The sequence below is a fragment of the Rhodococcus sp. NPDC057297 genome (genome assembly GCF_042667435.1).
Taxonomy (GTDB): domain Bacteria; phylum Actinomycetota; class Actinomycetes; order Mycobacteriales; family Mycobacteriaceae; genus Rhodococcoides.
The window spans coordinates 737434-793721 of sequence record NZ_JBHUZE010000001.1; the positions used below are offsets into that span (position 1 = coordinate 737434).

Here is a 56288-nt window from a genome sequence, read left to right on the forward strand (position 1 = left end):
GCGGTCCACGCATAACTTCAACCCCCCCCCGCCGTTGTGCCCCCCCACCTGGGTTTGCCCGCCATGGCGTGGGTTGTGCTATTGGGACTGCCCACCCCGCCACGTTCGGTCCCGGAAGGGGGGAACAGCACCTATCGCAGGGTTGCGGTGAGGTGGGGGTACCCCTTCTTGGGGTTCTTGAGTGACAGGTCCCAGCCGGCGCCGACGGATTCGGCGTAGAGGTTGACCGTTGCGGGCAGGACGATGGGCTTGCCGAAGCGGACGTTGTAGGTCACTTTGTCAGGGATGCGACCTTCGATGACCTGCAGTACCGCTGCTGCGCTCCACATTCCGTGCGCGATGGTGCGCGGGAAGCCGAATGCTTTGGCGCCCAACGACGACACGTGGATGGGGTTGCGGTCGCCGGAGACGGCCGCGTACTTGCTGATGGTCTTCTGATCCACCCGCAGTGTGCGCGTCGGGGGCGGCGGGACCTCGTCGGCGGGTGGCGCTTCGCGAGGACCACCGGAGAGGGAGGTCTTCTGCAGGCTCAGGAAGCTCGAGGTCTGCTTCCAGACGAGCTCGCGTCCGACGCTGACTTCGCTGATCACGTCGATCAGCAGGCCCTTGCGGTGTTCGCGCAGGTTCTCTGCGTGCACCCTGATGTCGAGTGGTTCCGACGACGAGATGGCCCGGTATTGCTCGATGACGTTCTCGGCGTGTACCGATCCGATGGCGGCGAACGGAAATGCCTTGGACACCATCAGTTTCATGACCGTAGGGAAGACGAGCGTGAACGGATACGTGACCGGCAGAGTGTCACCGAACCGCAGACCGGTGGCCCGGCTGTACGCGGCCAGGTTGTCGGGGTCGACGCGAAGTCCGCGGAGTTCGTACACCGTCGACGGTGCCGTGGTGGACTTCGAGCCGAGGAACGGCAGGGCTCCGAGCGCGGCGGAAGTGTAGATCTCCGACGTCTTCGGCTGCTCCGTGAGCTGGACGACGCTCATGCGCCGAGAAGGCTCTGGCCGCAGACTCGGACGATCTGTCCGGTGACGGCGTTGGATGCGGGAGAGGCGAAGTAGGACACCAGCTCTGCGACGTCGACGGTCTGGCCGCCCTGCAGCAGCGAGCTCATGCGTCGGCCTGCCTCGCGTGTCGCGAACGGAATCGCAGCCGTCATCGCGGTCTCGATGAATCCGGGTGCGACGGCGTTGATGGTGATGTTCTTCTTCGCGAGAACCGGTGCCGAGGCGTGCACGAGGCCGATGACGCCTGCCTTGGACGTGCCGTAGTTGGTCTGGCCGCGGTTGCCTGCAATTCCTGCGATGGAGGAGACGTCGACGACGCGTCCGCCTTCCTTGAGTGCTCCTGATGCCACGAGTTGGTCGGTGATGCGCTGCGGCGCAGCCAGGTTGACGCCGATGACCGAGTTCCAGCGGCTGTCGTCCATGTTGGCGAGCGTCTTGTCGCGGGTGATGCCTGCGTTGTGGACGATGATGTCCGCGCCGCCGTGGCGTTCGAGCAAGTGCTTGGAGAGGACCTCGCCGGCGTCGGGCGCCGTCACGTCGAGGGCGAGGGAGGTGCCGCCGACCTTGTTCGCGGTCTCGGACAGTGCCTCACCGGCGGCGGGGATGTCGGCTGCGATGACGGTGGCGCCGTCGCGCGAGAGAACCTCGGCGATGGTGGCACCGATGCCGCGGGCTGCGCCGGTGACGACCGCTACCTTGCCTGCGAGGGGCTTGTCCCAGGATGCGGGTGCCTCGGAGTCGGCCTCACCGACGGCGATGACCTGGCCGTCGACGAATGCGGACTTTGCCGACAGCAGGAAGCGGAGCGTGGATTCGAGGCCGGACAGCCCGGTCGATGCTTTCGGGGAGATGTAGACGAGCTGAGCCGTCGCGCCGCGCTTGACCTCTTTGCCCACACTGCGGGTGAATCCTTCGAGTGCTCGCTGGGCGACGTGCTCGTCGACGCTCGCGGTCTCTTCCGGCGTCGTGCCGATGACGACGACGCGTGCGGACGGCGCGAGGTTGCGGATGACGGGCTGGAAGAACTGGAACAGCTGTTCGAGCTCGGAGACGTTGCCGATGCCGGTGGCGTCGAAGACCAGGGCGCCGTACTTGGTGTCGTGTGCCTGCGCCTGGGGGTAGTCCGACAGCAGTTCGCGCAGCGGCTCGACGAGTCGGCCGCTTCCGCCGATGAGCACAGGCCCGGCAAGTGGCGGTTCCCCCGCCTTGTAGCGGCGCAGCTTCTCGGGCTGCGGCAGACCTGCTTGCTTGGCGATGAAGGCTCCGGGCGCGGACGCCAGGAACGTGGAGTAAAGGTCTGGGGCTCCCTTGGTGGCTGCCACTGTCCTACCTTTCGAATTGGCGCCTCCCTCGTGTGGAGCAGGGAGCGCACGACCGGGTGTCGACAACCAACTTACTCGCCAGTAAGATGAATCTCCACCAGGGTCTTTTTCCACGATGTTTGGAGACGAAAAGTGACAAGCAAGCAGCTACGACCGGTCGCAATCGTCGGTGGCAACCGCATCCCGTTCGCGCGCTCCGACAAGAAGTACGCCCTGGCTTCCAACCAGGATATGCTCACCGCCACCATCGACGGGCTGGTCAGCCGGTTCGGCCTGCAGGGTGAGCGGCTCGGTCTGGTTGCTGCAGGTGCCGTCCTCAAGCATTCGCGTGATTTCAACCTGACCCGCGAGGTCGTGCTCGGTAGCGCATTGAGTCCGTACACCCCGGCGTTCGACATCCAGCAGGCCTGCGGCACCGGGCTGCAGTCGATCATCGCGGTCGGCGACGCCATCGCGTCGGGACGTATCGATGCGGGCATCGGCGGCGGCGTCGACACCACGTCGGATGCGCCGATCGGCGTCAACGACGAGCTCCGTGAGTTCCTTCTGTCGCTCAATCGCGCGAAGACCACCACCGATCGCATCAAGCTGCTCGGTAACGTTCGTCCGTCCATGCTGGGTATCGAGATCCCGCGCAACGGCGAGCCTCGTACCGGACTGTCGATGGGCGAGCACGCCGCTATCACGGCCAAGGAGTTCGGCGTCCGCCGCGAGGATCAGGACGAGTTGGCTGCGGCGAGCCACAAGAACATGGCAGCCGCCTACGACCGCGGATTCTTCGACGATCTGGTGACGCCGTTCCTCGGGCTTACCCGCGACGACAACTTGCGTCCAGGCTCGACCGTCGAGAAGCTGTCGACCCTCAAGCCAGTGTTCGGCAACAAGCTGGGCGACGCCACCATGACGGCAGGTAACTCGACGCCTCTAACCGACGGCGCGTCGGCCGCTCTGTTGTCGACGGACGAGTGGGCGTCGGAGCGCAACCTTCCGGTGCTGGCGCATCTGGTGGACTCCGAGACCGCTGCGGTGGACTACATCCACGGCAACAGCTCGTTCAAGGACGGACTGCTGATGGCACCGACTTACGCCATTCCGCGTCTTCTGGCTCGCAACGGGCTTACGCTTCAGGACTTCGACTACTACGAGATCCACGAGGCGTTCGCATCCGTCGTGCTCGCGACGCTGCAGGCATTCGAGAGCGACGAGTACTGCAAGGAGCGTCTGGGCTTGGACGGCGCTCTGGGTTCCATCGACCGCAGCAAGCTCAACGTCAACGGGTCGTCGTTGGCTGCAGGCCATCCGTTCGCAGCCACTGGTGGCCGCATCGTTGCGTCGCTGGCCAAGATGCTCGCGGAGAAGGGCTCGGGCCGTGGCCTGATCTCCATCTGTGCAGCCGGTGGTCAGGGCGTCACCGCGATCATCGAGCGCTAGATAACCGAGCGTTGAGCCGCAAGAACTTCGAGCGCTAGGTAACCGGCGCTCGAACCAGGGGGCATACGGTCGGCAGGAGTGGAGCCTGCGGAACGACCCGGTCGGCAGATCCGTCAGCGAGGGGTTTACGGATCTGCCGATCGTGAATCGTGCGGGAAATGGCCTCAGCCCGGAATTCCGCTTTCGGGCGGGGTGGACTCCTCTCCGGTGTACTCGACCACTTCCGAGTCTCCGATGTCCGTCTGTAGGACCGGCGTCAGGTACTCGGGTACGCCGTTCACGATTTGGTACACGCTTGCGCCGGAGATGCCGAGGTGGCTGTCGTCCGAATATCGGAAGGGCGCCAGCTGTGGTCCCTGGAAGTCCATGCCGCCCTCTTGGATTGCGGAGACAATCCCTTCGCGGGTGGGGTTCTCGCCGGCTGCTTCCAACGCTTGAACGAATGCGTACGCCTGGCTGAGGCCGTAGATGCGGTAGTTGGTGAGAGGTTGGCCGTCGCCGTTCTCCGCCCACACCTTCTGCCACAGTTGAGTCCAGGGGTTCTCGGGTGAGTCGATTCCGGGGATGTACTCGAGCGAGATCATGCCCTCGAGCGATTGGTTCCCGTCGGTCACGGCGCCCTGGGAGAACCGCCCGAGGAGTGACCCGACGAGGTCGACGTCGGATCCGATCGAGGAGTAGAACCATTCCGGGTCGTAGTTGAGGCGCATCGCCGTCAACTGGCTCAGGGCGGTGTACGACGGGACGTTGAATCCGAGCACCAGGTCTGCGCCTGCACCTTGGAGTGCAGCGATCTGCGGTGCGACATCGGTGTTGCCGGAGGTGTATCGGACTACTTCGACGATCTGGTCGTCGAGATACTGCCGGACGGCAGCCTCACTGTCCCGTCCGAGGTCGTCGTCCTGTAAGTACAAGCCCACCTTGGCATCCGGGCGGTTCTTCTTGACCCAGTCGCCGATGATCTTGCCCTCGACCTGGTAGTCGGGTTGCCAGCCGAAGGTGTTGGGATACTTGGCCGGATCGTTGCCCCACATGATCGCGCCGGAGGAGACGAACAGATCCGGCACGCCTTCTTCGTTGAGGAAATCTATGACGGCGCTGTGCGTCGCGGTGCCGAGTCCGCCGACCACCGCGAACACCTCGTCCTGCAGCACGAGTTCGTTGACGACCTGCGTCGTGGTCGTCGGGTCGTAGGAGTCGTCGCGCACGACGTACTCGATCTGCCTGCCGTTGATTCCGCCCGCGGCGTTGACGTAGTCGAAGTATGCCTGTGCGCCGGTGGGGATTTCGCTGTATCCGGGAGCGGCGACACCGGTCAGAGGGAAGTGGGCGCCGATCTTCACCGACGTGTCGGTAATGCCGACGGTGGAACCCTCCGACGTTTCGGTGGCCTCGTCTCTACCTCCCGCGCCGCAGGCAGCGGCCAGTGACACCACCGCGACCAAGGCGGTCGCCCGCGCTGCCAGCGATCTGGTTCTGTTCATCTTTCCCCTTTTCTCGTGATGTTCCGTGTGAGACGCCACTTTCGGTAGGTTCCGGTCAAACCCAGTGGAGCGAACAGGATCACGAGAACCGTGAAGATTCCCGTGACGAGTGGTGCGAGCTCGGCGGATTGCAGGCTGCTCAGTCCGGCGTCGAGTCCGAGGTTCGTCACGACCGGTGGAATGTAAGTAAGTAGGGCTGCACCGATGAGTGCGCCCGACAGCGTTCCGAGCCCGCCGATCACCACCGCCGACAGCAATGTCAGCGACAGTGTCAGGGTGAATCCGCTCGGTGCTGCGATGCGGGCGGACATCGCGAGGACCGCGCCGGCGGCTCCGGCGCAGGCGGAACTGACGACGAACGCGAGTATTCGTGCGCGCCCGAGGTTTATCCCAGCGAGTTCCGCGGCCACCTCGTCGTCCCGTACCGCCCGCCACCGTCGTCCGATTCGGCTGGCGGACACGTTTGCGAGGAGAAAGAAGACCACGACGAGCAGGATCCAACTGACGTAGGCGACGAATTTCGTTCCGCCGAGCTCGTTTCCGGTGATGAAGTACATGACATCGTCGATGGGTCCAGGCACTTTCGGAGCGGGGACCACGAGGCCCTGCTCTCCGCCGAGATAGTCCTTGAAGTACAACGCGAGGCCGGGGACGGCAACAGCCAGCGCCAGTGTCGCGCCTGCGAGATAGGGGCCGTGGAGTCGGGCTGCGGCGACGCCGACGACGACTCCGACGATGCCGGTCACGACGGTGGCGGCGAGGAGAACCAACGGGACGGACCATCCGGAATCCTGGGCACGGAGCATCAGTGCCGCGGTGTAGGCGCCGACGGCCATGAACGCGCCGTGACCGAGCGAGAGTTGACCGCTCAAACCGGTGAGGACGGTGAGGCCGCCGGCTGCGATCGCGAGGTAGGCCACCGACGTCAGCTGACTCTGCCGGAACGTGCTCAGGGATTCGAGAGCCAGTACGACGACGACAACGCCGAGTACTGCGCAGAGGAAGTGGCGTCGGACCGGTGTGGATGTCATTCGGGTGAGGACTGCGTTCATGTCACACCCGCCTTGCCGCGGTGCCGGCGAACAGCCCGCTCGGTCTGAGCAGCAGTACGACGATGAGGATGACCAGAGCTGCGGAGGACACCAGGTCCTGGCCGAGGTATCCGCTGACGAAACTGAGCCCCACGCCCATCAGGAGCCCGCCGACGACGGCACCACCCGGGCTGTCCAGTCCACCGAGCACGGCGGCGACGAAACCGAATACGACGATCGAATCCATGTATCCGGGGTGGACCAGCGAGCCTCCTGCGATCAATAGCCCTGCCAGGGATCCGACGACGGCGGCCAGAGCCCATCCCAGCGTCAACATGCGGCCGACGCGAACACCGAGCAGTTTCGCCACCTCTTGTTCGAAGGCGCTCGCCCGCATCTTCAGGCCGAGATCGGTGAACCGGAACAGCAGAACCAGCAGTCCGAGGACGATCAGCACGGCCACGATCTTGAAGACGTCGTACCCGGTGAGCGCGATGTTCAGATCCCCGACCTTCTGACCGGTCAGACCGAAGGGCGCAGGGAAGGAACGGAACTGGTTGCCGAACACGATGGCTGCCACCGCATGAATGATGATGAACAGCCCCAGCGTCAGGATGACGGGATTGATGTGCGACGAGCTGTCCACGAACCGAACGACGAGTCGTTCGACGGCCGCTCCGAGGATGAGACCGCTGACGAGTGCGACGCCGAAGCCGACCCAGTACGAGTAGCCGGCGTCGATCACCACCAGTGCGACGTAGGTGGTGATCATGGCCATCGGTGCTTGGGCGAAGTTGACGATGCGTGTCGACCGCCAGATCAGAACGAGGGCGAGGGCGAACGCGGCGTAGATCATGCCGGTCGTCACTCCGTTGATGAGGATGGTGAGCAGTTGCTGCACTTGAGGTGGCGTCCTTTCAGCTCGCGTCAGAACCCGAGGTAGGCGTGTCGGAGGGCGTCGTCGTCGGCGAGGGTGGCTGCCGGGCCTTCGACGGCGACCTTGCCGAGATCGAGGACAACGGCGTGTTCGGCGATCGACAGGGCGCTTCGTGCGTTCTGTTCCACGAGAAGTACTGTCATGGACTCTGTTTCGACGAGCGTGCGGAGCGTGTCGAAGATCTGCGCGACGACTTTCGGCGCGAGCCCCAGAGATGGTTCGTCCAGGAGGAGCACGGATGGGGTTGCCATCAGGGCGCGTCCGATGACGAGCATCTGACGTTCACCGCCGGACAGCGTGTGTGCCGACGACGTGCGACGCCCGTCGAGTGGCGGGAACATGCCGTAGACCCGGTCGAGTGTGACGGCGTCGTGACTTCGGTTGCGGCCCAATGCTCCTAGCCGGAGGTTCTCCTCGACGGTGAGTTCGGCGATGACGCCTCGGCCTTCGGGGACGTGGGCAAGTCCTTTGCGGGACATGCGGTCCGGCGGAACTCCGACCAGCTCGGTCCCGGCCAGCTCAATGCTGCCCGATTCGGGTTTCAGCAGGCCTGACACGGTGCGGAGCAGGGTTGTCTTGCCCGCGCCGTTGGCGCCGAGCACCGCGGTGATCGCGCCGGCTGCAACCGTCATGGTCACCGAGTCCAGCGCTGTCACCGGTCCGTAGCGGACGGTCAGGTCGGTGATGCGAATCTGGGCCGAGTCACTCACCGTGGTTCACCTCGTTCCCGAGATATGCGGCTAGAACGGCCGGGTCCTGACGAATGTCGTCGGGCGAGCCGTGAGCGATCACCTTGCCAAAATCGAGGACGAAGATCCGATCGCACACGCTCATGACGAGGTCCATGTGGTGTTCGACGAGCATCACCGACGCCGGGGAGGCGGGAGTGGAGCCTGCGGAATGACCTGGGGAGGCGGGAGTGGAGCCTGCGGAATGACCTGGGGAGGCGGGAGTGGAGCCTGCGGAATGACCGGTTTCGGGGTGGGCCAGGGATCGGATTTCTTCGCCCAGTTCGGCCATCTCGTCCGATGACAGACCTGACGCCGGTTCGTCCAGAAGGATCAGTGATGGTTCGCTCACGAGGGCGCGGGCGAGGGCGACGCGTTTGCGCACGGCGTAGGGCAGGCTCGGTGGCAGGCGGTCGGCGTACTGGTCGATTCGGAGGCGTTCGAGCGTGGCCATTGCGGCTGATCTGATTTCGGCGTCGTCGGATGCACTCGACGGAAGTCCGAGCAGTCCTGCCAGGATTCCGGTGCGTGCCCCTTTGTCCGCGCCGATCATGACGTTGTCGACGACGCTCATCCGGTCGAACAGTCCGAGTCCTTGGAGTGTTCGGCTCATGCCCAGCTTCGGGAGGTCGTGGGGTCGCAGCCGGGACAGGGTCTCGCCGTTCCGGGTGAGTGTTCCGGTTCCTGGGCGGACGAGTCCGCAGGCAACGTTGAACAGCGTGGTCTTGCCTGCGCCGTTGGGGCCGATGACGCCGAGAACTTCGCCCGGTCGCACGTCGAGACTGACGCTCGACAGCGCGACCACGCCGCCGAACGTGACGTCGACGTCGGTCATGGTGAAGATCGGGGCTGGGGTAACCGTCGAACTCAAGTGATCCACCTCACAATCTGTGTGCGTTCACTATGGTTGCCGCGCACAACCGGCGGTATGGGCGCAGCGCACAGAATGTTTGGGTCCCGCGGCACCAGTACCGGTCAAATCGCCCTGTCGACTGGGCGGGATGCGCAAAACTGTGTCGATGGTTGCCTCCGACCGACCCGCCGACCGATCTTCGGTGGGTGCCCCTCGTGCTCGGGTGCCTGCATCGGATCAGGAGAAGATTCAGCGTGCGTGGTCTGCGCTGATCGATCGGGCGGATTCGATAGCGGACTCCATCACGCTGGCGCTGATCGAGCAGGAGCCCGCATACCTGGCCAGTGCGACGCCTGACATCGCCGGCGAGATCAGGCGAAGCACCCGCGAGCACATCCGCCAGGGGCTGCGGACGCTGTCCGGGGTGGCAGCCGCCGACGACAACACCCGTGAGGTCTGGCGCCGCACCGGGCGGGAACGTGCGCGTCAGGGCATCCCGATGGAGTTGGTGCTCAAGGCGTACACGCTCGGCAGTCGGACACTGTGGGAAGAGTTGGTTCACGCACGTGATCGGCGACGGTCCGACATCGACGAACATTTGCTGCTGGTGGCGGGCCAGCAGTTGTGGCGTGCACTCGACGGGCAGTACGAGACCCTGGTCGACGCCTATCGCCGCGAGAGTGCTCGGATGCAGCAACGCGACCTGGCCAACGTTCTGGTGGTGCTCGACGGGCTTCGCTCCGGGCGTGGAGGTGATCCGTCGTTCGTGCTCGAAGCGCGTGCGACGCTCGGGCTTTCGGCGTCGCAGCAGATCGCGTGTGTCGTCGGGCCCGTGGACGACCAGGGATCACCTCCACTCACGGCGCCGGAGGATGCGCTGGATCAGATCGGTGCGGTATCGCATTGGAACATTCGCGACGGGCATCAGTTCGCGCTCGTTGCGTTGGCCAAGGGATCGCTGAATTCGGTCGTCGACGCGCTTTCGGTCAGGGCCGTGGGCCCGGTGGGTGTGGCGCATTCGCCCGACGGTGTGTCCTCGTTCGCGGCGGCGTATCGGCTGGCGACGCTCACCGCTGACACGATCTCGGAGGAGGCAGGGGTGGCGTTGGCGACCGATCGGCTGCCCCGGGTGATCATGGCGGCCGACGAGGAATCGTCGGATCTGCTCGTTCACCACGCGTTGGGAAACATGTGGACGCATCCGGAACCTCAGCGTGGGACGTTACTCGAGACGCTCGCTCACGTGCTTGCCAGCGACGGATCGCCGACGAATGCCGCGAAGGTCCTGTACTGCCACCGCAACACGGTGATCTATCGAGTCCGACGGATCGAGGAGTTGACCGGCAAGGACCTCACCGATCCGAGGGATCGTCTGCTGCTCACGCTCGCCCTGGTGAGGACCGGACATTGGGGCCGTGCCGTAGGACAGGGTGACAGCTCGACACCGCGCCGATCATTCACCTGAATGAATTGACGAGACACCGCACGATCGGTTGTAACGCTTCACAAGCATGCGCGATACTCGTAGTGGCTCCACACTGCTGCCCGACCCCCGACCCGGCAGCGGTGTGGAGCCTCTTTCGTGGGCTTGCGGCGGCCGGGGTTTCCCGATGCTCGAGTCGATCCCCTCACGTGTCGATGCGTAAGCTCGTGCGCGACAGTGTCGGTGTTCGTCCGGGGTTTCGGGAGGGTCGAGAACGTGAGCGTCGGTGGAGACGGCAAGGGCAAGCACGAGCGCGGCTCCCATTCCGACGAGGAAGCCCATGACGAGGCGCTTCGTGGCGATGCGCGTGATCCCGGTGCGCACGGTGACTCACGGGACGACATCGAAACGGTCGATGCCGAGCCCGAGCACGTGCTGCCGTACGAAGCCGTCACCGAGGTGATGCGTGCCATCGATCCCAACGAGCCCCCTCCCGGGCAGTCCCCGGCTCAGCCGTCCGAATCTGCCGCTTCCCCTGTCCCTCAGCCCCCTGTCCCGGAGCCACCCGTCCAGGAGCGCGTCGAGCAGGAGTCGGCCGAGCAGGGACCGGTGGCGGAAGGCCTGTCCGACGAGATCCCAGCCGACGAGATCCCAGCCGATCAGGTCTCAGCCCATGAGATTCCAGCCGACAAGTTGCCAGCTGATGAGGTAACAGCCGAGAACGAACACGGCGACGACATTCCGGCAGAGGATTCTTCGGCCACGGACGCTGGGGCCGTTGCATCTCACAACGTTGCCACTGAGAACGTTGCCGCTGAGGACGTTGCCGCTGAGGACGTTGCCGCTGAGAACGTTGTCGCTGAGAGTGATCGACTCGAGGACGAACCAGTCGCGGGCCTCCCGGGTGAAGGATCGTCGACTCCGCTCACCCCCGAAGAGCCTGATGGCGACGAAGCGATTGCTTCCGAGGCCGATACGCAGGACCAACCCACACCCCCTTCCGGGCTTCCGGCAGCAGGGCACGTCAGCTCGGTCCGGCCGGGGCCGGTCGAGTCGGCTCCGACGCAGGCGTATTCCGCAGTGACACCGCCCGGTGATCGGGGGCCGATGGCCCCTGAGCCCGAGGGTGAGGACAGCGCCACCGTCGCGATTCCCGTCGTCGCAGCGTCGTCCGAACAGCAGCCTGCCCCGACCGAGCAGCCTGCCCCGACCGAGCAGCCTGCCCCCACCGAGCAGTTCGTGCCTGCCGAGCCCGCTGACGGCGACGTGGAGGGACAGCCCGCAGGCAAGGAAGAAGAGAAGTTCTCTCGAATGAAGATTGCCGTTCTCGCCGGCGCTGCGGTGGCGATTCTGGGAGTGTTCTACACGGCGGACATGCTCTCGACGAGTGGTTCGGTTCCCCGGGGCGTCACCGTCGCCGGTATCGAGGTCGGCGGTCTGAGCCACGAGGATGCCGAGGCGAAGCTCGTGTCCGAGCTCGGCCCCCGTGTGAACGAGGCGGTTCGGGTCGACGCGGGCGACCAGCAGCTCGAGGTGGTGCCGTCGGAGGCCGGTCTCGGTGTGGATTGGGTGACGACGCTCGATCGTGCCGGGTCGCAGCCGATCAATCCGTTCACACGTGTGATGTCGTTCTTCACCGGCCGCGAGATCGGTGTCGAGTCGACCGTCGATGCCGCATTGCTCGACGCCGGCGTCGAATCGATGAGGACACAGACGGATCGAGCGCCGTCCGAGGGTGATGTCGTGTTCGAGGGCACTACTCCGGTCGGTGTCACCCCGGCGCCGGGTCAGACGATGGACGTGCAGGCGGCGCGGGACGAGCTCGAGACGAACTGGGCGTTCGGTGAGGTCGAGGTACCGGTGGAGACCGTCGACGTGACCGTTCACCAGGATGAGGTCGATCGTGTTCTGGCTGAAGTCGCGACTCCCGCGGTGTCCGCGCCGGTGGTGTTCACCGGTCGTGACGGTGCTCGTGCGGTGCTCTCGCCCGAGAACGTGGCAGCAGTGCTGAATTTCGAGCCGGACGGCGAAGGTCAGCTGGCGACCAGGTACGACACGCCCGCGGCGACGGCGCTTCTCGCGCCGCAGTTGGCGTCGACGGAAACACCTCCGAAGGATGCGACGTTCGCTCTCGGTGGCGGAGTACCGACTGTTGTTCCGGCGGTCGTCGGTGAATTGGTGCAGTGGCCGAAATCGTTGGAGCAGTTGCCCGCCCTCCTGGCCTCGGTTGATTCTCGCTCCACCGACGCCGTCTACGAGCAGGCGCAACCTGCACTGACGACGGAGGGTGCTCAGGCGCTCGGCATCAAGGAGGTGGTGGCCGAATACACCACGGGCGGTTTCGAATACGCGTCCGGTGTCAACATCAGGCTGACCGCCGACATCGTCAACGGCGCGTTGGTGAAGCCGGGTGAGACCTTCTCGCTCAACGAGTACACGGGCCCTCGCGGCACGGCCCAGGGTTTCGTGGAATCGGGCATCATCGACAACGGTCGACCGGACAGGGCGGTCGGAGGCGGGATCAGCCAGTTCGCGACGACGTTGTACAACGCCGCCTACTTCGGCGGCATGGAAGATGCCGGGCACACCGAACACAGCTACTACATCAGCCGGTACCCGGAGGCCCGCGAGGCGACCGTGTTCGAGGGTGCGATCGATCTGAAGTTCACCAACACCGGTAAGACGGGTGTGGTGATCGAGTCGTTCGGGTCGAGTTCGGATGTGACAGTGCGGCTCTGGGGCACCAAGACCGTCGACGTGGAGTCGATCACCGGGCCGCGTTCCAATCCGACGAGTCCGAACACCATCACTCTCCCGGCCGGTAACGCGTGTGTGCCGTCCGGTGGTGGACCCGGTTTCACCGCCAGCGACACTCGGGTGATCACGGACATCGCCACCGGCAACGAAGTCTCCCGTGACACGAGGACGGTCAAGTACGACCCGATCCCGATCGTGCGGTGTGAATCGCCTGAGCCGGAACCGGAGCCCGAGGACGAGCCGGCCGACCGACCGGCCGGAGCAGCTCCTCCGGCCGCGCCGTCCGCGGAGGACGGCGAATAGTCAGACCGTGATCGGTTGCGGGGCAGTGTGCTTCGGGCTGATGTCGTCGCCCGAGGATGCGCCGCGGAGGCGTCGGGACACCCATGGCGCGGCAAACGATTTGACCCATTCGGCGTTCTCGCGTCGTTGGATCGCCTTCTCGACAGGAGGCAGCGGATCGAGGGCCGGCATCGAGATGGAGTGTTCGACGCCGAGGAAGTCGAGCACTTCGGCAGCCATTCTGGTGTGCCCGCGGGTCGACATGTGCAGTCGGTCCCAGTCCCACATTCGAGGATCGTCGTAACCGTCGAATCGCCAGTAGTCGATCAGTTCGACGCCGCGGTTGTCGGCAACTTCGCGGAGTAGTTCGTTGTAGATCGCGGTGCGACCGCGGAGGCTGCGAAAGATCGGTGACCATCCGGCGTCGTATGCCGTGAATGCCAGTACGCGCGCCCCGGTCGACTTCAGGCCCGCGAGCGCGGCGTCGTAGCGCTCGATGATTCCGTCGATGTCGACCTTCGGCCGCATCAGGTCGTTTCCACCCGCGTAGACGGTGACGAGGTCGGGTGCGACGTCGATGGCGGTGCCGACTTGATCTTCGATGACCTGGTCCAGAAGTTTCCCTCGCACTGCGAGGTTGGCGTATCGAAAGTTCGGGTTGTGAGCGCCGAGTTCTGCGGCCACTCGATCCGCCCAGCCACGGACTCCATTGGGGCTCGACGGGTCGGGGTCGCCGACGCCTTCGGTGAAGGAGTCGCCGAGAGCGATGTAGGTGTCGATTGTCGGCACGGGACCGTCCTTTGTGAGTTCTGCTAACTACCTCAGAGTACGACGCCTGGACTCCGCCGTTCATTCCCGGGTTTCGATCTGCGTGATTCAGAACCTGGACACCCGTCCGCGGTGAGGTGTTGGCTGATGGGGGAATGTGTTCTCGGATCGAAAGAAGGCTCATGACGGTCACCGTGGTGGCAGGCAACCCCAAACCCGAATCCAGGACTCTGGCGGCAGCGCATCTGTTGGCGTCGGAGATCACCGGAGGGCAAGCCGACGGTCAGGTGGACGTCATCACGCTCGGATCCGGGCTGCTCGGCTGGGGTGACGACGCGGTGAAGGCGGCTGTCGACCAGGTGGCGACGTCCGACATCGTCGTGTTCGCGAGCCCGACGTTCAAAGCCACGTACACGGGTGTGCTGAAGTTGTTTCTCGACCAGTTCGCCACCGACGAGGGTTTGCGTGATGTAGTGACCGTCCCACTGATGCTCGGGGCGGGACCGGCGCACGCGCTGGCTCCGGATCTGCTGCTCAAACCGGTCCTCGTGGAGCTCGGAGCCATCGCACCGGCTCCCGGTCTGTACCTCGTCGATACCACTTTCACCGAGGACACTCGTATCGTGGACTATGCGCGGCGATGGGGACCTGTCATCACGGCCGCCGCAGACGCACGAAAGGGAGCTTCGGCATGACGCTCACACACACCGACCTCGACCAGGCGACGTTGCGCCAGGCGTACGCGCAGTTCCCCAGTGGGGTCGTCGCCGTTGCCGCGGAGATCGACGGGGTTCCGGTCGGGCTCGCCGCGAGCAGTTTCGTAGCGGTGTCCATCGAGCCGCCGCTGGTGGCAGTCTGCATTCAGAACACGTCGACCACGTGGCCCAAGCTCGAAGGCGTCCCCAACATCGGAGTCAGTGTTCTGGGCGAGGCTCACAACGATGCTGCGCGGACGCTTGCAGCCAAGACGGGTGACCGCTTCGCCGGGCTCGACCTGACGACCACCGAGCAGGGCGCCGTGTTCATCGAGGGCGCGACGGCGTGGCTCGACACGACGATCGACCAGCAGGTTCCGGCCGGAGATCACCTGATCGTTCTGCTGCGCATCCATTCGCTGAAGGTCCAGAGCGACATCGATCCCATCATTTTCCACGGCAGCAAGTTCCGCAAGCTTCAGGCGTAGCCGCTGCGGTGTTGGGCGGCGTAGCCGCTGCGGCATTGGGCGGCGTAGCCGCTGCCGTGTTGGGCGGCGTAGCCGCTGCGGCGTTGTGTGGCCTGGTGCGGGCTCGCGCCCTGGTAGGTCGCACGACGGGAAGTACGGACGCGGCGCAATACGTCCGCCACATTCGGGTTGCATATTCGACACGACCTCGGTGTTGAGTAGCGGTCACATCAGGAATCGATGTGGCTGGAGGCCCGAAGTGAAACTGACAGTGGTTGCAGGTAACCCGAAACCCGGCTCTCGCACGTTGGATGCTGCGCGCATCGTCGCCGAGGCCGTGGCGGGCCGTGAGGTCGACGAGATCATCGACGTCATCACCCTCGGTCCAGGCCTTCTCGGGTGGGGCGACGCCGGTGTGGCGTCTGCAGTCGAGTCGGTCCGCGACTCGGACCTCGTGGTGGTGGCGAGCCCGACCTTCAAGGCGACTTACACCGGTGTGTTGAAGCTGTTTCTCGACCAGTTCGCCACCGGAACAGGCCTCGAGAACGTAGTCGTCGTGCCGGTGATGCTCGGTGCAGGCCCCGCACACGCGATGGCGCCGGATCTGTTTCTGAAGCACACCCTCGTCGAACTGGGTGCTGTCACTCCCGCTCCCGGTCTCTATCTGATCGACACCACGTACACAACAGACACCGCAATTGCCGATTACGTCGCACGCTGGGGTCGCGTGTTGACCGATGCGGTCACGACACGAACGGACATCTCATGACTCTCGCTACCACTTCCCTCGACTCGGCCGTTCTCCGTTCGGCTTTCGGTCAGTTTCCCAGTGGTGTCGTCGCGCTGTGTGCCGAGATCGACGGTGTACCAGTGGGTATGGCGGCCAGTAGTTTCGTTGCCGTCTCGATCGACCCACCTCTGGTCGCCTTCTGCGTTCAGAACACGTCGACGACCTGGCCCAAGTTCGCTGCTGCGGATCGGATCGGTATCAGTGTTCTCGGTGAGGCGCACGATGTCGCTGCTCGGACGCTGGCCGCGAAGACCGGCAACCGATTCGACGGTCTCGACGTGACCACCACCGAGGACGGCGCAGTGTTCATCGGCGGTGCGAGCATGTGGTTGGACGCAACCGTCACCGAGGAGGTACCCGCAGGCGATCACGCGATCGTGTTGATGCGGATCAACGAACTCGAGATCAAGGATGTTGCGCCGATCGTGTTTCACGGCAGCAAGTTCCGCCGCTTGGCAGTGGAGGTCGAGCAGTGATGAAGGAAGCGCTGGACGCGCTCCGTGCGGGCAAACCCGTGCTCGTGACCGACGACGCACGGCGTGAGAACGAAGGCGATGTCGTCCTCGCCGCGGATCGGGTGACGCCCGAATGGACGGCGTGGACCATCCGTAATACCTCGGGATTGCTGTGCGCGCCGATGTCCGGAGCACGTGCCGACGCTTTGGAGCTGCCGCCGATGGTGGCGGACAACCAGGATCCGAAGAAGACGGCCTATACCGTGACGGTGGATGCTGCCGAGGGCGTGACGACAGGTATTTCCGCGGCCGATCGTGCCCGCACTCTGCAGGTGTTGGCCGATCCCTCCTCCAGTGCAACCGATTTGATCAGGCCCGGGCATGTCATCCCACTGCGTGCGCGTCCCGGTGGAGTCCTCGAGCGTCCGGGCCACACCGAGGCCGCGGTCGATCTGTGCAGCCTGGCAGGAGTGCCCGCTGTCGGTGTCATCGCCGAGCTCGTCGCCGACGACGGAACGATGATGACCTTCCCGGACATCGAGCGTCTGGGGCGTCGGATGCAGCTTCCGGTACTGACCATCGAACAGCTGATCAACTACCGGTTGGCCCACGGAGTGACGGCAGTTCCCGCTCCGCGACGCGTCGAACGAGTCGCGGAGACGGTCTTGACGACCGCGCACGGTGATTTCCGAGCAATCGGATATGCGGACAAAGAAACCGGGGCCGAACATATCGCGCTGGTCAAGGGTGAGCTCGCCGGGTCACCGATCGCGCGTGTTCACTCCGAATGCCTGACCGGTGAATCGTTTTCGTCCCAGCGCTGCGAATGCGGACCGCAGCTCGACGCTGCACTGGCGCGTGTCGCTCGCGAAGGTGGCGTTGTGGTCTACCTCCGCGGACACGAAGGCCGCGGCATCGGTCTGCTCAAGAAGCTCGCTGCCTACCGGTTGCAGGATCAGGGTTTCGACACGATGCAGGCCAATCTGGAACTCGACGAACTGGCCGACGGTCGAGAATACGGCGGAGCCGCAGCCATTCTCGAGGATCTCGACGTTGCTGACGTTCGGCTGCTCACCAACAACCCGTTGAAGGTGGATGGGTTGCGGAAGAACGGCATCGCAGTCACCGCGGTCATTCCACTACTCGTCGGAGCAGCACCCGCCAACGTGCGTTACCTCGAAACGAAACGTGACCGAATGGGCCATCTGCTCCCGGGGCACTTGGAACAGAGCATGTGAACGCTCACCTACGTGCCGGACGCACGGCCCAGTGCTAGCACCTGGGCGAGCGTCCGGCACACAGGTGAGCGTCCAGGCCATCCACGTCCGACGCCCGCCGGTGTGCGGATCAGCCGCTGTGGTACCTCCGTCCAGGAATTCATCCACAACCCCCGCTTTCATCCACAAAGTGCGAATCCGCTACCCGAACGACTATCCCGGCGGGCAGTCTTGCTCCATGGAACTCGATCCGACCGGACTGCTGCGACGTACCGATGCGCTCGAATCCGGTTTGGCGCTGCACGAGTTCCGCGCGTTGTACTCGAGTGGTGGGTGGGAGCGTCTGGCGCGCGGAGCCTATGTCTTCAGCGACCATCATTCGACGCTGGACGAGCGGGAGCGTCATGTCCTTCGCATAATTGCGCTGCTGCCGAATCTAGCGAACGATTCGATCGTGAGTCACGATTCCGCCGCTGTTCTTCACGGATTACCCTTGTATGGACTGGATCTGACGAAGGTGCATGTCACCAGAGCCCGGCGCGGCGGTGGCCGTACGACCGCACGCGTCGTCGTTCATTGCGCAGCGGTGGAGGATGTCGTCGAGGTGAACGGCATGCGGGTGACGTCGGTAGCCAGGACCATTGCGGACGTGGCGCGAACCCGCTCGCTCGATGCGTCGGTGTCGATGGGAGACATGGCGCTCCGCAGCGGTCTGCATCCGGATCTACTACTGCATCAGTTGGATCTGGCCAGGAAGCGGAAGGGTGTTGCCCAGGCTCGTCGAGCAGTGGCCATGTTGGACGGTCGCAGTGAAAGTGTCGGTGAGTCCTTGGGGCGAATTCGACTGCTGCACAGTGGCTTCACCGACGTCGAGTTGCAAGTCGAGATTCGCGACGAGGACGGAAATTTCGTCGGACGCCTCGATTTCGTCGTCTGCGCCCGGGTGGTTCTCGAATTCGACGGCAAGGTGAAGTACGAGAAGTACCTGCGGCCAGGTCAAAGTGCCGGCGACGCTGTGTTCGAGGAGAAGCAGAGGGAGGATCGCATTCGCGGGCTCGGATACCCAGTGGTGCGCTTCACTTGGGCCGATCTGTTCGCCTTCGAACGAGTAGCGGAACGCGTGCGTCGAGCGATCGCACAGGCCGATCGGATGCCTGCTCCACGTGGATCTTTGGAGCAGAGCCTGTGAACGCTCACCTACGTGCTGGACGCACGGCCCAGTGCTAGCACCTGGGCGAGCGTCCAGCACACAGGCGAGCGTCCGGCACGCAGGTGAGCGTCGGCACCGACGACAACGGCCGCACCCTTCGACAAGGGTGCGGCCGTGGTGACAGCAGGGATCAGAATGCTGCTTCGTCGAGTTCCATGACGTCGAGGTCGATGTTGGAGAGGATGTTCCGCGTCGCGGTGAGCTGCGGCAGAATGTTCTTGGCGAAGAACGACGCGACGCCGATCTTGCCTTCGTAGAACGCCTTGTCCTTGCCCTCGGCGCCGTTGTCCAGTGCCGTGATGGCGATCTCGGACTGACGCAGCAGCAGCCAGCCGATGAGCAGGTCGCCGAATGCCATGAGGAAACGCACCGATGCGAGGCCGACCTTGTAGAGCTCGGTGGGCTGTTCCTGAGCACCCATGAGCTGCTGGGTCATCGTGGTGACGATGGCCTGTACGTCCTCGAGAGCCGTTGCGAGCAGTGCACGCTCGGCCTTGAGGCGACCGTTTCCTGCTTCGCTGTCGATGAACGACTTGATCTGTCCGGCTACGTGAGCGAGCGCAACGCCACGGTCGCGAGCGATCTTGCGGAAGAAGAAGTCCTGCGCCTGGATGGCCGTCGTGCCCTCGTACAGTGAGTCGATCTTCGAGTCACGGATGTACTGCTCGATCGGGTAGTCCTGCAGGAAGCCGGATCCGCCGAGAGTCTGCAGCGACTCCGCGAGCTGGTGGTAGGCGATCTCGGATCCGACACCCTTGACGATCGGGAGAAGCAGGTCGTTGACGCGGTAGGCGATGTCCGCGTCGGCGTCGGAAACCTGCTTGGCGGTGATGGGATCCTGGTGCGCTGCCGTGTACAGGTACACCGCGCGCAGGCCTTCCGCGTATGCCTTCTGCGTGATGAGGCTGCGACGCACGTCGGGGTGATGCGTGATGGTGACGCGCGGTGCTGCCTTGTCGGTCATCTGTGTCAGGTCGGCGCCCTGCACACGCTCCTTGGCGTACTCGAGTGCGTTGAGGTAGCCGGTGGAGAGGGTGGCGATTGCCTTGGTGCCGACCATCATTCGTGCGTGCTCGATGACGTCGAACATCTGCGCGATGCCCTTGTGGACCTCGCCGACCAGCCAGCCCTGAGCGGGGATTCCGTGTCCGCCGAAGGTGAGCTCACACGTCGCCGACGCCTTGAGGCCCATCTTGTGCTCGACGCCGGTGACGAAGACGCCGTTGCGTTCGCCGAGTTCACCCTTCTCGAAGTCGAAGTGGGTGTTCGGGACGAAGAACAGGCTGAGGCCCTTGGTGCCGGGTCCTGCTCCTTCGGGTCGGGCGAGAACGAGGTGGAAGATGTTCTCGAACAGGTCGTCGGACACGGCCGAGGTGATGAAGCGCTTGACGCCCTCGATGTGCCAGGAGCCGTCTTCCTGCTTGATGGCCTTGGTTCGTCCGGCGCCGACGTCGGATCCGGCGTCGGGTTCGGTGAGGACCATGGTGGCGCCCCACTGGCGCTCGACGATGACCTTGGCCCATTCCTTCTGCTCGTCGGTTCCGTTGTGGAACAGGACGTTGGCGAAGGACGGTCCGGCGGAGTACATGAACGCGGCCGGCTGGGAGCCCAGCAGCATTTCGTTGAGGGCCCAGCCGAGGTTGCGGGGAGCAGCGATGCCACCGACCTCGTCGTCGAGGCCGACGCGCCACCACTCGCCGTCGTAGAGCGCCTTGAAGGACTTCTTGAACGAGTCCGGCAGCTTCAGGGTGTGAGTTTCGGGGTCGAACACCGGCGGGTTGCGGTCCGCGTCGGCGAAGGATTCTGCGAGGGGACCCTCGGACAGGCGTACTACCTCGCGAAGCATGTCGCGTGCAGCTTCACCGTCCAGATCTCCGAAGTTGTCACCTGCGAGGGACTCGTCGAGCCCGAACAGCTCGAAGAGGTTGAACTCGAGATCCCGAAGGTTGCTCTTGTAATGGCCCATTGCGTCTCTCCAGTCGGTGGTGCGGTCTCGTGAGTACCGCCCAAGCATTTAGCTACTCGGTATAGCTACTCGTCGGTAACATAGAGGCATATTACCCCCGTTCATTCGCGCTGCCAAGGCGGGACCTACTGGCGAGTAGTAACGAATCGATAGCGGTACCGCCTTCAGTTGTCCTGAGCCTCGTTTCGCAGAGGTTCACGACGGCTCGATCCCCGACATCGATCGCCAATTCCTCTGGCGTATAGAGTAGTTCGACTTCCTGGGGTCCGCCCACTCCGTCGGCGATGTTGTTCGAATGGTGACCGAGAATCATGAGGATTCCATCAGGTTTCAGCGCATCGAGTGCCGTCGAGATTGCTTTACGGCGTTGCTCGTGGGGCAGATGTAGATAGAGCACGAGAACCAGGTCGTATCCCGGTTCCGGTAGGACGGTCGTCACATCGGCGTGAACCCAGGTGAGCCTGTTTCGGACGGACGCAGGCGACGCCGACGCGACGCGGTGTGCTCGTGTGAGTGCCTCCGACGAGAAGTCGACGCCGGTTACTTCCCAGCCGCGGGTGGCCAGCCAGATGGAGTTGCGGCCGGCGCCGCACGCCAGGTCCAACGCGCGTCCCCGGGGAAGCGAGGTCGCGATCTCGACGAGTGTCTGGTTGGGCGGCTCTCCGAAGACCAGTTCGCGACGTTCGTACTTTCGGTCCCAGTCTTCGGCGTCCATCCCCTGATGATGCCGCAGAATCCGTGTGCTCGACGCGTCGGCCGTGCGCGGCCTGTGCGTTCGGCACGCTAACCTGTCGGGATGAGCTCGGAATCGGACACGCACCTGGCCAGGGACCTGTCGGTGTCGGCGATGCGCCTGAATCGTCGGCTTCGTCTGCGGCACGCCAGCGACCGAATTCCTGTCGCTCAGTTGTCGATACTGACGACCATCTTTCGGGAGGGTCCGATGACGACGGGTGAGCTGGCCGTGCGTGAGCGGATCAAACCGCCGTCGGTGTCGAGGTCGTCGCATGCCCTGGTGGAGATGGGTTTGCTCGAGAGAGTGCCGCACGCGACCGATCGGAGACAGGTGGTTCTGACTCTCACCGAATCGGGTCGGGCCGTGGCGGACAGTGACGTCGCCGAGCGCGAGCGGGTACTCGCCGAGAGACTGGGTGAGCTCAGCGACGACGAGCGCACCACACTGGCGGAGGCGGCACGGATACTGACCGAAATCGTGGAGAAGAACGAGTAGGTAGTGGAAGTGGCGGCTATCGATCGTGCTGAACGGCCTCGTCGATCTCTTCGGTGTCCCAGCTCAGAGTCGATCCGAGCTCCTCGCTGTCCGCGCGCTGAGAGACCCGACCCAGCACGACGGCGACGATGAGAGCCATCGCCATCCAGATCGCCACGCCTATGAGTACCCCGGTCACACATCGTTTGTAGCACCTGGTCCTGAGAAATGACTGCGAAAGCGGCTATCGGATTGTTGCAATCCGGTCCTGGAGCGATAACCGATTGGGAACGAACCATATGTGTCGGCCCCGATTGGATTCGGCCACGAATGCGCGTAGCGGCTCGCTGACCTGGGTGTATGGCTGGATATCGCCTTCGATCACCAGCTGAATCCGGTAGTTCACTAGTTTCTGTACGAATTCACCGGCGAGGCGGGTGCTGAGATCGAAGAATTCCGGCATCAACCGCTGCACCGGCACCACGGCGACGCGCGCCTCGATGCCGAACGCCTCGCCGACGATGTCCAGTGCGTCCTGTTCCGTCCCGATCGGGTCACCTGCAGCTGGTACGTAGAGAACGTTCACTTGGTTCCCTCGATGAACGTGTCGATCAAGCGCAGGACCTCGGCGACGTCGCCTGCACCGCCGAAGGCGACGATCTTCAGCGTCGACGTCGAGGTGTCGTATGCAGTGTCGATCCGAAGCCGCCGAGCGCTCGGGCCACGGCCGATAGCAGCGGTCGAGAGAAACAGTGCGAGGCGCGACGCTGTCTGTTCGTCGATCGCGGTGGCGTCGACGATGCTGGTCACGCTTACGTCGACGTCCGGCGAGGGGGTGTCGCCTCCGGTCAGGGCAGCCAACCCGGCGGGGGTGATGCGGTACTGTTTGCCGATTCTGACGGCAGGCAAACGTCCGTCCTGGATGTAGTTGCGCACCGTTCGAACGTGAAGGCCCAGCAGTTCGGCGACCTGTTCGGCGGTGTAGAAGTCGTTCGCCACAATTCCCTAAGCTACCCTATGAGGGCATTTCAGGTTAGTCTTCGGTAGTCGCGCCGCTCCGTGTGAGCACCAGAGCACTTCCGACGACGCCGATCAGAGTCACCGCAATGGCAATCGACGACCAGCCTTCGTTCTGCCAGTACACGTCTTCGAGTGTGATGAGAAGAGCCGCTTCGTCGACGATAAGCCCCAACGCAACGCCGAGTGCGATGCCCATCCAGGAGCGAGTTCTCGGGCTGCGGTCGACCAACCCGAAGATCGCCACCGCCGCCAGCAGGAGAATCCCCCACAGATAGTGGTGCAGGTGAACCCCGCCGGCACTGAGATCGCCGACGCCGCGGGTGTCGATCTGGATCAACCACGTGACCAGCCTGGCCCCGCCGAAGGTGATGGTGAAGGCCAACCACGCGAGGACAATCCCGCGGCGCGCGGGATCGATTTGTCTCAGCCGACGGGGAAACCGGATCCGAGCGGGTTTCTTGTCAGACACTGGTGTTCTCCGAGAGCATCCATCGATCATTGCAGACGCGGTACGTACCGCTCGGCCGCGGCCCGAAAACGACTGCCCGACGCGCATTCCGCGGCCACGTACTGCACGTCGCTCTCGTGATCGACGTCCCGCAGGACAGTCAGCGGTCGCACGCGGGCTCCCAGCTTCTCCAGGGCGGTGCGAGTCGCGGCTCCGGTGGTGGGTGTGGACATCGGGACGTCTCGCAGTGACTGTGCAAGAGCAGCATTCGGCAGTCCCAGTGCCCACCATCCGCCGTCCTCGGCGAGTCCGAGCACCGACTGTTCCGGTTCCGTCAGGTGTATCGCCGACGCGTCGAGCAGTTCTGCGGTGACCTGCGGGGTGTCCATCCCGATCTGGAAGACAGGGGTGCTCGACGCGTCCTCGTGTGCATGGATCAGGCGCTCGGCGAACCCGTCGCCGCGCTGCCTCACCACGGTGTACGACGCCAGTGCCGCTTCCAATTCGTCTCGGCGGCTTGCTTTGTCGAGGTCGCCGGTGATGGCGACGACGCGGTGATCGAAGTCGGCGGCGGACACGGCGTCGAGGGTGTCGAGCAGTGCGGCGGCGGCGATGTCGGCGGCGGCGTCGTTGCCGAGGGTTGCGGCGAGCCTTGTCTTGGCCAATCCGGGAACGGGGGATTTAGCGACGACCAGAGCGGTGACCTTCATGACAACACTTTCCAGAAGTCCAGCGTGGCAACGATCGTCCCCTTGATCGAGCCGGACACCTTTGATTTACCGGCGGTTCGCGGATTGTAGGAGACGTCCAGTTCGCGGACGGTCAGCCCGGCCTTGGATGCGAGCACCAGCAGTTGCAGGGGGTATCCCGATCGTCGGTCCGTCACGTTCAAATCCAGCAGTGTCCGTCGGCGTATCGCCCGCACCGCGCCCAGGTCGTGCACAGGTAGCGAGTACTTGGTTCGCAGTCTCAGGGACAGAACTGCATTCCCGAGCCGCGCGTGCAGCGGGGAGTGACCGGACTGTCGGCGCCCGACGACCAGGTCGACGGTGTCCAGTGCGCGCACCAGCGGAGGGAGGTCCTGCGGATCCATCGACCCGTCTCCGTCCATCACGCAGACGATGTCGGTCGTTGCTGCGAGTACTCCTGCGTGCACCGCAGATCCGTATCCGGGAACCGATTCGTGTATCACGGTGGCGCCGTGTGCTTTCGCGACGTCTGCGGTGCCGTCGGTGGAGTTGTTGTCGACGACGAGCGCGGTGTACCCGTCGGGAATCCGTGCCAGGACACCAGGGAGTGATCCGGCTTCGTTCATGCACGGAAGGACGACCGTCACGTCAGACACGGGGTGCACCGGTGCCTTCCGCGTCGCGAAGGGGTGCCGTCGCAAACTCTCGGAGACCCTGTTCCGGGGATATCGCCGCGACGAATCCGAGCGTCCGCCTCGCTTTTTCAGGGCTGGCGACGATGTGTCGTACGTCGCCGGGACGGTACTGGCCGGTGATCTCGGGAGCAGGGCCGCGACAGGCGTCGGACAGTGTCGAGGCTACTTCCCCGATGGTGATCGGGTGACCGGAGGAGACGTTCAGGGCGGTGAATCCCGGTAATGCGGCGTCGATGGCTGCGGTGTTCGCGGCGGCGATGTCGCTGACGTGTACGAAGTCTCGCGCCTGGTTCCCGTCCTCGTAGACCTGCGGCGCTGTGCCGGCTTCGAGCGAGGACCTGAACATGGCGGCGACACCGGAGTACGGGGTGTTTCTCGGCATGTGAGGCCCGTACACGTTGTGGTACCGCAGTGCGGTCACCGAGCCCCCGGTGGCGAGCGACCAGGCAAGGGCGTAGTTCTCCTGGGCTACCTTGCTCGCTGCGTAGGTACTCCTCGGCCGCAGCTCCGCGTCTTCCTCCACCAGAGCCCAGTCCAGAACGTCGCCGGTGGCGGGGTCGGTGTTCTCGAAGATGCCGTCGGCCAATCTCGTACGGGGGCCCGGCATCACGAGGTCGCCGGCCGCGTTGCGATATTTCCCTTCGCCGTACACGACCATCGACGATGCCAACACCAGCCGGGTGCAGCCGGTTTCCGCCATGGCTGCAAGCAGAACAGCGGTCCCGAAATCGTTGTGGCTGGCGTAGGCAGGCGCGTCGGCGGAGTTCACGCCTGCGCCGACGACGGCAGCCTGGTGACACACGACGTCGACACCCGCCAAAAGCTCGACCAGTGCAGCATGATCGCGTACGTCGACTCGGGTGATGTCTCTCCCGGATTCGCCGCTGCTGGTATCACCGCTGCCGTATTCACCGCTCCCGTGTTCACCGCTGTGGCCGTGAGCCGAGGCGAGCATCGCGTCGATGGCGACGACGTCGTGATTCGGCTCGAGTGCCGATCGGATGTGTCCGCCGATGAATCCGGCTGCGCCGGTGAGAAGTACGCGCGTCATGGCAGCTCGATCGGGAGGGTAACGCCGTCGTGCACCCGGCAGGACTCGCACGGCCCCATCAGCGCGGCACCGATAGCGCTGCGCACCAGGGCTTTCAACGGCTCGATGTTCTTCTGAAATTCCGCGAAGACATCGACGGCTCTGACACCCTGCCCGGTTTCGATTCCTGCATCGAGGTCGGTGACGAGGGCGATCGGGGTGTAGCAGAGCTCCAACTCCCGGGCGAGCACGGCTTCGGGATGGCCGGTCATGTTGACCAGGGTCCACCCCTGCCGAGCGAACCACTGGCTTTCGGCGCGGGTGGAGAAGCGAGGGCCTTCGACGACCACCATGGTGCCGCCGTCGACCACACCGTCCTGCAGTGCTGCGGCGCGGAGGTCACCGCAGTAGGGATCGGCGAACTCCACGTGTACTCCGCCGCGGTCGAAGTAGGTCTGCGCTCGCCCGCTCGTGCGGTCCACCAGCTGGTCCGGCACCACCACGGTTCCCGGCCCGAACTCGGGAACGAGGCTGCCGACGGCGCACGGTGCGAAAATCCGACTGACGCCGAGCATTCGCAGTGCCCACATGTTCGCCCGATACGGCAGTGTGTGTGGCGAATACTCGTGGTTCGCTCCGTGACGAGGCAGAAATGCGACCGGTCGACCGTCGACGTCGCCGACGGTGATGGGGCCGCTGGGCGCTCCGTACGGGGTCTCCATCTCGATGCTCTCGGCGTCGGGACCGAAGAACGAGTAGAAGCCGCTGCCGCCGATGACGGCGATGTCCGCTCGTTGTCGTGAACTCATGGTGTCATTCTCTTCTATGCTTCAGGGCGACGCTGTATCGCACGAGAAATGGGTGGACGTTATCCGATACTGGAGAGAAGCTCTGGCAGGCGGACTTGCCGCCGTGCTGGTCGCGGTGGCGTTCGTCGTACCGTACCTGGGAAACGAACTGATCACCCCGATCATCAATCGCACCCCTCAGCAGGTTCGTGATTTTGCCGACGCGGCACCACTTTTCGGCTTCCGTGAACCTCACTACGGGTGGGGCACCCCGGTCGCGATTCTGCTGGCGATCGCCGGTGTTCTGTGGGGACCGGAGATCGCGCGACGTCTGCCGTGGCGTCGGCTGCTGTTGGTGGTGTGGGGATCGTCGGCGGCGTGGACGATGTCGCTGGCGATGATCGACGGATGGCGTAGGGGATTTGTCGACCGGCTCGCGTCCACCGACGAGTATCTGCACGAGGTACCCGGGATCACCGACATCCCGGAGACGCTGAGAGGCTTCTCCGATCGCATTCTGGACTACCAGGTCGATTCCTGGACGACCCACGTCTCCGGTCACCCACCGGGCGCTCTGCTGACGTTCGTGTGGCTCGACCGCCTCGGGCTGAGCGGTGGAGCGTGGGCGGCGTCGCTGTGTGTCCTGGTCGGAACCAGCGCTGCAGTAGCGGTTCTGGTGACCGTCCGTGCCGTGGGTGACGAGAACATGGCCCGTCGGGCAGCGCCCTTCGTGGTGCTCGCGCCCGCTGCAATCTGGGTCGCGGTGTCCGCGGACGCCTTCTACATGGGCGTCGTTGCCTGGGGTATCGCGTTGTTGGCGATATCGACACGGAAGAACTCGAACTACCTCTGGCCCGCATCCGTGGCCGCTGGTGTACTGCTCGGCTTCGGCATCTACCTCAACTACGGATTGGTCTTGATGGGCCTGCCCGCAGTCGCTGTTCTGATTGCGGCGCGCACGGCCTGGCCGCTCCTCGGAGCGGTGGCGGGTGCACTCGTCGTCACGGCTGTGTTCACGGCCTACGGATTCTGGTGGTTCGACGGTTACGAGCTGGTCCAGGAGCGCTACTACCAGGGCATCGCGACGGATCGTCCGTTCGAGTACTGGGGTTGGGCGAACTTCGCGGCGTTGTTCTGTGCACTGGGCCTGGCTGTTCCGGCTGCGTTGCCCCGCATCTTCACACGGCTGCAGCCGATCAACCTGCTTGTCCTCGCCGGCCTCGCGGCGGTGGTGATGGCCGACTTGAGTCAGCTGAGCAAGGCCGAGACCGAACGTATCTGGCTTCCGTTCGCGATGTGGATGCTGCTTGCTCCTGCTGTTCTGCCGCAGCGTTCGCACAAGTTCTGGTTGGCACTGCAAGTGATCGCCGCACTCGCGATCAATCATCTGCTGTTCACGAATTGGTGATCGGCCAGGCTCATACGCGCGAAGTACCGTCCGTGCACGGGTGCGACGTCGACGACGGTGAGGCCCGCTGCGTGCGCGAGGTCGGCCGTCGCGTCGACGCTGACCCGGGCCCACGCGAACCACTCGCCGACTGTCGTGTCGGTTTCCCACCGAACGGATTGCTCGATCACGTGATTCGATCCAGGCGCATCGACTTCGGCTATGACCGTGCCGTCGGGTCGGATCAATTCGGCGGCGCGGCGCAGCAGGCGCACCGGGTCTCCGCCGATGCCGATGTTCCCGTCGGCGAGAAGCACGGACGCCCATCGTCCTGCGTCGGGTAGTGCGTCGAACAGGTCGCGTAGAACGGCGCGGCCACCGCGGCCGACGGTGAGGTCGACGGCCTTTTTCGAGGTGTCCACTCCGAGGGAGGAGACGCCGCGACGTACGAGGCTTTCGGTGAGGCGGCCGGGCCCGCACCCGAGATCGAGTGTCGGTCCGATGCAGTGCCGCAACATTTCGTGATCGGCTGCGACGTCCTCCTGGCTCGCCGCAGCGCCGCCCATCCATCGTGCGGTCGGTAGTGCTGTGCGTGAACCATCGGAGTACCCCATCCAACAGGGGAGCCCTGATGCGGCGCGGCCGAACATCTCGTCCGCAGTGACTGTCATGGTTTTCTCCTGTTTCGTGCACTACGTGATGTTGCGATCCGGACGGTGTAGAGGACCGCGCTGACCCCGAACAGTGCGGCGGTCAGCAGCAGCCATCGGACGAGGTACGGCTCCTGGGTCAGGCCCGTCGCGGTCCGGTAGGTGTCAGCGCCTTGTTCGATGATTCCGGGGAAGAACAGTGCGAAGCTGAGGGCCGCACCGAGCGCGGGTATTCGAATGTGGTTCAGGACCGGCACACTCGGTCCGATCAGACGTGACAATGTCCGCAATGCGCGGTCGACAGCCGAATAGAGCGGCACCAGAACGAGGTCGTGGAGCACGACGGCGCCCGCGAACCACACGGCGATGGATTGCCACCACACATCGCGATTCCAGAAGGTTGCGATGCCGGCCACGTGGACGACATAACCGATGAGGGCGAACACGAAACCCATGAGCAGCAGGTGCGTTGGTCCTGCGCCGTACAGACGTTTCATGTGCCGGCCCGGAACTCGATGCTCGCCACCCATTTGGTGTTGTGGACGCCAGGCATAGCGGGGACGATGATGCGTGCCGGATAGCCGTGATCCAGCGAGAGGTCGGCACCGTTGACCTTCAGCGCCAGGAGCGAGTCGGGGTGAAGCGACTGATTGGATTGCAGGGTCGCCCGACTGAACGGCCCGTTCGTCTCCAGTGAGACGACCTGAGTCGAGGCGATGTTGTCGGCACCTGCTGCGGCGGCGAGGTCACGGAGTCGAACTCCGGTCCAGGTCTGCACCGTCGACCATCCTTCGACGCAGGCAATCGGAAGTTCGGCGGTGTGCTGCTCCATGCTCAGCAGTTGATCCCTGCTCAATGTCAGTGGCGTGCTGCCGCCGGAGACCTCGAGCCGCCAGTCCGTACCGGTGTTGTCGGTGCCGATTCCCGCGGCGACGGCTGTGCGGTTGATCTGGAAGTCATTGGGTCCGTCTCCGTAGGATCGGCCGCGAGGCAGGAGAATTGCTGCGTTCCGGAGAAATCCGCCGGTCGTCTGACCTACGGTGAGCGCGGCGACGAACACTGCGCCTCCTCCGACGAGTGCAAGTGCCCCGCGGCGGCTGATCGTCGGTTCGTGGGGGTCCTCGGCGATCAGTTCGGACTCGCCGGTCTCTTGTTGTGTCTGTTTGTCTTCGAGCACCTGCATCAGGGATCGGGAGCGCAGCGCCGTCACCATCGTGGGGATCTTGATGATGGCGTGGCTGACGAATCCGGCGATGAACACCCATGCGCCCCAGTAATGCGCGGTGTAGAAGCTGAAGCCGAAGATGTAGTCGTACTGGATGTTGAGGACGCCCGTGACGGTTTCGAAGATGATGCCGCCGACGAGAGCGATCAGCGAAAGGCGCTCCAGCGCAGAGGCGATCGAGCGAACCGGAGGGACCGTGAACAATTTCGGTATGACGGACCACAGTTTGGCGAGGACGACGGGTACGAGCACCAACCCGAGGCCGACGTGCAGCCCCTGCGTGAGTCGGTAGAGCCAGGACGGGTCGGTAGGCCAGTCGAACTGGGGGAGACGAAGAAAGCCGACGTCGGCGGGGATCGCCTGACCGAACTGCGGGCCGTAGGCCATGTAGGACAGCAGTCCCGTGACGATGACGATGGGCAGGCCGAGCAGCAGTACTGCGCCGAAGACGGACGTCAGCCACGGCCCCCGCAGTGGGCTACGGAACGTCGGAGGGGTGGGGCGACGACGCCGAACGCGCGAGGCCACCTGGAGCGGTGATCTCGCGCGTTCGGGTTCGGTCATTACGCAGTGGCGATGGTGATGGTGGCAACGCCCACGAGCAGGCCGGGGGTGACAGCATCGGTCTGGAAGGTGTCGTTGAGCAGGCCGGCAGCCGTCTCCGAGATCTTGACCTGCGTGCCCTGCAGGATCGCGGTGTTGTCGGGACCGGTTGCCAACGGGTTCAGAGTGCGGCCGTCGAGGTCGAAGATGACTGCATCTTCTGCAGCGACCTCACCATTGACGGACACGTTGCCGGTGAGCAGCGAGGTGCCTGGGTCGATGTCGAAGTCGGTCAGTTCGACGACGGTGTCGCCTGCGGTGAGCGACAGGCCGCTTCCGTCGTGCATGATTTCACCCTGAACGTAGGGGTCGACCGTGCCGGGCTCCCAGTACTTCACGTCTCCGCCGGTGATCGGGAAGCTGATGGAACCGTCTGCGAGAGTTGCGGTTCCGATGACACCGGGGGTGAGGCCGAGGGTGGTGAGGGCGCCGGTGAAGCCTGGGTCCAGGAGGACTGCGGTGCTGACGCCGTTCGAGAGGTCGTCGACCTCTGCCACGGGCTCTGGTGTCGACTCGGTGGTCTCGGCGGCGGCCGACGACGTGGTTTCCGCGGTGGACGAGGAATCGTCGGACGAGCATGCGGCGAGAGGTACGAGAGTGAGTGCGCCAATTGCAGTGGCGGCCATGACTTTACGGATGGAGGTCATTGTGTGTCTACCTTTCGTGCTCATGTCTTGAGCGTTGTCTGTAATTCGCCACCGGGTCGGTACCGGATGGGTGAGGTCTTCGACCATTTGTGAAACAGAGGCGATTTGGGCACGGGAGATCTGCTGATTCCGTGCGTCACGACTCTGTTCGCCGCTGCCGAACCGTTCCTATGGCTTTGGTACACAAAGGCTCTCACGTCCAAGACGTCTTGTGTGGCCAGAATGTCCGAATCGATCACTCGTAGTGGGGCCGTGTCCTGTTCGACACTCCTCTGTTACCGATCTGTTATCCAAAGACCCGAAACAGGAGGTTATCCGACGGTCCGGTTTTTTCCGACCTACACGATCAGGGGTGTTCAGCCGCGCAGAATCATGTCCGACGCTTTTTCGCCGATCACGACGCTGGGTGCGTGCGTGTGGCCGCGGATGATGGTGGGCATGATCGACGCGTCTGCCACGCGGAGGTTGTCCACGCCGCGCACTCGGAGGTCGGGCGCGACGACGCTGGAGGCATCGTTACCCATCCGGCAGGTGCTGGTGGGGTGGTAGAGCGTGTGCGCATTCTGCTCGAGCGCCTCGGACAGGAGGTCGCCTGCGTTGCGTGGTCGTACCACGTCACCGAGCTGACCTTTCAGGGCCGGTTGGGACGCGATCTCGGTGCATACGCGCAGTCCCTCCAGCATGGCTGCGCGGTCGGCGCCGTCACCGTCGCTGAGGTACCGCGGATCGATGATCGGCTTCGCGAACGGGTCGGCAGTGCGCAGCGTGATCTCCCCGCGGCTGCGCGGACGGAGCAGGACGGAGCCGATGACGGCGGCGTGGGCGTCGGGTGCGATCAGGCCTTCGTCGAAGAACGGCGCGGGGGCGTAGATCAGTTCGACGTCGGGCAGAGCGAGGTCGTCTCTGCTCTTGATGAAACCGTAGGCCTCGGCGACGTTCGACGTCAGCATTCCGCGCCTGCGAATCAGGTAGTTGAGAAGTTCGGGGATCTTCTCGGCGAAGAACAAGGAATCGCTGTCGACGCTCCAGCCGATGAGCGCTGCGAGGTGGTCGGTGAGGTTACGGCCCACCTCGGGGGCGTGATGTTGGACGGTGATGCCCAGGTTCTGCAGAACCGTACGGTCGCCGATTCCGGAGAGCATCAGCAGGTGCGGGCTGTTGATCGCGCCACCGGCGAGTACCACCTCCCGCGCTGCTCGGACCGTCTTGGTGTGGCCACTGGACACGTACTCGACGCCGACCGCGGCCGAACCGTCGAACACGATCCTGGTGGCCTGCGCCTCGGTCAGGACGGTGAGATTCTTCCGTGTGCGAATCGGCGCCAGGTAGGCGTCCGCTGTGCTCCAGCGGGCTCCGCGCTTCTGGTTGACCATGGTCTGCGAGAAACCCTTGGGCTCGGGTAGATTCGGCGGTTCCACCGGATAGCCTGCCTGTTGGACGGCCTCGAGGAACTTGGCGGTGAGCGCGCGCGGGCTTCGCTGGTGCGAGACGATCAACGGCCCGGTCGTGCCGGCGTCGAGTGCCGTCGTTCCTTCGATGGACTCGATCTTGCGGAAGTACGGGACGATCTTCTCGAAGGACCACGACGAGTCCGACAGCGATGCCCACTCGTCGTAGTCGGCGGCGAAACCGCGAACCCACATCATGGCGTTCATCGACGAGGATCCACCGAGCATTTTGCCTCGTGGCCAGAAGATGCTGCGGCCCTTGAGCTCCGGTTGAGGCTCGGAGTCGTAGTCCCAATCGACCTCGCTGCGGAACAGCTTCGAGAATGCTGCGGGGATGTGCGCGAACTTGTTCTTGTCCTCCGGCCCTGCTTCGAGCAGGACGACAGTGTTCCGCGGGTCTGCGCTGAGCCGGTTCGCGAGCACCGCGCCCGAGGAACCTGCGCCGACCACGACGTAATCTGCAACCAGTGACATCCGTTTCCCCTCTTCGCAGCGCCCGAGGGAAAGGTAGCAGTCGCGACGCCCGCTGCGACCGCTTTTCGGTCGGGTGGGGGCGTCCGGGCGGGTGATGCGTCGAATTCCCCCGGATGGGGTAGTCCGGCGGCATGACGCACCGAAAAGGCACGACCGTGCAGTGGAACTGGGGACAGGGCACTGCCGAGGGCAAGATCGTCGAAGTGCACACCGACAAGGTGACCAGAAAGATCTCGGGTAGCGAGATCACCAGGAACGGGACCGAGAAGACGCCCGCCTACCTGATCGAACAGTCCGACGGGCAGCGTGTGCTCAAGCTCGACAGTGAGGTCGACACACCCTAGGGTCGTCGTCCATGATCGCTACGCGAGCGAGCCTCGGCACGGACGTCCGCGCCCTGGGGATCCGTGACGGCGACGCCGTGATGGTGCATGCCGCGTGTGGACGCGTCGGGACGATCCTCGGTGGCCCCGACGCACTGGTCGATGCGGTTCTGGACATCGTGGGACCGTCGGGAACCGTTCTCTCGTATCAGGACTGGGAGTTGGGTCTCGACATCTGGGGCGCCGACGGCACGGTTGCGGCCGACATTCGGCCGCATGTCCCGCCGTTCGATCCTTCGACCGCGCGGGCGGCGCGAGACCACGGGATACTCGCGTCGACGATCGGTACCAGGCCGGGAGTCCTCCGGAGCGCAAACCCGGGTGCCTCGGTCGCCGCGCTGGGTGCGAGGGCCGACGAGTTCACGCGTGATCACCCGTTGGACGACGGATACGGCGAGGGCACGCCGTTCGCCCGTCTGGTCCGGGCCGGTGGCAGGGTGTTGATGGTGGGTGCGCCGCTGGACACGATGACGTTGCTGCATCACGCGGAGGCGTTGGCGGATGTCCCGGCCAAGCGCCGGGTCAGGCGTGAGTACCCGTTTCTGGGTCCGGACGGCGAGACCGTCTGGCGATGGTCCGAGGAGTTCGACACGTCCGATCCCGTGATTGCGGGCCTGGACGACGATTACTTCGCGACGGTGGTCCGGGAGTTTCTCGCGACCGGAGCCGGAGCTCGTGGGCTGGTGGGGCTCGCGGAGAGCGTGGTCGTCGACGCCGGACCCATCACGGCGTTCGGGATCGAGTGGCTGGAACGTCACGCGGCGCGGTGAGTGCGGGATCGGTGTCGCCGCCGATCATCCGGCGATCATCCGGCGGGCGGCGCGTTGCTGGCGATCACCACGTCCAGAACACCGGCACCGATCGGAACCGGTGCGCACGGCGGGACGATTCCGGCCCCGGGGTCGAGGGCACCGAGAACGAGGGCGATGGTCGTCGGGTCGTAAGTGAACGTGAAGTGTGCGACGTTGTTCTGTGGGCACACGTCCTGGACGACGATGTTGCGGGCGTCCGGATCACGAAGCAGCGCATTGGTGTACGGCTGGATGACCTCGTCGACGTCGGTGGCGATGCTGGTGTATTCGACGCCGGGGACGGTGTCACCGCCTGCGTTGAGGTCCTGGAGGAATGTCGAGCCTTCCATCAGTTGGACCAAGGCGGGGCCGAACTCGCTGGACACCAGTCGCGTGGCGCTCGGCACGGCCTGGATCGCCGGTGACACTCCGTAGACGGTTCCACCGTAGGCGGGGGACGCGATGCCGATCCACTTGTCGACGACGTCCGCGCCGCCGAGGCGGTTGGTGAAGTATCGGGTGACTGCCGCGCCCTGCGAGTATCCGACCAGATCGACCTGCTCGGCGCCGGTTGTGGACAGAACTCCGTCGGTGAAGTCCTTCAGCTGCGCGGCGCTACCGCGAATGTCGGTGTAGCCGAAGCTGGTTCCGTCCGGGGAGGCGCCGTAGTTCAGTCCGTAGACGCAGTAGCCGACCGATGCCAGCGCGGGCGACAGTGCGGCCCAATCCGCGTACACCGACGCGTCGGTGCCATGGACCAGGATGACCGGATTCGGATGCTCTGCGGACGGGACGCAGTCCACCGGGTTCATGCCGGGAGGCACCGAATCTGGGTGGTTGGCGGCGTACGCGATCGCGGCGGCATGAGTGCTCTGGGCCGGCCCCGGTACGTCCGGCGCGTTCGGCGGCGCCGCATGAGCGACGCCGAACGCGGCGAACAGGAGCAGAACGGTGGCGGTCGACGTAGTCGAGAATCGGTAGCTCACACAGCACCTCGGGTTGTGGGTTCCCTTCGACCCTATGCCGATGTGCTGTGCGATGTACCAATGAAACGTGTTTGTTTTGCTGACGTATCACAGTCGAATCAATTGATCCGACTTGCCTTGACCCAGTCGATGCTCATGGTTTGCGGAAACGGAGTCGAGGCGGGGGCTTTGCCTACCCAGTCGTTGCCGACTGCCACGTTGAAGAGGACGTAGTGGGGCCATGCACCGGAGAACGGCTTCCAGTTGCCCCCTTTGGCTTCGTAGTCGCCCTTCGTCACGGTGAATTTCTGGACACCGTCCACGAACCAGGTGATTCGGTCAGGGAACCAGTCGACCCGATAGGTGTGGAAGCCGTCGGAAATCGGGCTCATTCCGCTGCCGGTTTTGATGTCCGTGTTGGAGTTGTTTCGCGCCGGGCCGTGCAGGTTGAAAGAGGGGCCGTTTGTGCCGGGAATTTCTACGACGTCTATTTCTCCCTGTCGCGGCCAATTGTATTCATTACCCGGTTCGAGGCCGAGTAACCAGAAAGCCGGTAGTAATCCGGCCGCGCGAGGCATCTTTATGGACGCTTCCAGGCGAACTGGCGGGGTTACGGATTGTTTTCCGAAGCTCACGACACGAGCGCTGGTGAAGTTGTTCGGCGCGGGTTTGCGGTCCGGAGTCGTCTCCCTCCTGGCTGTGATGTTCAGCGAGCCGCCCGCGACCGACGCGTTGCTGGTCGAGTTGGTGTAGTACTGCTGTTCGCCCGAAGTTGCTCCCCACCTGCCGGTTTGGAAACCCCACTTTCCGGGATCGACGGCGCCGGACCCGTTGAACTGGTCCTCCCAGAGCATGGTCGTCTGCCCGCCGCTCGGTGGTGGAGTAGCCGTGGTGACCGGAGGAGGGGCCGTCGTCGTGGGCGGTGGCGCCGTGGTGGTCGGAGGTTTCGGAAACACTGTCGGTCGCGGGTAGGTGGGAAACGGATATGTATAAGGCGCCGCAATCAGGATCGGGGCCATTACGAGAGCGAACCACTTCATTTCGGGTCCTTCGTATCAATTGTCGAGGGGTAACAAAAGCACGAGGGATGTCTAACACAATGCAGCCTGCTTGCTGCACTGGAAAGCGAAATGTGAATATTTGTTCTCGATGCAAGGGTCGATTCCGCCGAATTAACGGTCGGATTCTCGAATTCGATCCTCGAGGACCGTGTTTCGGTCTGTTTGTCGATCGGAAGAACTCGGAAGGACGAAGGGAGCCGGTGACGGGAATCGAACCCGCCTCTCAACCTTGGGAAGGTCGCGTTCTACCAATGAACTACACCGGCACGGCGGACGGTCGAGGCTGTCCGCGCCGAGCAACTCTAGCAGTCGGGTGTCGTGTGGGTGGTCAGCGGGAACGGTGTGCCGCCGGAGCGATAGCCTGCACTGTGCTGCTTTCCGATCGCGACATCCGCGCTGAAGTGTCCACCGGCAACCTCGGTATCGAGCCTTTCGATTCTGCGATGGTGCAGCCGTCGAGCGTCGACGTTCGGTTGGACAAGCTGTTCCGGGTGTTCAACAACACTCGCTACACGCACATCGATCCGTCGAAGCAGCAGGACGAGTTGACGACGCTCGTCGAGCCTGCGGACGGCGAGCCGTTCGTGCTGCATCCGGGCGAGTTCGTGCTCGGGTCGACGCTCGAGCTGACGACACTGCCGGATTACCTGGCGGGTCGGCTCGAGGGCAAGAGTTCCCTGGGCAGGTTGGGTTTGCTGACGCATTCGACCGCAGGCTTCATCGATCCGGGTTTCAGCGGGCACATCACGTTGGAACTGTCCAACGTGGCGAATCTTCCGATCACGTTGTGGCCGGGGATGAAGATCGGGCAGCTGTGTCTGTTCCGGTTGTCGAGCCCGTCGGAGAATCCGTACGGCAGTGCGGCGGTCGGATCGAAGTATCAGGGTCAGCGGGGGCCGACCCCGTCGAAGGCGTACCTGAACTTCGTTCAATCGCCTGTTGACTGAACTTCCGGTCTGTTTACGGCTGATTTTCAATACGCGCATACGGTTTCTCCGGTAGTCTCGACCCTTGCCGAAGTGGGTTGGGGCTTACCGGAGCGAGGTTTTCGATGACAGCCGTACTCGGCGCATCGCTCGGTGTGAGCGGAATACGCGCAGCATGTAGCGACGTGCGCGAAGATCCCCAGCTCAGCACCGAGACCATCATTGCCGTACCCGAGCGTTCGCAGGATCCGTGGGGCTCGGTGACCTGGGCCGTCCACAAGTTCGCGCGCGAGAACGGCGCGTCGGGCACTGTCCCCGTACTGGCTCTTCGTGACAAGAACCCCAGCGAGGTCTACGGGGTGGAGCATGTGGACGGCCTTGCACTCGTGTCGGACATCGGTGCGCAGATCGGCGCGCTGCTGGAGTCCGGCGATCTCACGGCAGATCAGACTGTCGCGCTGTTCGATGTCGGGGCGGGCGGGGTCACCGTGTCGATCGTGGAATGCCACTCCGGCCACGTCCTCGGTTCGCGGCGCAGCACCGTGCTGTCCGGAGACGGGTGCGACGCCAGGTTGTCCCGGCATCTTCTCGGGTCGCACGTCCTGGACCCGGAAGCTCGCGAACTGTTCGTCGAGACCGTCTGCGAGGCCAAGGAGAGACTGTCGTCCGTCACGGCCGTGGAGGTGGCGACCCCGGCCGGCGTCGCCACTCTCCATCGATCCACCATGGAGGGTCTGGTTCGGGACAGCGTGTACGACGCAGTCGCCCTCGCGTCGTCGATGATCACCGACGCGCCTCATGTCGACGCCCTGTTCGCGGTCGGCGGAGGCGCGAACATGCAGATAGTGCGACAGAGCTTGATCGACGGTTTGTCGGTGCCCGTCTTCGTCCCGCGCGAGCCGGAAGCTCTGGCTGCGCGAGGTGCGATAGGAATGGCTCGGGGGCTCGCCGTCGCGGCAGCCCAGCATTCCCAGGGAGAAGCCCGGACCCGCGCGACCGGGAGTGCCGCACGTCCCCGCCACAGCGACACGTCGTCGCGGCGTCTGACGCGCCTACGCGCATCGCGGTACCTGGGCGTCGTTGCGTTGATCGCAGGCGGTGTGGTCGTGTCGACTGCGGCGGCGTCGAGCGATCGCGGTGCAGAGCCTCCGGGACGACCCACCGCGGGCCACTCGTCCGACCACGACGACGCGGTCATCGCCCCAATCGCCCCAATCAACCGTGCGACCGTCGTCGATGCCTCCGCGAACGTCCCCGAGCCGGTAGAACCGAGCCGGTAGAACCGAGTCGGTAGAACCGAGCCGGTAGACCTGCCACGCGATCGATTGCCTCCGTTTGTTCACCTGTTTACGGCAGACTCGTTCCATGGCTTCGATACACACCGAACGTGAGGACAAGTTCGACGTCGACCCGGACTTCGTTCTTCCCGATGTGGACCAGCTGATTCCCGCGGGCGGTTCCGCGACGGAGTCGGAGGTCTCGCTCGTCAGCACGTACTTCGACACCGAGGATCTGGATTTGCTGCAGCGCGGCATCACGGTGCGTCGCCGCCGCGGTGACGCCGACACCGGATGGCACGCAAAGGTTCCGGCCGACAAGGCGCGGACCGAGATCAGGTTGCCGCTGGGTAGTGGTGAGGATGCGACCGTCCCTGGTGAACTCGCGGAGCTTCTGATCGGTGCCACGCTCGGCAAGCCGTTGTCCTCTGTGGCTACGTTGACGTCGCTGCGCAGACTTCACGTTCTGTCCGATCGGAAAGGTCGTGTGGTTGCCGAACTCGCCGACGACACCGTCACGGTCGATCTGTCCGGCGCCGACGGGCATGGTTGGCGGGAGGTGGAGGTCGAGCTCGGACCCGACGGCTCGGAGTCGGATCTGAAGCAGGTGGGCAAGAAGCTGAAGGCGGCAGGTGCACGTCCTGGCGCGCATCCGTCCAAATTCCATCGCGAGGTGCGTTCTTCGGCCGAGCCGGTCCACACGGGAACCGTCGGCGTCGTCGCGGACTACCTCGATCAGCAGGCCCAGGCGATCTTCGCGGGCGACGTGTACTTGCGCCGCGGTATGGATCCGATTCATTCGACGAGGGTGGCGATTCGCCGCTACCGCAGCACGCTCCGCGTCTTCGCCGACGTGTTCGACGACGACAGGGCAGCGTTCCTGGAAGCGGAATTGTCGTGGTACGCCGGGCTTCTGGGTGAGGTGCGGGATCGTCAGGTGCAGCGCGCCCGCTTTGCGGAATCCCTGGGCGAGCTCCCGGATCACCTGGTGCTCGGGCCCGTTGCCGCACGAATCGAGAACGATCTGCTTGCCGAGCAGCTTCGCTTCCGTGCCGTGGTGACCGCCGAACTGGATGGCGAGCGGTACCTCGCCCTGCTGACCGAACTGGCGCAGTGGACGCGCGGCTTACCGCTGGCGAAGAGCGCGCACAAGATCGACGACGACGATCTCGACGTCCTCGCGCGTAAGGCGGGCAAGAAAGCATCCAAGCGTGTGGCTGCTGCGGCCGAGGCCGGCGACGACGAGGCGCTGCATCGAGCACGAAAGGCAGGAAAGCGGGCGCGTTACGCCGCCGAGTTGGTCAAGCCGATCGTCGGGAAGAAGGAGTCGAAGGCGAGGATCGCCCGCTACAAGAACGTCCAGGAGATCCTCGGGGAGCACCAGGACGCCGTGGTTGCCGCGGCTACTCTGCTCGAGTTGGGCCGGAAGGCGGGTGTGACGCCGGGTGAGAACGGGTTCACGTTCGGGTTGCTGTACGCGCAGGAACTCGCCGCCGCGGCGGCGTCCCGAGCGGAGATAACAGAGCCCGGAATCTGAATGCGACGATTGTCCGGTACCCGGGTAGTCTGATTGCCGATCAAACCAACCGATCGCCCGGATTGACGTCGGGTACTCGGTCACGGCACTACACGGGGGGTACGAGCGGCATGCACATCGCGCTTGGCGTGCACGTCAGCACGTACGAGGTCACGGCGTCGCTGGTGGACACAACCCTCCCTGAGCTCGGCCCAGTCGCGACCCGCACGGTCACCGTCGCCGCAACTCCCGGCGGAATCGCCGGGGCCGTGTCCACCGCGCTCGGCTTCATGCGCGTCCAGGCCATGCAACACGACCTGAACGTCGCCGGTGCAGCGGTGGTGTGCGAGAACGCGCTTCAACGGGAAATCGTTGCCGATGCCCTGGCGGCCACCGAATCCGAGCCGACTCCCGTCGTCGACATCTTCGACGATCGCTTGTCCGACGCCTACACCCCGGACGTCGGCGCCGCACTTCTCGTCGGCTCGCTCGCGCCGGCGACCGCAGCTCCCGGCTCGGCGCGGGAGCCACACCGCGGAGTCTGGCCGATTGCCGCCGTCGGCGCCTGCGTTCTCGCCGCTCTGGGAGGCGTCACCGCGTGGGCTATGACGGCCGGGCCGTCGCAGGCCGGCGGTTCGGTCCCGTCGGAGATGGTCTATCCGTCGGATGTCCCAGCCTCGGATGCGTCGCCGACGCGGCCTGCATCCATCCCGGTCGGTGCGACGACGACCGCTGTTCCGGAGGCGCCGATCGACGGCGTGCCAGGCGCCGACGCGCTTCCGGTCGATCCCGGTGCTGTCGTCGTCGTCGTACCCCTCGCGCCCGTCGGTGAGGATGCGCCGCAGCCGGAAGACCGGCAACCCGAGTCCGCCGGTCCGGGCGCAGCAGCCCCGCCGGTCCGACCGGTCCCGACAGAACCAGGCCCGCCGCGGCCGGGTTCGACCAAACCGAGCAACGGTGGGGCGACGACGACGGACGTGCAGAGCCCCGAGCCTGAGACTACGACGTCGTCTGCCTCCGAGCCCACGTCTTCTGAGACCACCCCGGAGCCGACCGACACTTCCGATGACCAGACCGGCGGGAGTGGAGACTCGTAGCTCCATCGTCGTCTGCGTTCGGTACCGCTCCCGAAGCCTCATGAGTACATGACGATTCGGTCGTGTGAACCGCGTGTGAATTATCCGCGGAGTAGTGAATTGTCATCGAACATCGGTGGCAGTCGGCGGGAATTCCGGGCTACCATCGGTCCATGATTTTCAGCGGCCTCTCGCCTCGGCTACGAGCCGGCTCGACGCCGCGTGTGTGTTGTATGCGCTGTCCGTAACTCGTGCATCGTTGTCTGGCGCATTCTCGAAGTTGTTGTTACCGACGCATATTCACATCTCACGGATTGTAGGTTGGCTCGATGGACGATTCTCGGACCAGTATCGATTGGGCTGTCGGAGTTCTCATTGCGTTGCGGGGATATTCCCCGGAGCAGGCATTCGAAGAATTGGTGACACACAGTTTCACGTTCGATGTCAGCTTGTTGCAATCGGCTCGTTCGCTCGTCGCGGCTGCACGCGAGACAGCGACGAATGCAGCGCCTGTCGGTGCTGCCACGCAGGAGTGGGGAGATCTGTTGGCGCAGCGTCGGCGGGTCGCATGAGCGGCGTTGTGCGTGGTCACTGCTCGGGAGTGAAAACAAACTGAAAGATTGAAAAGAGCGCCCTAGGCCTACCCAGCGAAGGATTTCCTGGCTACCATCTGTGCAGGAGTCGGACGTGACGGGGCAGAAGTCGAGGGAACCATGAGAACGGTGCTCGGAGTGTCGGTGGGCTCTGCCACTGCTCGCGCGACGGCGCTGGATTCCGCCGACGACTCGGTGCGGTCCGCCAACGTTGTCCGGTCGTTCGAGGCGAAGGGGCACGTTGCCGCAGCGCTGGAGCTGCTCGAGTCCATGGCTGAGGCGCAGCAGGTCGACCGCGAGGACGCCGTTCTCGCTGTTCCGGACGACCCGGCGTCGCGCACCCGCAATTCCGCGTACTCGGTGCACCGGTCGGACAGGTACAACCTCGTGTCGGAACTCGGCGCGCAGCTGCGGTTTCTCCGCGGATCCGGCCAGCTGGACGGGCTGCGCACCGTCGCGGTGTGCGACGTCGGTGCATCCGGCACGACGGTGTCCGTCGTCGATCCGGCGAGTGGCCGCGTGTACTGCGCGGAGCGAACCAGTGCGTTCGGTGGAACCGTGTGCGACGAGGCAGTGCGGGATTACCTGCTCGCCACCTACGGTGCGGACGAGCTGATCACCAGTTCTGGAATCGACAGTCTGATGGTGGCCATTGCGTACGCGCGTGAGCAGCTGTCCAGCCTCCGCGTCGCGGAGGTGCCAGGTCCGTTCGTCGCTGGCCCGATCCGGCTGTGGCGCAGCTCTTTCGACGAGATCGTCGAGCGGGCCGTGTATTCCATCGAGGACTGGACCGCCAGTGTGATCGTCGAGTCCCCGCGGGCAGTGAACGCACTCGTCATGGTCGGAGGTTGCGCGCACCTACCGCTGCTCCGTCGGGTCTTCAGGCGGGATCTCCGCCTGCCGGTGTTCGTGCCGTCGGCGCCGGAATCGTTGACCGCTCATGGTGCCGCTCTTCTCGCTGCCGACGAGGTTCGGCAGCGCACCAGTCGTCCGCTGGCGGCGGTCACGACCATCAGGGCACATGAGGCATTCGGTGCCACGGCGTACCAGGCGATGCCGAGGCATCGGTCGGCGTGAGGATGTTCGTGTGGTGAACGGCGTAAGCCCGATGGGCCTATGACGTGCCACAAGCTGCGCGCCGCGCGTGTACTGGCGGCGCTCTTGCCGGTATGTTGCGTCCAATGAGTGAGAATGCGACAGTCGCCGAGACCTTCGACCCTGCCGAGACCTTCGACCCTGCCGAACATGTGCGAGCGATGGTAGGGCGGCATTACCGCACTGCCGACTACTACGACGTCGGACGCGAGAAGGTTCGCGAATACTCACGTGCAGTCCAGGACTTCAACCCCGTCCACTGGGAGGGTGACGCGGCCGAGGCTCTCGGTTATTCGAGTGTCGTCGCGCCGTTGACGTTCATGTCGCTGGTCGGCACGCTGGCCCAGAAGCGCCTGCTGCAGAAGATCGCCGTCGGGTTCGACTTGAGTCAGATGCTTCAGACCGATCAGGTCCTCCAGTTCCATCAGCCGATCGTTGCCGGCGATCACCTGTACTGCGACGTCTCGCTCGACTCCTACAAGGAGGTCATGGGCAAGGACATGATGGTCACCAAGAACATCGTCTCCAATCAGCGGGGTGAGCTGGTGCAGACCACGTACACGACGCTGCTCATCGGGCGCGACGGTGACGTGGACAAGGGGATCGTCGAGGCTGCGGAGAATCTCGTCATGCAGGGCGCGACGACTCTCGCGGCGCGCGCGGGTGCAGCTGATCACGACGAGGACGAGGATCAGGTGGAGCACCCGCCGCTGACCGCCGTCGACGTGCCGTCGTCGGCGTCGGTGAACTTCGACGACGTCTCTGTCGGAGACGAGTTGCCCGGCAAGTCGTTTCGTCTCACTCGGGGCGATCTGGTCAACTATGCCGGAGTTGCGGGCGACGCCAACCCGATTCACTGGAGCGAGGGTTTCGCCAAGCTCATCGACCTCGAGAACGTGCTGGCCCACGGCATGCTCACCATGGGCCTCGGCGGTGGCTACCTCACCGAGTGGATCGGTGACCCGGGTGCGGTGAAGGACTACACCGTTCGTTTCACCGCGCCGATTCCCGTGGACAGTCACCGCGCCGCCGAGATTCAGTTCGGTGGAAAGATCAAGTCCCTCGACCCGGAGACGCGTACCGCGGTCGTGGCACTCAACGCCACCTTCGAGGGCAAGCGAATCTTCGGCCACCGCGCTACGGCGACGGTCCGGCTCGCCTGACACGTAAGTGGAAATGTAGGCCCTGCGGAGCGACCCGATGGTCCTACATTTCCACTCACAATAGGGGGAGTCGTTTTGTATGGACAGATCGATACGCTATTGCTAGCGTGCCCGTCGTTGTGAAGTTCGTGCCTACCGTGGATGCGGTTGCGCCACCGAAGATCCGGGCGCAGTTGTCCGAGTTGAGGAACGGGGGATTGTGGCTGGCCTACGCGACCAGTGGGCTGCTCATCGGCGCGGTGTTCGCGATCTTCAGCTACTTCTCACCGATTCTGACCGACCGTGCGGGCTTCGATCAGAGCTTGCCCTGGGACTCGCCGGGGTGAGCCTCAACCCTGCCTTCGCTGTGCGGGTGATGCGCGTCGGCGGGGTGTCGTTCGTGGTCAACACCGTGCATACATCGATCATCTGCTTCGGCATCTTTCTCGGCGGATCACTGGGTGGTGTAATCATCGATGCCTCCGGTTCGGTGCACTCGGTCTACTACCTGACGCTGGCCTTCGCCGCCGCGGGATTTGTGGTGCTCCTGCCCATGACGAGGCGTGCGAGAAACGAGTTTTCCGGGCGCTTGCTCGTTCGAGGGTCGGGAGAACCACACCCCACCCGTTTGTCGACGTCCTGAACGGGGCATTCTCCGGCCCATGAAAGTCGGGATACTCGTCAGTGCGATCGTGGCCGTGGTGGGCTCGTTCATCGGTTCGGGGGCGTGGGTGGGCACGCCCATCGCGGAGGCTGCGGGCGGTGCGCTGAGTGCGACGTCGACGCTGGTGGCGCCGTCGGGACCAGCGTTTTCGATTTGGTCGGTCATCTACGTGGGGTTCGCGGCGTATGCGATCTGGCAATTCTTCGCGGGACCGAGGCAGGAGACCCTTCGCGGGCCGATTGCCCTGTCGATGATTCTGAACGCGGCGTGGATTCTGTCGATCCAGCTCGATCAGCTGTGGCTGAGTGTGCCGATCATCGTGCTACTGCTCGTGGTGCTCGTTCGTGTGTTCGTCTCGACGCAGGCGATCAGGCCGGAGAGCAGGCTCGACGCGGTCGTCACCGACGGCACGATGGGCTTGTATCTCGGGTGGGTGTGCGTCGCGACGATCGCGAATGTGACCGCCTTCCTCGTCGACCTCGGCATCGAGGGCTGGGCGACGATGTGGGCCGTGGTCGTTCTCGTCATCGCCGCCGTGGTGGGCGTCGGGCTGGCGACCTACTCCCGGGGCGCGATCGGCCCGGCGCTCGGCATCGTGTGGGGCCTTATGTGGATCGCGCAGGGCAGGCTGGCGGGCGACCTGGACAACGCGACGGTGGGGTGGACGGCCGTCGCCGCTGCGTTGGTGGTCGGGGTGTACACCGCAGTCGTCAGGACCCCTGCACGACGGCAAACGACGGTTTCCGGCTGAAGTCGGCTCGCAGCAGTCCGTAGTTCTGCTCGGAGTCGAAGGCGTCGGTTCCGGCGTCGCGCAACGCATGTACGAACACCGGTCCGACGTAGGGGAGCCGTGACGCCTGCGCCAGGCTGCTGCCGATGATCGCGGCTTGGGCTTCCTCGGTGACGGCCATCGGGCCGTTGCCGGTGGGAGCGCCCAGTTCGGTGATCCAGATCTTCTTGCCACCGTCACCGTTGGCTGCCATCGTTCCGTACGCCTGGTCGACCTGTGCCCACTGTCCGTTGGGGTCGTTCTCCACGGTGAAGGGGAACGTGTACGGATGCAGCGCAACGGCATCCATGAAGCCGCCGGCTCCGGCAGCGTACATCTGCTGAAGGAACGTCACGGGCGCGACGGTCCACGCTCCGGTGTCGATCGTCGTCGCGAGGCCCGCACTCAGCACCGTCGCGCCGGGGTCCGCGGTGTGAATGGCGGGGTAGGCGGCACGCAACAGCCCGACGTAGCGTGCGGCGTCGACGGGTGCGAAGAACGACGGGATATTGGGTTCGTTCCAGACCTCGTAGGAGTCGACGCGGTTGCCCAGGTGCGCCGCCGCGGCACCGGCGAAGGCGCCGTAGGTGTTGGGGTCGACCGGAACTGCTCCGGGAAGAAGGCTGGGAATGGGTCCCTGTGCCCATGCGGGAGTTCCGGCCAGAACCGCGAGCACCGAGTACCCCTGCGCGCGTGCAGCATCGACGACGCGATCGGTGTTGCCCCAGTCGAACACGCCTGGCGCCGTCTCGATCTGAGCCCAGTTGACCACGACACGCACCCAGGATGCCCCGACTTCCCGTCCGGCCACGAGCTCGTTGTTCAGGGTCGCGTTGTCGAGGAGCAGGAACGGTGCACCGCTGGAGAATCCGAGTCCCGACGGCGGGGCGGCCTGCGCGGCCGGTGCCGTCACACCCAGTGAGAGCGCCACGGCGGCGGCGACGGTGATCAGGCGGGCTCTGAGCGTCATGACGATGATCCTAAGGTGCCGGGGAGGGACGCGCCCACCAGTGATGCGACCGAGGTGTGAGGAGCGCGTTGTTCCCACCGTTCGGCGTTGAGGTCGTACAGTCGCTCCCCGGCTTTGACGGCCGTGTTGCGGTCCAGCAGGTACCGCCTGCATTCCGCGATGAACTGTTCCGGGTCGTCGAAGGTGGGCAGTTCGAAGATCGAGCCGAGAGATCCGACGGCGGCGGATGTTCCGACGACGGGCAGGCCCTTGCTGGCTGCGTCGAGAATTTTCACGCGCACGCCGCCGCCGGTGGCGACCGGCGCGATGAGTGCGCGGCAGGTGCCCAGAAACTCCTGGAGGTCGTCGACGAATCCCAGGTCGCGGACACCGTCGGGATAGTCGGGGTCTGTGGCGCCGTCTGCTTTGGCGCCGATGATGCACAGTTCGGCGCCGTCGATACCGTCGGAGATCTGCGGCCAGTACTGCAGCGCGATCTTGAAGGCCTCCTGGTTGGGCGGCCATCCGCGAGTACCCATGAACACCAGTCGCTTTGCGGTGTCGCTCAGATCGAGCCTCGGCGCGGGCTCGAGGGTCAGATCGATCCAGCGAGCGTCACCGACTCCGTTGGCGCGGTACATCTCGGCTTCCTCGGCGTCGTAGGTGCCGACGGCGTCGGCCTTCCTGGCCACCCTGATCTCGTCGCGCAGGATGCGTGGCGCTTCGATTCGTCCGGTGAGTCCGCGCGTCACCTTCCACACCTGCGACTCGGTGTTGACGGTGTTGATGACGAACGGTGATCCGAACTTCGCCGACCGAATGAACGGTTCGGCCATGTAACTGTGTTCTGCTACATAGACGTCGGATTCGGACGCGTCGATTGCGTCGACGAACGCGTCGACGTCGTAGCGCCCGTGCACCACACTTCGATCGAGCCGCAGCGATTTCAGCAGGAGCCTGGCATCGACGGTGGGTTTCGCGACACGCGTGACATCCGGGTCCGGTGACGGCTCGGTCTCCTGGGACAGGCACAGTGACCTGACCTCGAAGGCTTCGCGAGCCAGCTGCATCATCAAGCGCGACAATGCGATATCGCCACCGTGTTCGGTGACGGGGTCCTTGGACAGCAGGAATGTCGCTCGTCTCACGACAGCACCTCTTCTTCGACGGGGACGCGGTAGAGCGCTCGGGTGAACCACAGAAGCAGCACTGCGTCGGTGATCACCGACGCGATCGCCGCACCGACAGCGCCGAGCGGGAACAGACACAGGATCAGCACCATCTTCAGCGGTGCGAGCGTGGCGGCGGCGAGGACGCGAGTCCGATCGCGGTGTTGCAGATAGAGAACCGTCGTGAACACGTAGTTCACGACGCGCATGACGACGAAGACGCTCATGACGGCCAGGGCGCCTGCGACCTCGGACGGCGCGGGGGTGAAGAACAATACGACGCCTGCGACGAGGAGCAGCGAACCTGCCGCCGACGCGAGCAGGACCGTGTGTTTCAGGGCGGGTCCCGCGGAGACGAGTCCACCTGCTTCACGGAGTTTTTCGTGGAACGTGTGGCCGAACGACTGGCCGACGAAGGCCACGGCCCACGCCGTCACCGACGCGACCGAGTAGTACCCGGCGATGGTGCTGTCGGTGAGGTATCCGAGCAGCAGGACATCGCCTTGGATGTAGACGGCGTTGGCCAGATTCTCCGAGAACAGCAGCGACATCTCACGCCGTGATCCGGGAGCTCGTGGCCGAGAGGTCCTGGACTGTGCGAGTGCAAGAACGGCGATGAGAAAGTACGGGCTGACGTAGAGCAGGCTGGCGACGAACAGGGTCGGCTCGGCGACGAGGAACAGGTACGCGGTCGCGAGTGCGATACTCGCAGCTTGACGCGCGGTGTCCATCCGCTGGGTGATGTTCGGGTGCCCGTCACGCAGCGCCCGGCTCTTGAACGCGTTGAACGTCATCTCACCGCCGGCGACAACCAGCGCGAACCACGCGATGTAGTTGACCTCGATCATGCACAGACCGACAACGATCAGCCCGACGCCGATCAAGGATCGAGTGGTGCGCTCACCCAGATAGTCGTCCTCGGCTACTCGGATGGAGCGGACACCGAACGGGTGATCGAGGGGTGCGGCGACGATCGCGGCGAGTGCGAACGCCATGGCGTAGTGGCCGTAGTCGGCGATTCCGAGCTGGGCGATGAGCGCCACCGTCCACAGCAGACCGATCCCGCGCCCGCCGTATGTCCACAGTGCCGCGACACCTGCTTTGATCAGATTGCTGTTCACTGCGCACCCGACCTGCTGGCGCCGGCGCCGACGGCCTTGTTCCACTCGGACAGGAAGTCCTGGACGACGAACTCCGGGGTGTTCGTCCGGCGCAGTGCCTCGACCTCGCGTCGGAGCTTGCCGAGCGCGATCTCGTCGGTGACGAGTGCCGCGGTGGCGTCGGCGACGTCGGTGATGTCACCGTCGACGACCACTGCGCCGCCGTCGGATTCGGCCAGTGCCCCGTACTTCATGCACACGATCGGTGTCTGGTAGGCGATCGCCCTGGTCACGACGGACGAGGCGGGGAAGGCGTCGCCGTAGATGGTCCGTCGGCCGTATGGAACCACGAGCGCGCGGATGGAGGCGAAGAAGGCATCCTCGTCGGGACCGTTCACTTCGCCGACGATCTCGACACCGTCGACAGGGGGAAGCTGCTCGGTGCCTCGACCGGCGACGCGGATGGCGATCTCGCGAGGAAGTCGATCGCGCAGATGTTGGATCTGATCGAAGCCTTTGCCGCGGTACACGAGACCGAACAACCCCACGGCGAGGGGACGGTCTTCGGCGGGGGTGAGATCGGCGCGTTCGGGGACGAACAGCGTGCTCGCTGCGGCAGTGGCCCTGGGATATTCGCGTGCCAGTGAATCCGCGCCTGCCGCGGTGAGAGCGAAGAACGTACGCTCGCCCGCCACCGCTGTCTCGAGCCTTCGCCACAACGCACGCAGCGGGTAGTGCAACCCGTGGTTGAGCACCTTCTGTCCGGCGAGGAACTTGGTGCGTGCAGGCCACCAGACCAAACCGGGAGGATCGTGCACAGTCGCCGTCGCGACCGGATCACCGTCGAGCTTCCACGTCGCCCAGAAGGGCACCACGGATCCACCGCTCAGTTCGCAGTGCACGATGGTGCGTTCCGGGTCGTCGACTAGTCCTTCGATTGCCCTGCGGTGACGGAGGATATCGCGTACCGAGTCGTGTCCTGGGCCGTCGTGGCGATGCTCCACGACATCCCGGAAGTGAGGACGCACGGCGTCGACGAAGTCGTCGGCGTAGTCGCCCACGCCGCCCACCCCGGATCGGGGGGCGACGTAGACGAGACGGTAGTCGCTCAGCATCAACGGCGAGTGCTCCTTCGGAGCCTTGTGCGTGGAAATGTGGTCTGTGGCCTACGTTTCCACTCACAAGGGGGTCAGTAGAACAGTGGACGATATTTCGGGCGGTACTGCAGAGCGTCGGGATCGCGGGTGCCGCGGACCTGCGCGGGAACCCCGGCCACGACTTCGAGCTCCCCGACGTCCTTGCGCACCATCGAGCAGCCACCGACGACGGCGCCACGTCCGATGGTCACCCCGCTGAGCACCGTGCTGCGGCTGGCGATCCACACGTAATCGCCGATCACACACGGTTCGAGAATCGGCTTGAACGTGGGATCGTTGTGATCGTGGTAGCCGCCGATGATGTGGGTGTCGCTGGCGATGACGACGTTGTCGCCGATGGTGATTCCGCCGCGAGCGTCGAACATGCACCGGAAGCCGATGGAGCACGCCTCACCGATGACGAGGTTCTCGATGTCGAGGATCGTCGTTCCACGGAAGATCGAGGTGTCCTTGCCGATCGTCGCGCCGAAGGCCCGAAGGAAGTTCTGGCGAACGAAGTGCGACGGAATGTAGGTCACGATCATGTTGAAACCCAACGTGCCGATCCGATTTCGGATCTTGCGCGTCAGCGAGATGTCCTGCATCTTGTAGTCCGAGACATGGTGAACCTCACCCTGCACCTCACCCTGGACCTGGGGCCTTTCTACCGCTGTCATGCTGCCAACTCCTCGCTCATGTCGAATTGGACCATGGCTTCGACGATTTGCTCGAAGTTCATGGTCGGCCCCCACCCCAGAATCTCGCGTGCCTTGGACGCGTCGCCGACCATTCTCGCCGAATCGGCCGGCCTCAGCATGTCGGGATCTCCGCGTACGTAGCTCTGCCAGTCCGTGATTCCGACGGTCGACAGTGCAGCGGCGACGAAGTCCGCGACGGAGTGAGCTCGTCCCGTCGCCACGACGAAGTCGTCTCCCTTGCCGTATTCCGCCATCTTGACCAGGGCTGCCACGTAATCCGGCGCCCAACCCCAGTCGCGCTGTGCGGACGTGCTGCCGAGTTCGATGACGCTCTGCGTTCCTCGTGCGATCGCTGCCGCTGCTTTGGTGATCTTGCGGGTGACGAACGTCTCCGGCCGACGCGGCGACTCGTGGTTGTACAGAATTGCGTTGGTGGCTTCCAGCCCGCGCGCGCGATAGACCTGGACCATGTTGTGACTGAGTGCTTTCGATGCGCCGTACGGTGAGGTGGGAGCGATCGGTGTTTCCTCGTTCTGCATCGCGATTCCCGAGCCTGCGAAGATCTCTGCGCTGGACGCGTTGATCACCATCACACGCTTGCCCGACGCCTCCTGATGCGAGAAGCAGGCATCCAGGAGCGACGCTGCCGAGACACCGTTGACACGGGTGGTCAGCACAGGATCGTTCCACGACCTCCAGACCGAGGAGATGCCCGCCAGGTGGAAGACGTAGTCCGGGTCCACCGCGCGTACGAGCGTCGAGGCCGCCCCCGGCTCACCGAGGTCGGTCGCGTGCATCGTGACATCGTCGACGACCTCCGTCGACCCTGGCTTGGCCACACCGTGTACGGTCCAGCCCATCTCGACGAGAGCCTCCGACAGGTAACTACCGTCCTGTCCCGCGACCCCAGTGACCAGAGCCGTCGGTCCCCCGGTCTTCGGTCGTTCCTGCAGGCTTCCCTCCCGCCTGTCCGGTCGTTCCTGCAGGCTCCTCTCCTGCCTGTCGGTCACGCGATCTTGATGGCGTGAGGCGACTGCTCCGCCAGGTCGTTCTGCACCATCATCTTCACGAGCTCTTCGAACGTAACCTTGGGCTTCCAGCCGAGCTGTGCGTGCGCCTTGGTGGAATCGCCGACGAGGAGGTCGACCTCGGCCGGGCGGAAGAACCGCGGATCGATGCGCACGTACTGTGACCAGTCCTTGATGTCCACGGCCGCGAACGCGTGATCGAGCAGTTCGCGGATCGAGTGGGTCTCGCCGGTGGAGATGACGTAGTCGTCGGCTTCGTCCTGCTGGAGCATCGCGTACATCGCTTCGACGTAGTCGCCGGCGAATCCCCAGTCTCGCTTGGCGTCGAGGTTGCCGAGTGCGATCTCGCTCTGCAAGCCCAGGGCGATCCTGGCGACGGACTGGGTGACCTTGCGGGTGACGAATTCGATGCCGCGACGCGGGGATTCGTGGTTGAACAGGATGCCGGAGCTCGCGTGCATACCGTAGGACTCACGGTAGTTGATTGTCATGTAGTGGCCGTAGACCTTGGCGACACCGTACGGCGACCGGGGCCACAGCAGGGTCTCCTCGCGCTGCGGAACCTCCTGGACCTTGCCGAACATCTCCGAGCTCGAGGCCTGGTAGAAGCGGACCTGCTTGCCTGCGACATCCTGGTAGAGGCGGGTGGATTCGAGCATGTTCAGCACTCCGCCGCCGGTGACATCGGTGGTCAGGCGTGCGTTCTCCCACGAGTACGCGACGAAGGAGACTGCGCCGAGGTTGTAGACCTCGTCCGGGTCGGCGACTGCGAAGGCACGCATCAGGCTGGAGAGGTCGAGCAGGTCACCGGTGAGGACCTCTACCTGAGGGAGGACTCGGTCCAGCATTGCTGCCTTCGGATTGTTCTGTCCGCGAAGCAATCCGAAAACTTTATATCCCTTGCTCAGTAGCAGTTCGGCAAGGTAGAGGCCGTCTTGTCCGGTGATTCCTGTGATCAATGCCCGCTTCGTCATCGCGACAAAGTCCTCTCGATTGTGTGTTCGTGTATGTCGGTGACTGCCGAAATCAGTTCTGCCGCGAAGCGTTCCTCGCTGAACTGCTCCACGTGAGCCTGGATCTTGGGTGGCACCCAGGTCGTTGCTTCGAGTGCGTCTACTGCGGCTCGAATCGATTCGGGATCGGGCTGGTCGAAATAGACTCCGGTGACACCTTCCTCGACGGTGTCGAGGAATCCGCCCCAGCGAAGAACGACGGACGGTTTGCCGTGGTAGCCGGCTTCGATGGGGGTGAGTCCGTAATCTTCATAGCTCGCGGCGACGACGGCGTTACAGCGGCGGTACAACCAGGTCATCTGGCCGGCGGACAGGTCGCTGAGCATGAGGACGTTGTCGGACTTGATCTTTCGCAGGCGATCGGCCTCCGGTCCTCGGCCGACGACGACGAGCTTACGAGATCCGTCGGCGAATGCACCGATCACCTTGTCCACGTTCTTGTACGGAAGCAGACGCGAGATGCACAGGTAGAAAGAATCCTCGCCGAGCCAGGCTTGCGCGTCGGCGATCGGTTCCTCGGGTGCACTGTCGACGGTGAACGGCGCAGGCAGGACCATGGAGGAGAACCCGTATGCATCGGTGATCCGCTTCTGCACGACGGTGGAGATGGCCAGATATCGGTCCGCGGACTTCGCTGCCCGTCTGTCCCAGCGTCGCAGCGGAGATGTGAGAACTTCCAACATGATTCGCTTCGCAAGGCTGCTCGACTCGCCCAGGTACATCTCGGCTTCGTAGAGCCAACGTGCAGGTGAATAGCAGTAGACGAGTTTGCGACCGGGCGTCCTGAAGCCGTGTGCCCACCCGCTGGTGCTGGTGAGCACGACGTCGGCGTCGATGGTGATGGACTCCGACGCGAACGGTAGGAGCGGAAGGGCAGCGCGGTGGTTCTTGCGCAGGAATCCGATGTTGTTGAGCCGTGACGGCCGCACATCCAGGTCGGCGAACTCGGGGAACGTCGTCGACGGCTCGAACAGTGTGGTGTAGATGGGGCTGTCCGGAAAAGCGCGAGCCATGGCCAGTACTACTTTCTCGGCGCCGCCTCGCTGTGTCAGGTAGTCATGGGCGATCGCGACGCGAATCGTGGGCTCTGCCTCGGTCATTCGCGTTCCTTCCCGGTATCCGCGAAATGGGCGGAGCAATGCCGTGGAGCGATTGTTGCTAATTGCATCTTCAACCCGTCGTGTCGAGCCGTGCACAAAACAGTGGTCGAGCCCCCAGAAGAACGTGAATCAGTCAGCGGTGCTTGAACTTTGCAGTGCTGGTTAATCCAGAAACGCCACACCAACATTGGTGCGGCGATCCTTCGTGCATCCCCCGACTGGGATGGAACAGTAGTCGACGGAAGAAATTCCGTGTCATTCGTTCGCTCTATAAGTATCCGTTAAGTGCCGTAATTGGTAGCGCTAAGTGAGGTGGTTCACAGTGCGAATTCGGGACAACGCATGTATGGATACTCGTCATTCGTCCAGATTTAACATCGGCGAAATATTTGCTCCGAGCGGGCCGGTTCATGATGCTCGGCACGGGTGATGCGAAGGGAAACCGACCGGCATTGTTCGATTTTCATGTCCAATGACGAACGGGTGGGCAGTTCGAGGAAAGCGTACCGAGTATCAGGCTCTCGGTCGAGTATTCAGACGGTGAAACATTCGTTGGGAATGTTTTTCTTCGCGCTCGAAATTCCAGCGGTGGAAATCAGCGAGTGACTGTTGTGCCTGCGCCGGGAATCCAGGTGATGTTGCCGTACTGGAAGTTCACGCGAACGCCGCCGCCTGGGAGTGGTGTTTCGTCGGAGGTGGCGGGGCCGAGGGTGGGGTCCCAGGCAGCAACGATGCCGCCGCCGATGAGCCGGGTTCCACCGAGCTGCGTCGAGAAGACGCGAAGCCCGAAGGGGCTGTCGAAGTCCTGGTAGGTGCCGTTGAAGCTGGTGGTGGGGAGGAATCCGCTGTAGCGCACGGCGTCGGCGACGGCTCTCGGGGAGGTGACGAATCCGCCGGGCATCTCGAAGACCACGGCGTTCTGGCGAATCTGTGCCCAGGTGTCGCGGACGAGGAACACCGGTGAGAGGGCGGCGCCCGACGAGGCGGGAACGCTCTGGAAGCGGGTGTGTTCGGCCGACGTCGGGAAGCCGTTCATGATCTGCGACATGACGGCCCACAGTGCCGGCTTGCCGCTCCAGTCGGTACGCAGGAGGCCGAACGTCATTTCCGGGTCACTGCTGCCTGTCTGCTGGTCGCGGAGCTGGTACAGGTGAATCGGCCCGGCGTAGGGCAGTTCTCGCCACTTGGTGATGAAGTTCGTGATCATGTCGCTCTGGGCGGTCTCCGACGCGTACGCCGTCGGGACGCCGTACTCGGTGGCCCATATCTTCTTGTTGCCGTCGCCGTTCGCGACCATGGCCGCGTGGATGTCCATGGCCTGACGGGCAGGTGAGTGGTCGACGTACACACCGTCGCCGAATTTCAACGAGTACTGATACGGGTGGTAGGAGAAGGCGTCGAAGTAGCCGGCCGCGCCCGCCGAGTACATCTGGTTCACGAATGTGACGGGGTTGACCATCCCCGGTCCGTCCTCGACCGCACCCAGAACACCGCCGATGACTGTCGCCGACGCGTCGGCTGCCTTGATCGCCGGGTAGGCGGCCTTCAGGAGTTGGGTGTAGCCCGCGGCGTCGGGTGACGGTCCGTAGAACATGGCCCCGTTGGGCTCGTTCCAGATCTCGTAGGCACTGATCTTACCGGCGTATCGCGCGGCGACCTTGCCGGCGAACTGCCCGAACGTCGCTGGTGACGCCGGTCGGGTGTTGAGCGGCTGACCGGCGGGTGAGGTTGCCCATGGGGGTGTGTAGGCGATGATTCCGAGGATCGAGATCCCGCGTGCGTGGACGGCGTTCACGACGCGGTCGACGGAGGACCAGTCGAGCTGGTTCCGGGTGTATTCGACGTTGAACCAGGGGATGGACAGTCGAATGGAGCTGATCCCTGCTGCGGAGAGCATGGACAGGGTGGTGTTCAGTTCGGCGTCGGACGACCAGAGAAGTGCGCCGCTGTCGGAGACTCCGAGTGGAGGCTGCGTTGTCTGCGCGTGCGCGACCCCAGGTCCGACGGATGCCTCGGACGATGCGAGCAGCGACGGTCCACTCCACGTCAGAGTGGCAGTGACCAGAACGACGGTCGCGGCAGAAATCAGCGCGCCGATTCGAGTCCTTCTCATGATGGTGAATCTCTCCGCAAGGGGCTCGTCGGAGGGGAGTCGCGAGCCGATTGTGGGAAATCATTGCACCCGACAGGGAGTTTTGTACAAACGAAAACAATCACGGTTGACGGGACGAAACTGCTGGTCAAGCTGTCTTTGCTGTATCCGGTCTTCGGGATGAGAATGCGGGCATTTCCCCGTCGTCGGGCAGGTTATCCGTTGCTTTTTCGCGCGCCAGGATGAGAAAAACGATCAGTACGGAAAAGGCCATCGTCGTGGCCGGAATGGTGACGACGGGGAAATCCAACTGCAGCGCGACGACGGAGAATCCGATGAATCCGCCGCCGATGAATCCGTGTTCCCAGTTGCGCGAGCGCAGACAGCGATAACCCAGGTAGGCCCCGACGACGATGATGGCCAGGAATGCGAGTCCGGTGAAGATTCCGCCGCGGTAGACCGACAACAGGGGAGCATTCGCGACGTAGTTGACGTCGAACGCGGTGCCGGGATCCTTGAATTCCTCGCGCCCCCAGCCCAGCCCGAAGAGCCAATGCCCTGCCATGTGACCTGGGAAATCGACGAGCGCATCGCCACGGGCCGAG

At 64.3% G+C, this 56288-nt stretch carries 58 protein-coding genes and 1 tRNA gene (1 of these 59 running past the window's edge); 23 read left to right on the top strand and 36 right to left on the bottom strand.

Going from position 1 to position 56288, the window contains the following annotated elements; translation table 11 throughout:
- Window positions 1–131: 131 nt before the first annotated feature.
- Both ACFULT_RS03390 and ACFULT_RS03395 read right to left on the bottom strand, forming a co-directional pair.
- A complete protein-coding gene (locus ACFULT_RS03390; RefSeq protein ID WP_037112005.1) occupies window positions 132–989 on the bottom strand; it encodes a MaoC/PaaZ C-terminal domain-containing protein in 858 nt (285 codons plus the stop codon).
- Complete coding sequence (locus ACFULT_RS03395) at window positions 986–2332, bottom strand: 3-oxoacyl-ACP reductase (RefSeq protein ID WP_037112004.1); 1347 nt, start codon at window positions 2330–2332, stop codon at window positions 986–988. The genes ACFULT_RS03390 and ACFULT_RS03395 overlap by 4 nt, the downstream gene beginning before the upstream one ends.
- Before the next feature lie 132 nt (window positions 2333–2464).
- Between ACFULT_RS03395 and ACFULT_RS03400 the strand changes: the two genes are divergently transcribed.
- Complete coding sequence (locus tag ACFULT_RS03400) at window positions 2465–3763, top strand: acetyl-CoA C-acetyltransferase (protein WP_020110485.1); 1299 nt, start codon at window positions 2465–2467, stop codon at window positions 3761–3763.
- A gap of 164 nt (window positions 3764–3927) precedes the next feature.
- Here ACFULT_RS03400 and ACFULT_RS03405 read toward each other — a convergent pair whose 3' ends face one another.
- The 5 genes from ACFULT_RS03405 to ACFULT_RS03425 are packed head-to-tail and all read right to left on the bottom strand — an operon-like array spanning window position 3928 to window position 8814.
- A complete protein-coding gene (locus tag ACFULT_RS03405) occupies window positions 3928–5247 on the bottom strand; it encodes an ABC transporter substrate-binding protein (protein ID WP_378480599.1) in 1320 nt (439 codons plus the stop codon).
- Complete coding sequence (locus tag ACFULT_RS03410) at window positions 5244–6299, bottom strand: branched-chain amino acid ABC transporter permease (protein WP_378480600.1); 1056 nt, start codon at window positions 6297–6299, stop codon at window positions 5244–5246. Before ACFULT_RS03410 ends, ACFULT_RS03405 begins: the two co-directional genes overlap by 4 nt.
- A gap of 1 nt (window position 6300) precedes the next feature.
- Window positions 6301–7179: a branched-chain amino acid ABC transporter permease gene (locus ACFULT_RS03415; RefSeq protein ID WP_037112000.1), complete on the bottom strand. Its 879-nt coding sequence runs from the start codon at window positions 7177–7179 to the stop codon at window positions 6301–6303.
- A gap of 26 nt (window positions 7180–7205) precedes the next feature.
- A complete protein-coding gene (locus ACFULT_RS03420) occupies window positions 7206–7925 on the bottom strand; it encodes an ABC transporter ATP-binding protein (RefSeq protein WP_094719910.1) in 720 nt (239 codons plus the stop codon).
- Complete coding sequence (locus ACFULT_RS03425; protein ID WP_378480601.1) at window positions 7918–8814, bottom strand: ABC transporter ATP-binding protein; 897 nt, start codon at window positions 8812–8814, stop codon at window positions 7918–7920. Before ACFULT_RS03425 ends, ACFULT_RS03420 begins: the two co-directional genes overlap by 8 nt.
- A 148-nt stretch (window positions 8815–8962) precedes the next feature.
- On the opposite strand from ACFULT_RS03425, the gene ACFULT_RS03430 reads away from it, so the two are divergent.
- Together ACFULT_RS03430 and ACFULT_RS03435 are read left to right on the top strand one after the other, a co-directional pair.
- Window positions 8963–10261, top strand: coding sequence for a CdaR family transcriptional regulator (locus ACFULT_RS03430; RefSeq protein ID WP_275041289.1), 1299 nt, complete (start codon window positions 8963–8965; stop codon window positions 10259–10261).
- Window positions 10262–10456: 195 nt separating this feature from the next.
- A complete protein-coding gene (locus ACFULT_RS03435; protein ID WP_378480602.1) occupies window positions 10457–13279 on the top strand; it encodes a VanW family protein in 2823 nt (940 codons plus the stop codon).
- On the opposite strand, the gene ACFULT_RS03440 is transcribed toward ACFULT_RS03435, so the two are convergent.
- A complete protein-coding gene (locus tag ACFULT_RS03440) occupies window positions 13280–14047 on the bottom strand; it encodes an SGNH/GDSL hydrolase family protein (RefSeq protein ID WP_094719907.1) in 768 nt (255 codons plus the stop codon).
- Between the two features lie 161 nt (window positions 14048–14208).
- Here ACFULT_RS03440 and ACFULT_RS03445 point away from each other — a divergent pair, with 161 nt between their 5' ends.
- The 6 genes from ACFULT_RS03445 to ACFULT_RS03470 all read left to right on the top strand — a co-directional run bounded on the left by ACFULT_RS03445 (window position 14209) and on the right by ACFULT_RS03470 (window position 18839).
- On the top strand, window positions 14209–14721 hold the full coding sequence (locus tag ACFULT_RS03445; RefSeq protein WP_378480603.1) for an NADPH-dependent FMN reductase: 513 nt from the start codon (window positions 14209–14211) through the stop codon (window positions 14719–14721).
- Entirely contained in the window at window positions 14718–15209 is a 492-nt protein-coding gene (locus ACFULT_RS03450) for a flavin reductase family protein (protein WP_019665585.1), read from the top strand. Before ACFULT_RS03445 ends, ACFULT_RS03450 begins: the two co-directional genes overlap by 4 nt.
- 238 nt (window positions 15210–15447) lie before the next feature.
- On the top strand, window positions 15448–15957 hold the full coding sequence (locus tag ACFULT_RS03455) for an NADPH-dependent FMN reductase (protein WP_037111989.1): 510 nt from the start codon (window positions 15448–15450) through the stop codon (window positions 15955–15957).
- Window positions 15954–16454 (top strand): flavin reductase family protein, encoded by a 501-nt coding sequence (locus tag ACFULT_RS03460; protein WP_037111986.1) that lies wholly within the window; start codon window positions 15954–15956, stop codon window positions 16452–16454. The genes ACFULT_RS03455 and ACFULT_RS03460 overlap by 4 nt, the downstream gene beginning before the upstream one ends.
- The gene (gene ribA, locus ACFULT_RS03465) at window positions 16454–17671 is read left to right on the top strand and encodes a GTP cyclohydrolase II (RefSeq protein ID WP_378480604.1); all 1218 of its coding nucleotides are present in this window, start codon (window positions 16454–16456) and stop codon (window positions 17669–17671) included. The genes ACFULT_RS03460 and ribA overlap by 1 nt, the downstream gene beginning before the upstream one ends.
- Before the next feature lie 217 nt (window positions 17672–17888).
- Complete coding sequence (locus ACFULT_RS03470; RefSeq protein ID WP_094719903.1) at window positions 17889–18839, top strand: hypothetical protein; 951 nt, start codon at window positions 17889–17891, stop codon at window positions 18837–18839.
- Window positions 18840–18990: 151 nt separating this feature from the next.
- Here the strand turns inward: ACFULT_RS03470 and ACFULT_RS03475 are convergent, their stop codons facing one another.
- Together ACFULT_RS03475 and ACFULT_RS03480 are read right to left on the bottom strand one after the other, a co-directional pair.
- A complete protein-coding gene (locus ACFULT_RS03475; RefSeq protein WP_037111982.1) occupies window positions 18991–20826 on the bottom strand; it encodes an acyl-CoA dehydrogenase in 1836 nt (611 codons plus the stop codon).
- Between the two features lie 91 nt (window positions 20827–20917).
- Window positions 20918–21541, bottom strand: a complete 624-nt coding sequence (locus ACFULT_RS03480; RefSeq protein ID WP_378480605.1) for a class I SAM-dependent methyltransferase — start codon at window positions 21539–21541, stop codon at window positions 20918–20920.
- Between the two features lie 81 nt (window positions 21542–21622).
- Here ACFULT_RS03480 and ACFULT_RS03485 point away from each other — a divergent pair, with 81 nt between their 5' ends.
- Complete coding sequence (locus tag ACFULT_RS03485; RefSeq protein WP_378480606.1) at window positions 21623–22057, top strand: MarR family transcriptional regulator; 435 nt, start codon at window positions 21623–21625, stop codon at window positions 22055–22057.
- Between the two features lie 16 nt (window positions 22058–22073).
- On the opposite strand, the gene ACFULT_RS03490 is transcribed toward ACFULT_RS03485, so the two are convergent.
- From ACFULT_RS03490 to ACFULT_RS03525, 8 genes are read right to left on the bottom strand one after another with little or no spacing between them, the layout of a single operon-like run.
- Entirely contained in the window at window positions 22074–22235 is a 162-nt protein-coding gene (locus ACFULT_RS03490; RefSeq protein ID WP_170945183.1) for a hypothetical protein, read from the bottom strand.
- Between the two features lie 45 nt (window positions 22236–22280).
- Window positions 22281–22622: a DUF4180 domain-containing protein gene (locus ACFULT_RS03495; RefSeq protein WP_378480607.1), complete on the bottom strand. Its 342-nt coding sequence runs from the start codon at window positions 22620–22622 to the stop codon at window positions 22281–22283.
- On the bottom strand, window positions 22619–23035 hold the full coding sequence (locus tag ACFULT_RS03500; RefSeq protein WP_037111974.1) for a helix-turn-helix domain-containing protein: 417 nt from the start codon (window positions 23033–23035) through the stop codon (window positions 22619–22621). Before ACFULT_RS03500 ends, ACFULT_RS03495 begins: the two co-directional genes overlap by 4 nt.
- Window positions 23036–23069: 34 nt before the next feature.
- On the bottom strand, window positions 23070–23525 hold the full coding sequence (locus tag ACFULT_RS03505) for a hypothetical protein (RefSeq protein WP_094719899.1): 456 nt from the start codon (window positions 23523–23525) through the stop codon (window positions 23070–23072).
- Between the two features lie 26 nt (window positions 23526–23551).
- Window positions 23552–24214, bottom strand: a complete 663-nt coding sequence (locus ACFULT_RS03510) for a DUF2064 domain-containing protein (RefSeq protein WP_378480608.1) — start codon at window positions 24212–24214, stop codon at window positions 23552–23554.
- On the bottom strand, window positions 24211–24858 hold the full coding sequence (locus ACFULT_RS03515; protein WP_378480609.1) for a glycosyltransferase family 2 protein: 648 nt from the start codon (window positions 24856–24858) through the stop codon (window positions 24211–24213). Before ACFULT_RS03515 ends, ACFULT_RS03510 begins: the two co-directional genes overlap by 4 nt.
- A complete protein-coding gene (locus ACFULT_RS03520; RefSeq protein ID WP_378480610.1) occupies window positions 24842–25939 on the bottom strand; it encodes an NAD-dependent epimerase/dehydratase family protein in 1098 nt (365 codons plus the stop codon). Before ACFULT_RS03520 ends, ACFULT_RS03515 begins: the two co-directional genes overlap by 17 nt.
- Window positions 25936–26727: an S-methyl-5'-thioadenosine phosphorylase gene (locus tag ACFULT_RS03525; RefSeq protein WP_037111963.1), complete on the bottom strand. Its 792-nt coding sequence runs from the start codon at window positions 26725–26727 to the stop codon at window positions 25936–25938. The genes ACFULT_RS03520 and ACFULT_RS03525 overlap by 4 nt, the downstream gene beginning before the upstream one ends.
- A gap of 16 nt (window positions 26728–26743) precedes the next feature.
- Here ACFULT_RS03525 and ACFULT_RS03530 point away from each other — a divergent pair, with 16 nt between their 5' ends.
- The gene (locus ACFULT_RS03530; RefSeq protein WP_378480611.1) at window positions 26744–28114 is read left to right on the top strand and encodes a hypothetical protein; all 1371 of its coding nucleotides are present in this window, start codon (window positions 26744–26746) and stop codon (window positions 28112–28114) included.
- On the opposite strand, the gene ACFULT_RS03535 is transcribed toward ACFULT_RS03530, so the two are convergent.
- The 5 genes from ACFULT_RS03535 to ACFULT_RS03555 all read right to left on the bottom strand — a co-directional run bounded on the left by ACFULT_RS03535 (window position 28090) and on the right by ACFULT_RS03555 (window position 33140).
- Window positions 28090–28764 carry a methyltransferase domain-containing protein gene (locus ACFULT_RS03535; RefSeq protein WP_037111958.1) on the bottom strand — a complete coding sequence of 225 codons (675 nt, stop codon included), beginning with the start codon at window positions 28762–28764 and terminating at the stop codon, window positions 28090–28092. The genes ACFULT_RS03530 and ACFULT_RS03535 overlap by 25 nt on opposite strands.
- Window positions 28761–29240, bottom strand: a complete 480-nt coding sequence (locus ACFULT_RS03540; RefSeq protein ID WP_037111956.1) for a hypothetical protein — start codon at window positions 29238–29240, stop codon at window positions 28761–28763. The genes ACFULT_RS03535 and ACFULT_RS03540 overlap by 4 nt, the downstream gene beginning before the upstream one ends.
- Window positions 29237–30532, bottom strand: a complete 1296-nt coding sequence (locus ACFULT_RS03545; protein ID WP_094653347.1) for a molybdopterin-dependent oxidoreductase — start codon at window positions 30530–30532, stop codon at window positions 29237–29239. The genes ACFULT_RS03540 and ACFULT_RS03545 overlap by 4 nt, the downstream gene beginning before the upstream one ends.
- Complete coding sequence (locus tag ACFULT_RS03550; RefSeq protein WP_020110506.1) at window positions 30532–31218, bottom strand: hypothetical protein; 687 nt, start codon at window positions 31216–31218, stop codon at window positions 30532–30534. The genes ACFULT_RS03545 and ACFULT_RS03550 overlap by 1 nt, the downstream gene beginning before the upstream one ends.
- Window positions 31219–31574: 356 nt before the next feature.
- The gene (locus tag ACFULT_RS03555; RefSeq protein ID WP_378480612.1) at window positions 31575–33140 is read right to left on the bottom strand and encodes a GMC family oxidoreductase; all 1566 of its coding nucleotides are present in this window, start codon (window positions 33138–33140) and stop codon (window positions 31575–31577) included.
- 131 nt (window positions 33141–33271) lie between these two features.
- On the opposite strand from ACFULT_RS03555, the gene ACFULT_RS03560 reads away from it, so the two are divergent.
- Both ACFULT_RS03560 and aac(3) read left to right on the top strand, forming a co-directional pair.
- Window positions 33272–33484 (top strand): DUF2945 domain-containing protein, encoded by a 213-nt coding sequence (locus tag ACFULT_RS03560; RefSeq protein ID WP_019665609.1) that lies wholly within the window; start codon window positions 33272–33274, stop codon window positions 33482–33484.
- Between the two features lie 11 nt (window positions 33485–33495).
- On the top strand, window positions 33496–34293 hold the full coding sequence (aac(3), locus tag ACFULT_RS03565) for an aminoglycoside 3-N-acetyltransferase (RefSeq protein WP_094719894.1): 798 nt from the start codon (window positions 33496–33498) through the stop codon (window positions 34291–34293).
- 35 nt (window positions 34294–34328) lie between these two features.
- Here the strand turns inward: aac(3) and ACFULT_RS03570 are convergent, their stop codons facing one another.
- From ACFULT_RS03570 to ACFULT_RS03580, 3 genes are all read right to left on the bottom strand, one after another.
- Window positions 34329–35300: an esterase/lipase family protein gene (locus ACFULT_RS03570; protein ID WP_378480613.1), complete on the bottom strand. Its 972-nt coding sequence runs from the start codon at window positions 35298–35300 to the stop codon at window positions 34329–34331.
- 98 nt (window positions 35301–35398) lie between these two features.
- On the bottom strand, window positions 35399–36319 hold the full coding sequence (locus tag ACFULT_RS03575; protein WP_378480614.1) for a glycoside hydrolase family 16 protein: 921 nt from the start codon (window positions 36317–36319) through the stop codon (window positions 35399–35401).
- Between the two features lie 216 nt (window positions 36320–36535).
- A tRNA-Gly gene (locus ACFULT_RS03580) sits at window positions 36536–36606 on the bottom strand.
- Window positions 36607–36708: 102 nt separating this feature from the next.
- Here ACFULT_RS03580 and dcd point away from each other — a divergent pair.
- The 10 genes from dcd (at window position 36709) to ACFULT_RS03630 (ending at window position 45380) form a co-directional block, all read left to right on the top strand.
- The gene (gene dcd, locus ACFULT_RS03585; RefSeq protein WP_019665613.1) at window positions 36709–37287 is read left to right on the top strand and encodes a dCTP deaminase; all 579 of its coding nucleotides are present in this window, start codon (window positions 36709–36711) and stop codon (window positions 37285–37287) included.
- 104 nt (window positions 37288–37391) lie between these two features.
- Window positions 37392–38546, top strand: a complete 1155-nt coding sequence (locus tag ACFULT_RS03590; protein WP_378480615.1) for an Hsp70 family protein — start codon at window positions 37392–37394, stop codon at window positions 38544–38546.
- A gap of 85 nt (window positions 38547–38631) precedes the next feature.
- Window positions 38632–40080, top strand: a complete 1449-nt coding sequence (locus ACFULT_RS03595; protein ID WP_378480616.1) for a CHAD domain-containing protein — start codon at window positions 38632–38634, stop codon at window positions 40078–40080.
- 110 nt (window positions 40081–40190) lie between these two features.
- Window positions 40191–41156 (top strand): hypothetical protein, encoded by a 966-nt coding sequence (locus tag ACFULT_RS03600; protein ID WP_378480617.1) that lies wholly within the window; start codon window positions 40191–40193, stop codon window positions 41154–41156.
- Between the two features lie 308 nt (window positions 41157–41464).
- Window positions 41465–41707: an ANTAR domain-containing protein gene (locus ACFULT_RS03605; protein ID WP_037111938.1), complete on the top strand. Its 243-nt coding sequence runs from the start codon at window positions 41465–41467 to the stop codon at window positions 41705–41707.
- Between the two features lie 141 nt (window positions 41708–41848).
- Entirely contained in the window at window positions 41849–42805 is a 957-nt protein-coding gene (locus ACFULT_RS03610; RefSeq protein WP_094719890.1) for an Hsp70 family protein, read from the top strand.
- Between the two features lie 104 nt (window positions 42806–42909).
- The gene (locus ACFULT_RS03615; RefSeq protein WP_094719889.1) at window positions 42910–43986 is read left to right on the top strand and encodes a fused (3R)-hydroxyacyl-ACP dehydratase subunits HadA/HadB; all 1077 of its coding nucleotides are present in this window, start codon (window positions 42910–42912) and stop codon (window positions 43984–43986) included.
- A gap of 107 nt (window positions 43987–44093) precedes the next feature.
- On the top strand, window positions 44094–44312 hold the full coding sequence (locus tag ACFULT_RS03620) for an MFS transporter (RefSeq protein ID WP_052059432.1): 219 nt from the start codon (window positions 44094–44096) through the stop codon (window positions 44310–44312).
- Window positions 44309–44608 carry a hypothetical protein gene (locus ACFULT_RS03625; protein WP_176459942.1) on the top strand — a complete coding sequence of 100 codons (300 nt, stop codon included), beginning with the start codon at window positions 44309–44311 and terminating at the stop codon, window positions 44606–44608. Before ACFULT_RS03620 ends, ACFULT_RS03625 begins: the two co-directional genes overlap by 4 nt.
- A gap of 19 nt (window positions 44609–44627) precedes the next feature.
- On the top strand, window positions 44628–45380 hold the full coding sequence (locus ACFULT_RS03630) for a tryptophan-rich sensory protein (protein ID WP_378480618.1): 753 nt from the start codon (window positions 44628–44630) through the stop codon (window positions 45378–45380).
- Here the strand turns inward: ACFULT_RS03630 and ACFULT_RS03635 are convergent.
- The 10 genes from ACFULT_RS03635 to ACFULT_RS03680 form a co-directional block, all read right to left on the bottom strand.
- Window positions 45340–46368 carry a hypothetical protein gene (locus ACFULT_RS03635; RefSeq protein WP_378480619.1) on the bottom strand — a complete coding sequence of 343 codons (1029 nt, stop codon included), beginning with the start codon at window positions 46366–46368 and terminating at the stop codon, window positions 45340–45342. The genes ACFULT_RS03630 and ACFULT_RS03635 overlap by 41 nt on opposite strands.
- Complete coding sequence (locus tag ACFULT_RS03640) at window positions 46365–47495, bottom strand: glycosyltransferase (protein ID WP_378480620.1); 1131 nt, start codon at window positions 47493–47495, stop codon at window positions 46365–46367. The genes ACFULT_RS03635 and ACFULT_RS03640 overlap by 4 nt, the downstream gene beginning before the upstream one ends.
- On the bottom strand, window positions 47492–48637 hold the full coding sequence (locus ACFULT_RS03645) for a lipopolysaccharide biosynthesis protein (RefSeq protein ID WP_378480621.1): 1146 nt from the start codon (window positions 48635–48637) through the stop codon (window positions 47492–47494). The genes ACFULT_RS03640 and ACFULT_RS03645 overlap by 4 nt, the downstream gene beginning before the upstream one ends.
- Window positions 48634–49731, bottom strand: a complete 1098-nt coding sequence (locus ACFULT_RS03650; protein WP_378480622.1) for a glycosyltransferase — start codon at window positions 49729–49731, stop codon at window positions 48634–48636. The genes ACFULT_RS03645 and ACFULT_RS03650 overlap by 4 nt, the downstream gene beginning before the upstream one ends.
- 74 nt (window positions 49732–49805) lie before the next feature.
- The gene (locus ACFULT_RS03655) at window positions 49806–50429 is read right to left on the bottom strand and encodes an acyltransferase (protein ID WP_378480623.1); all 624 of its coding nucleotides are present in this window, start codon (window positions 50427–50429) and stop codon (window positions 49806–49808) included.
- Complete coding sequence (locus ACFULT_RS03660) at window positions 50426–51460, bottom strand: GDP-mannose 4,6-dehydratase (protein ID WP_378480624.1); 1035 nt, start codon at window positions 51458–51460, stop codon at window positions 50426–50428. Before ACFULT_RS03660 ends, ACFULT_RS03655 begins: the two co-directional genes overlap by 4 nt.
- Window positions 51457–52452, bottom strand: a complete 996-nt coding sequence (locus ACFULT_RS03665; RefSeq protein ID WP_019665629.1) for a GDP-mannose 4,6-dehydratase — start codon at window positions 52450–52452, stop codon at window positions 51457–51459. Before ACFULT_RS03665 ends, ACFULT_RS03660 begins: the two co-directional genes overlap by 4 nt.
- On the bottom strand, window positions 52449–53591 hold the full coding sequence (locus ACFULT_RS03670; RefSeq protein WP_378480625.1) for a glycosyltransferase: 1143 nt from the start codon (window positions 53589–53591) through the stop codon (window positions 52449–52451). Before ACFULT_RS03670 ends, ACFULT_RS03665 begins: the two co-directional genes overlap by 4 nt.
- Before the next feature lie 595 nt (window positions 53592–54186).
- Window positions 54187–55704, bottom strand: a complete 1518-nt coding sequence (locus tag ACFULT_RS03675) for a cellulase family glycosylhydrolase (RefSeq protein WP_378480626.1) — start codon at window positions 55702–55704, stop codon at window positions 54187–54189.
- Window positions 55705–55831: 127 nt separating this feature from the next.
- Window positions 55832–56288 carry the end of an O-antigen ligase family protein gene (locus ACFULT_RS03680; protein WP_378480627.1) on the bottom strand. The gene runs 947 nt beyond the window's last position, so only the last 457 of its 1404 coding nucleotides appear in the window; the start codon falls outside the window, past its right edge; the stop codon is at window positions 55832–55834.

Excerpts from the sequence above, each read along its gene's own strand:
- ACFULT_RS03475 (WP_037111982.1), bottom strand. The coding sequence starts at position 20,826 with ATGGGCCATTACAAGAGCAACCTTCGGGATCTCGAGTTCAACCTCTTC.
- ACFULT_RS03510 (WP_378480608.1), bottom strand. The coding sequence starts at position 24,214 with ATGAAGGTCACCGCTCTGGTCGTCGCTAAATCCCCCGTTCCCGGATTG.
- ACFULT_RS03575 (WP_378480614.1), bottom strand. The coding sequence starts at position 36,319 with ATGAAGTGGTTCGCTCTCGTAATGGCCCCGATCCTGATTGCGGCGCCT.
- ACFULT_RS03605 (WP_037111938.1), top strand. The coding sequence starts at position 41,465 with ATGGACGATTCTCGGACCAGTATCGATTGGGCTGTCGGAGTTCTCATT.
- ACFULT_RS03450 (WP_019665585.1), top strand. The coding sequence starts at position 14,718 with ATGACGCTCACACACACCGACCTCGACCAGGCGACGTTGCGCCAGGCG.
- ACFULT_RS03675 (WP_378480626.1), bottom strand. The coding sequence starts at position 55,704 with ATGAGAAGGACTCGAATCGGCGCGCTGATTTCTGCCGCGACCGTCGTT.
- ACFULT_RS03655 (WP_378480623.1), bottom strand. The coding sequence starts at position 50,429 with ATGACAGCGGTAGAAAGGCCCCAGGTCCAGGGTGAGGTGCAGGGTGAG.
- ACFULT_RS03545 (WP_094653347.1), bottom strand. The coding sequence starts at position 30,532 with ATGACCGAACCCGAACGCGCGAGATCACCGCTCCAGGTGGCCTCGCGC.
- ACFULT_RS03540 (WP_037111956.1), bottom strand. The coding sequence starts at position 29,240 with ATGAAACGTCTGTACGGCGCAGGACCAACGCACCTGCTGCTCATGGGT.
- ACFULT_RS03610 (WP_094719890.1), top strand. The coding sequence starts at position 41,849 with ATGAGAACGGTGCTCGGAGTGTCGGTGGGCTCTGCCACTGCTCGCGCG.
- ACFULT_RS03525 (WP_037111963.1), bottom strand. The coding sequence starts at position 26,727 with ATGAGTTCACGACAACGAGCGGACATCGCCGTCATCGGCGGCAGCGGC.
- ACFULT_RS03590 (WP_378480615.1), top strand. The coding sequence starts at position 37,392 with ATGACAGCCGTACTCGGCGCATCGCTCGGTGTGAGCGGAATACGCGCA.
- ACFULT_RS03430 (WP_275041289.1), top strand. The coding sequence starts at position 8,963 with ATGGTTGCCTCCGACCGACCCGCCGACCGATCTTCGGTGGGTGCCCCT.
- ACFULT_RS03560 (WP_019665609.1), top strand. The coding sequence starts at position 33,272 with ATGACGCACCGAAAAGGCACGACCGTGCAGTGGAACTGGGGACAGGGC.
- ACFULT_RS03635 (WP_378480619.1), bottom strand. The coding sequence starts at position 46,368 with ATGACGCTCAGAGCCCGCCTGATCACCGTCGCCGCCGCCGTGGCGCTC.
- ACFULT_RS03390 (WP_037112005.1), bottom strand. The coding sequence starts at position 989 with ATGAGCGTCGTCCAGCTCACGGAGCAGCCGAAGACGTCGGAGATCTAC.
- ACFULT_RS03470 (WP_094719903.1), top strand. The coding sequence starts at position 17,889 with ATGGAACTCGATCCGACCGGACTGCTGCGACGTACCGATGCGCTCGAA.
- ACFULT_RS03650 (WP_378480622.1), bottom strand. The coding sequence starts at position 49,731 with ATGCTGAGCGACTACCGTCTCGTCTACGTCGCCCCCCGATCCGGGGTG.
- ACFULT_RS03615 (WP_094719889.1), top strand. The coding sequence starts at position 42,910 with ATGAGTGAGAATGCGACAGTCGCCGAGACCTTCGACCCTGCCGAGACC.
- ACFULT_RS03600 (WP_378480617.1), top strand. The coding sequence starts at position 40,191 with ATGCACATCGCGCTTGGCGTGCACGTCAGCACGTACGAGGTCACGGCG.
- ACFULT_RS03630 (WP_378480618.1), top strand. The coding sequence starts at position 44,628 with ATGAAAGTCGGGATACTCGTCAGTGCGATCGTGGCCGTGGTGGGCTCG.
- ACFULT_RS03520 (WP_378480610.1), bottom strand. The coding sequence starts at position 25,939 with ATGACGCGCGTACTTCTCACCGGCGCAGCCGGATTCATCGGCGGACAC.
- ACFULT_RS03410 (WP_378480600.1), bottom strand. The coding sequence starts at position 6,299 with ATGAACGCAGTCCTCACCCGAATGACATCCACACCGGTCCGACGCCAC.
- ACFULT_RS03550 (WP_020110506.1), bottom strand. The coding sequence starts at position 31,218 with ATGACCTCCATCCGTAAAGTCATGGCCGCCACTGCAATTGGCGCACTC.
- ACFULT_RS03665 (WP_019665629.1), bottom strand. The coding sequence starts at position 52,452 with ATGACGAAGCGGGCATTGATCACAGGAATCACCGGACAAGACGGCCTC.
- ACFULT_RS03460 (WP_037111986.1), top strand. The coding sequence starts at position 15,954 with ATGACTCTCGCTACCACTTCCCTCGACTCGGCCGTTCTCCGTTCGGCT.
- ACFULT_RS03445 (WP_378480603.1), top strand. The coding sequence starts at position 14,209 with ATGACGGTCACCGTGGTGGCAGGCAACCCCAAACCCGAATCCAGGACT.
- ribA (WP_378480604.1), top strand. The coding sequence starts at position 16,454 with ATGAAGGAAGCGCTGGACGCGCTCCGTGCGGGCAAACCCGTGCTCGTG.
- ACFULT_RS03480 (WP_378480605.1), bottom strand. The coding sequence starts at position 21,541 with ATGGACGCCGAAGACTGGGACCGAAAGTACGAACGTCGCGAACTGGTC.
- ACFULT_RS03405 (WP_378480599.1), bottom strand. The coding sequence starts at position 5,247 with ATGAACAGAACCAGATCGCTGGCAGCGCGGGCGACCGCCTTGGTCGCG.
- ACFULT_RS03485 (WP_378480606.1), top strand. The coding sequence starts at position 21,623 with ATGAGCTCGGAATCGGACACGCACCTGGCCAGGGACCTGTCGGTGTCG.
- ACFULT_RS03535 (WP_037111958.1), bottom strand. The coding sequence starts at position 28,764 with ATGACAGTCACTGCGGACGAGATGTTCGGCCGCGCCGCATCAGGGCTC.
- ACFULT_RS03530 (WP_378480611.1), top strand. The coding sequence starts at position 26,744 with ATGCTTCAGGGCGACGCTGTATCGCACGAGAAATGGGTGGACGTTATC.
- ACFULT_RS03595 (WP_378480616.1), top strand. The coding sequence starts at position 38,632 with ATGGCTTCGATACACACCGAACGTGAGGACAAGTTCGACGTCGACCCG.
- ACFULT_RS03555 (WP_378480612.1), bottom strand. The coding sequence starts at position 33,140 with ATGTCACTGGTTGCAGATTACGTCGTGGTCGGCGCAGGTTCCTCGGGC.
- ACFULT_RS03670 (WP_378480625.1), bottom strand. The coding sequence starts at position 53,591 with ATGACCGAGGCAGAGCCCACGATTCGCGTCGCGATCGCCCATGACTAC.